The 41,153-nt window shown below is 51.7% G+C and carries 36 protein-coding genes; 9 read left to right on the forward strand and 27 right to left on the reverse strand.

Going from position 1 to position 41,153, the window contains the following annotated elements:
• Positions 1–1,026 precede the first annotated feature (1,026 nt).
• The 4 genes from metA to M3087_RS13150 all read left to right on the forward strand — a co-directional run bounded on the left by metA (position 1,027) and on the right by M3087_RS13150 (position 5,687).
• Positions 1,027–1,944 carry a homoserine O-succinyltransferase gene (gene metA / locus M3087_RS13135; protein WP_249096413.1) on the forward strand — a complete coding sequence of 306 codons (918 nt, stop codon included), beginning with the start codon at positions 1,027–1,029 and terminating at the stop codon, positions 1,942–1,944.
• Complete coding sequence (locus tag M3087_RS13140) at positions 1,941–3,773, forward strand: peptidase U32 family protein (RefSeq protein ID WP_249096484.1); 1,833 nt, start codon at positions 1,941–1,943, stop codon at positions 3,771–3,773. Before metA ends, M3087_RS13140 begins: the two co-directional genes overlap by 4 nt.
• Entirely contained in the window at positions 3,760–4,728 is a 969-nt protein-coding gene (locus M3087_RS13145; protein WP_022384834.1) for a hypothetical protein, read from the forward strand. Before M3087_RS13140 ends, M3087_RS13145 begins: the two co-directional genes overlap by 14 nt.
• Positions 4,729–4,805: 77 nt before the next feature.
• A complete protein-coding gene (locus tag M3087_RS13150) occupies positions 4,806–5,687 on the forward strand; it encodes a PepSY-like domain-containing protein (protein WP_249096417.1) in 882 nt (293 codons plus the stop codon).
• Positions 5,688–5,870: 183 nt separating this feature from the next.
• Here M3087_RS13150 and M3087_RS13155 read toward each other — a convergent pair whose 3' ends face one another.
• Positions 5,871–6,845 carry a glycoside hydrolase family 43 protein gene (locus tag M3087_RS13155; protein ID WP_249096418.1) on the reverse strand — a complete coding sequence of 325 codons (975 nt, stop codon included), beginning with the start codon at positions 6,843–6,845 and terminating at the stop codon, positions 5,871–5,873.
• 117 nt (positions 6,846–6,962) lie between these two features.
• A complete protein-coding gene (locus tag M3087_RS13160) occupies positions 6,963–9,167 on the reverse strand; it encodes a sodium-translocating pyrophosphatase (RefSeq protein WP_106625415.1) in 2,205 nt (734 codons plus the stop codon).
• 163 nt (positions 9,168–9,330) lie between these two features.
• On the opposite strand from M3087_RS13160, the gene M3087_RS13165 reads away from it, so the two are divergent.
• On the forward strand, positions 9,331–10,110 hold the full coding sequence (locus M3087_RS13165; protein WP_022384830.1) for a Cof-type HAD-IIB family hydrolase: 780 nt from the start codon (positions 9,331–9,333) through the stop codon (positions 10,108–10,110).
• Between the two features lie 67 nt (positions 10,111–10,177).
• Here M3087_RS13165 and M3087_RS13170 read toward each other — a convergent pair whose 3' ends face one another.
• Entirely contained in the window at positions 10,178–10,891 is a 714-nt protein-coding gene (locus tag M3087_RS13170) for a porin family protein (RefSeq protein ID WP_249096420.1), read from the reverse strand.
• Positions 10,888–12,669, reverse strand: a complete 1,782-nt coding sequence (locus M3087_RS13175) for a LysM peptidoglycan-binding domain-containing protein (protein ID WP_249096423.1) — start codon at positions 12,667–12,669, stop codon at positions 10,888–10,890. The genes M3087_RS13170 and M3087_RS13175 overlap by 4 nt, the downstream gene beginning before the upstream one ends.
• 251 nt (positions 12,670–12,920) lie before the next feature.
• Here M3087_RS13175 and uvrA point away from each other — a divergent pair, with 251 nt between their 5' ends.
• The 3 genes from uvrA to M3087_RS13190 all read left to right on the forward strand — a co-directional run bounded on the left by uvrA (position 12,921) and on the right by M3087_RS13190 (position 17,918).
• The gene (gene uvrA / locus M3087_RS13180) at positions 12,921–15,752 is read left to right on the forward strand and encodes an excinuclease ABC subunit UvrA (RefSeq protein ID WP_249096425.1); all 2,832 of its coding nucleotides are present in this window, start codon (positions 12,921–12,923) and stop codon (positions 15,750–15,752) included.
• A 79-nt stretch (positions 15,753–15,831) separates the two neighbouring features.
• Positions 15,832–16,314 (forward strand): Cys-tRNA(Pro) deacylase, encoded by a 483-nt coding sequence (gene ybaK / locus M3087_RS13185; RefSeq protein ID WP_022384826.1) that lies wholly within the window; start codon positions 15,832–15,834, stop codon positions 16,312–16,314.
• Between the two features lie 71 nt (positions 16,315–16,385).
• Positions 16,386–17,918 carry a peptide MFS transporter gene (locus tag M3087_RS13190; protein WP_022384825.1) on the forward strand — a complete coding sequence of 511 codons (1,533 nt, stop codon included), beginning with the start codon at positions 16,386–16,388 and terminating at the stop codon, positions 17,916–17,918.
• 435 nt (positions 17,919–18,353) lie between these two features.
• On the opposite strand, the gene M3087_RS13195 is transcribed toward M3087_RS13190, so the two are convergent.
• The 23 genes from M3087_RS13195 to M3087_RS13305 all read right to left on the reverse strand — a co-directional run bounded on the left by M3087_RS13195 (position 18,354) and on the right by M3087_RS13305 (position 40,547).
• Positions 18,354–18,608 (reverse strand): type B 50S ribosomal protein L31, encoded by a 255-nt coding sequence (locus M3087_RS13195; protein ID WP_022384824.1) that lies wholly within the window; start codon positions 18,606–18,608, stop codon positions 18,354–18,356.
• A gap of 166 nt (positions 18,609–18,774) precedes the next feature.
• Positions 18,775–19,230 (reverse strand): hypothetical protein, encoded by a 456-nt coding sequence (locus M3087_RS13200; protein WP_022384823.1) that lies wholly within the window; start codon positions 19,228–19,230, stop codon positions 18,775–18,777.
• 32 nt (positions 19,231–19,262) lie between these two features.
• Entirely contained in the window at positions 19,263–19,649 is a 387-nt protein-coding gene (locus M3087_RS13205) for a hypothetical protein (RefSeq protein ID WP_249096431.1), read from the reverse strand.
• A gap of 68 nt (positions 19,650–19,717) precedes the next feature.
• Positions 19,718–20,269: an RNA polymerase sigma factor gene (locus tag M3087_RS13210; RefSeq protein ID WP_249096432.1), complete on the reverse strand. Its 552-nt coding sequence runs from the start codon at positions 20,267–20,269 to the stop codon at positions 19,718–19,720.
• A 31-nt stretch (positions 20,270–20,300) separates the two neighbouring features.
• Complete coding sequence (locus M3087_RS13215; protein ID WP_249096437.1) at positions 20,301–21,215, reverse strand: ribonuclease Z; 915 nt, start codon at positions 21,213–21,215, stop codon at positions 20,301–20,303.
• Between the two features lie 158 nt (positions 21,216–21,373).
• Positions 21,374–23,164, reverse strand: a complete 1,791-nt coding sequence (gene rpsA, locus M3087_RS13220) for a 30S ribosomal protein S1 (protein ID WP_022384819.1) — start codon at positions 23,162–23,164, stop codon at positions 21,374–21,376.
• A gap of 152 nt (positions 23,165–23,316) precedes the next feature.
• Positions 23,317–24,018 carry an SIMPL domain-containing protein gene (locus M3087_RS13225; RefSeq protein WP_106625410.1) on the reverse strand — a complete coding sequence of 234 codons (702 nt, stop codon included), beginning with the start codon at positions 24,016–24,018 and terminating at the stop codon, positions 23,317–23,319.
• Between the two features lie 11 nt (positions 24,019–24,029).
• Positions 24,030–24,887: an N-acetylmuramic acid 6-phosphate etherase gene (gene murQ / locus M3087_RS13230; protein WP_249096438.1), complete on the reverse strand. Its 858-nt coding sequence runs from the start codon at positions 24,885–24,887 to the stop codon at positions 24,030–24,032.
• A gap of 54 nt (positions 24,888–24,941) precedes the next feature.
• Complete coding sequence (locus M3087_RS13235; RefSeq protein ID WP_249096439.1) at positions 24,942–25,772, reverse strand: ATPase; 831 nt, start codon at positions 25,770–25,772, stop codon at positions 24,942–24,944.
• 150 nt (positions 25,773–25,922) lie between these two features.
• Positions 25,923–26,528 (reverse strand): RNA polymerase sigma-70 factor, encoded by a 606-nt coding sequence (locus tag M3087_RS13240; RefSeq protein WP_249096487.1) that lies wholly within the window; start codon positions 26,526–26,528, stop codon positions 25,923–25,925.
• 98 nt (positions 26,529–26,626) lie between these two features.
• Positions 26,627–27,118, reverse strand: a complete 492-nt coding sequence (locus M3087_RS13245; protein WP_249096442.1) for a dihydrofolate reductase — start codon at positions 27,116–27,118, stop codon at positions 26,627–26,629.
• 5 nt (positions 27,119–27,123) lie between these two features.
• Complete coding sequence (locus M3087_RS13250) at positions 27,124–27,918, reverse strand: thymidylate synthase (RefSeq protein ID WP_022384814.1); 795 nt, start codon at positions 27,916–27,918, stop codon at positions 27,124–27,126.
• Between the two features lie 76 nt (positions 27,919–27,994).
• The gene (locus M3087_RS13255; protein ID WP_249096452.1) at positions 27,995–28,330 is read right to left on the reverse strand and encodes a DUF5056 domain-containing protein; all 336 of its coding nucleotides are present in this window, start codon (positions 28,328–28,330) and stop codon (positions 27,995–27,997) included.
• Positions 28,317–28,862 carry an RNA polymerase sigma factor gene (locus M3087_RS13260; RefSeq protein WP_249096453.1) on the reverse strand — a complete coding sequence of 182 codons (546 nt, stop codon included), beginning with the start codon at positions 28,860–28,862 and terminating at the stop codon, positions 28,317–28,319. Before M3087_RS13260 ends, M3087_RS13255 begins: the two co-directional genes overlap by 14 nt.
• The gene (locus M3087_RS13265; RefSeq protein WP_249096454.1) at positions 28,859–29,515 is read right to left on the reverse strand and encodes a DUF6249 domain-containing protein; all 657 of its coding nucleotides are present in this window, start codon (positions 29,513–29,515) and stop codon (positions 28,859–28,861) included. Before M3087_RS13265 ends, M3087_RS13260 begins: the two co-directional genes overlap by 4 nt.
• Positions 29,516–29,655: 140 nt before the next feature.
• Positions 29,656–30,639 (reverse strand): nucleotidyl transferase AbiEii/AbiGii toxin family protein, encoded by a 984-nt coding sequence (locus tag M3087_RS13270; RefSeq protein WP_249096455.1) that lies wholly within the window; start codon positions 30,637–30,639, stop codon positions 29,656–29,658.
• Positions 30,636–31,358, reverse strand: coding sequence for a DUF6088 family protein (locus M3087_RS13275; protein WP_249096456.1), 723 nt, complete (start codon positions 31,356–31,358; stop codon positions 30,636–30,638). The genes M3087_RS13270 and M3087_RS13275 overlap by 4 nt, the downstream gene beginning before the upstream one ends.
• A 457-nt stretch (positions 31,359–31,815) precedes the next feature.
• A complete protein-coding gene (locus M3087_RS13280) occupies positions 31,816–32,532 on the reverse strand; it encodes a hypothetical protein (protein WP_249096459.1) in 717 nt (238 codons plus the stop codon).
• A 5-nt stretch (positions 32,533–32,537) separates the two neighbouring features.
• Entirely contained in the window at positions 32,538–34,187 is a 1,650-nt protein-coding gene (locus tag M3087_RS13285) for a hypothetical protein (protein WP_249096466.1), read from the reverse strand.
• A gap of 1 nt (position 34,188) precedes the next feature.
• Entirely contained in the window at positions 34,189–37,380 is a 3,192-nt protein-coding gene (locus tag M3087_RS13290) for a hypothetical protein (RefSeq protein WP_249096467.1), read from the reverse strand.
• On the reverse strand, positions 37,373–38,746 hold the full coding sequence (locus M3087_RS13295) for a hypothetical protein (RefSeq protein ID WP_249096475.1): 1,374 nt from the start codon (positions 38,744–38,746) through the stop codon (positions 37,373–37,375). Before M3087_RS13295 ends, M3087_RS13290 begins: the two co-directional genes overlap by 8 nt.
• Before the next feature lie 50 nt (positions 38,747–38,796).
• Complete coding sequence (locus M3087_RS13300; RefSeq protein WP_249096477.1) at positions 38,797–39,240, reverse strand: hypothetical protein; 444 nt, start codon at positions 39,238–39,240, stop codon at positions 38,797–38,799.
• 17 nt (positions 39,241–39,257) lie between these two features.
• A complete protein-coding gene (locus M3087_RS13305) occupies positions 39,258–40,547 on the reverse strand; it encodes a hypothetical protein (RefSeq protein ID WP_249096479.1) in 1,290 nt (429 codons plus the stop codon).
• Positions 40,548–40,956: 409 nt separating this feature from the next.
• On the opposite strand from M3087_RS13305, the gene M3087_RS13310 reads away from it, so the two are divergent.
• The coding region (locus M3087_RS13310; RefSeq protein ID WP_249096482.1) for a helix-turn-helix domain-containing protein at positions 40,957–41,153 on the forward strand (197 nt) is incomplete at its 3' end.

Consider the following 41,153-nt stretch of genomic DNA (forward strand, 5'->3'; position numbering starts at 1 on the left):
GGGGTGACACGATGACGAAGTCAGGAGACCGCTGAAAGTTCTCTTCGTTTCAAAAGGGCGAGCTCTTTGAGCATCTTGTTCGCATCTGTCGGCATCTTCTTCCTCGTTCTGTCTCGACGTAGCCCGCTACGTCTTCAACAAAACGAGAAACAAGCTGCCTGACAGATGCGAACAATCTACTCAAACTCTAATGACCGATTTGGGTTAAAGATTTGCCAGTCGACGAGAATTTTGTAGACTGAAATTCTTTTTTCCATCACGATCGTAGTCGCTGCCGGAGTCTGGTGTTTCCGGTAGCGACTATTATTTTTAGAAAGGGGCTTCTGTCATTTTGAAACTCAAACATCGTATTCGCTTCCTTTATTTCCCAAATACACCATTTCAACTAACGCGTACTTTTCGAAAATCCGTCAAACCAGCACGCAATTGCAAATGAATGCAAACGAAAATGCTTGAAAAGGCTTTTGATTTTAGAAAACTATACAGTTGGATTTCGGAATCTTTACATTTTGACGCCCGAACAATATTGTTTCGTCCGCGAAACACTTGTGTTTGACTCGTCAAACAATATAGTTTCATCTCTCAAACAATATTGTTTCGTCCGCGAAAGTCAAATCTTTGGAGAAGGAAATGCAAAAAGTGCAAGTTTCATTCGCTGGAAGGGGAGGTGTGTCAACAAATCGGAAGCTTTCATAAAGCGTACTTCAGGAAGTAGAAGATGTCTGTCAGGAAAGGCACAGGGCTTGGGACCTTCCTGCATGACAGTATTCGGGCCGAATCGACGGCAATCTGTATTTTGCGAATCGCCTGAGAATGCCACGAAATCCACCAAATCGTATTTTGGTGCAGGCGCGGGCAGCCTCAGCGTCTTCGTTTGACATTTTGTCAAATGCCTCCTGCGCGACACGGCGGGCGAGCAGATCGCTCGCCCCTACACATTCCACTTTGTTTACTTAGCAAAGGCTTCATGGTCCCGCCTATGCAAAAAGTCATTATCTTTGCAACGCTTAATTCAAGATACTGACTATGCCTTTAAATTTACCTGACAGACTGCCGGCCATCGAACTGTTGAAGAAAGAGAACATCTTCGTTTTCGACCATTCGCGTGCGAGCCGGCAGGACATCCGTCCGCTGCGCATCGTGGTGCTCAACCTGATGCCGCTGAAAATCACCACAGAGACCGACCTCGTGCGTCTGCTGTCGAACACACCGCTCCAGATTGAGTTGTCGTTCATGAAGCTGCGCAGCCATACGCCGAAGAATACGCCCGTCGAACACATGAAAGCCTTTTACAAGGATTTCGAACTGATGAGCGACGAACGTTTCGACGGGATGATTATCACGGGAGCGCCTGTCGAGCAGATGCCTTTCGAGGAGGTGAACTACTGGAGCGAGGTGTCTGCCATCTTCGACTGGGCACGGACGCATGTCACTTCTACCTTATATATATGTTGGGCGGCGCAGGCAGGGCTGTACCACCACTACGGTGTCCCCAAGCATGACCTGCCGCACAAGATGTTCGGCATCTTCGAGCATACGGTCAACCGTCCGCTGCTGCCCATCTTCCGTGGGTTCGACGACGTGTTCTATGTCCCTCACAGTCGCCATACGGAGATACGCCGGGAGGACATCGAGCGTTGCCCCGAGCTGGACATCCTCTCCGAGTCGCCCGAGGCTGGGGTCTACATGGTCATGGCGAGAGACGGACGGGAGTTCTTCGTGACGGGACATTCCGAGTATTCCCCCTACACGCTCGACGGGGAGTACAAGCGCGACCTGGCGAAAGGCCTGCCCATTGACATGCCGCGGAACTATTACCGCGGCGATGACCCTTCGCAGCCCCCGTTGGTGCGCTGGCGTGCCCATGCCAACCTGCTCTTCTCCAACTGGCTGAACTATTACGTTTATCAGGAAACTCCCTACGACATTAACGAGATACGCTGATGAAACCACGCAAAATCGAACTGCTGGCACCTGCCCGGAACCTGGAGTGCGGACGGGCAGCCGTGGACCACGGAGCCGATGCCGTCTACATCGGTGCTCCCCGTTTCGGGGCACGTGCCGCTGCCGGCAACACGTTGGAGGACATTGCCGCCCTGGTGGACTATGCCCACCTCTTCCGCGTCCGCATCTACGTGACGGTGAACACCATCCTGCGCGACGAGGAACTGGCGGAGACGCAGGAGATGATTTGGGAGCTTTACCGCATCGGGGTGGATGCCCTCATCGTGCAGGACATGGGCATCCTGAAGCTCGACCTTCCGCCCATCCCGCTCCATGCGAGCACACAGATGGACAACCGGACGCCCGAGAAGGTACGCTTCCTAGCTGAGACGGGGTTCCGTCAGGTGGTCCTGGCGCGCGAGCTGGAACTGGGGGAGATACGCCGCATCCACGAGGAGTGCCCCGACGTGCCGTTGGAGGTCTTTGTGCACGGTGCCCTGTGCGTGAGCTACAGCGGACAGTGCTACGTCTCCCAGGCATGCTTCGGGCGCAGCGCCAACCGCGGCGAGTGTGCCCAGTTCTGCCGCCTTGCCTTCGACATGGAGGACGCTGACGGACGGAAAATCGTGCGCGACAAGCACCTCCTCTCGCTCAAGGACCTCAACCAGAGCGACCGCCTGGAGGAGCTGCTCGATGCCGGTGCCACGTCGCTCAAGATTGAGGGACGGCTGAAGGACGTGGCTTATGTGAAGAACGTCACCGCTGCCTACCGCCGCAAGCTCGACGAGCTGTTCAGCCGACGGAAGGAGTACGTGCGTGCCTCGTCGGGCGAGGTCCGGCTGGACTTCCATCCGCAGCTCGACAAGAGCTTCAGCCGCGGTTTCACACACTACTTCCTGGACGGACGCAACATGGATATCTTCTCGTTCGATACGCCCAAGTCGCTGGGCGAGGAGATGGGTACGGTGAAGGAGGTGCGCGGCAACTGGCTGACCGTGGCTGGCGTGAAGCCGTTCAACAATGGCGACGGGCTGTGCTTCATCGACGAGCGCGGCAAGTTGCAGGGCTTCCGTGTGAACCGTGCCGAGGGCAACCGGCTCTATCCGCAGGAGATGCCGCGCATCAAGCCCCGCACCGTGCTCTTCCGCAACTACGACCAGGCGTTCGACAAGGCGCTCTCGCACAAGACTGCCGAGCGGCGCATCCGGGTGGACATCGAGCTGGGCGAGTGTCCCTTCGGCTTCACGCTGGGCATGACCGATGAAGACGGACTGCGTGCCGTCCTGAGCTTTGACTACCCGAAGGAGCCTGCCCGCACCCCGCAGGCGGACAACCTGCGCCGTCAGCTGGACAAGCTGGGCAACACGCCATTCGAGCCTTCCGCCATCCGCCTGTCCCTGTCGGGCGAATGGTTCATCCCGGCATCGGTCCTGACGGACTGGCGTCGTCGGGTGGTCGACAAGCTGTTGCAGGTGCGCCGGATGACCTGTCCGCGTGAGACGGCACGCATCAGCCGCCGTCCCGTGCCCTTCCCCGTGCAGGAGCTGACCTACCTGGGCAATGTGATGAACGGACAGGCGGAGCAGTTCTACCGCGAACGCGGAGTCCTGCGCATCGCTCCCGCCTTTGAGAAACGTCCGCCGAAGGACGCCGTGCTGATGTTCTGCAAGCACTGTCTGCGCTACAGCATGGGCTGGTGTCCGGTGCGTCAGAAGGGACGTTCCCCCTATCGCGAGCCTTACTACCTGGTCGCTTCCGACGGACGACGTTTCCGCCTCGACTTCGATTGCAAGAACTGCCAGATGAAAGTGTCCCATGAAACTGATTGAGTGGATAGGAACGTTGCTTGTCGTGGGCTTCCTGCTGGTGTCGTGTCACTATCCGGAGCCGGACTACTCGGTGTGGAATCTCACACGTGAGCAGCGCGACTCGCTGGAGTTCCGCTCCACCCACCATTACGGCGTGAACTACAACTTCAAGGTGCTCGCCGACTCGCTGCCCCTGCGCGAGATGCTCAGCGCCGACTCCCTGTGGGTCCGCCGTGGTGACGTGCTGGTGGTGGCGGACTTTGCCCGCATGACGTCCGACACGGTCCATGCCGTATGGATCAAGGTGGCACGCGACCAGCACACCATGGGGTGGGTGCCCGAGGAACATCTGCTCGAGAGTGTCGTCCCGGTCGACCCCATCTCACAGTTCATCCACTGGTTCTCCAGCCTGCGCAACCGGGTCTTCCTGTTCATCGGCTGCGCCTTCATCCTGTTCTACCTCGTCCGGCGGTCGCGCCGCAAGTCGTCCACACGCTCGTCGGTGACTGCCTCCCGTGTGGACAGCATCTATCCCGCCGTGCTGTGCATCTGCATCGTGCTGTCGGCGACGCTCTATGCCAGCATGCAACGCTTCGTGCCCGAGACGTGGGTGCACTACTACTTCAACCCCACGCTCAACCCCTTCGGGCTGCCCCTCCTGCTGGCGCTGTTCATCGCGTCGGTGTGGGCGGTCCTCCTGTCTGCCCTGGCACTGGTCGACGACCTGTTCCATCAGCTCGACTTCTCCACGTCGTTGCTCTACCTGCTCGGACTGGGCACCCTGTGCCTGTTCCTCTACATGATTGTCACGTGGAGCGTCTACTACTACGTGGGCTATGCCCTGTCGGCAGCCTTCTTCTTCTACACCGTGCGCTACCTCCTGCGCACCAGTTTCTCTACCTATGTATGCGGTCACTGCGGCGCCCGTCTGTCCCGGAAAGGCGTCTGTCCCCACTGCGGCTGGGACAATGAGTGAAAATTGTCGTGCGTTTCAAATTTTTTTCAGAATTGCCGTCTAGCTTTGCCTTCAGAAATACCAAAAGCAACAAGACTATGAAGACAAGAAGACTGACAACTGTGAAGAGTATCCAATGGATGAGAGTGGCCACGCTGTGTGTGGCAGGTATGTTCGCATTCACGGCATGCGATGACGACGAGGACAAGTTTGCTGCCCCCGAAGCCGTCCGGACAGCCTTCAGCCAGCAGTATTCCGGTGCCACACGGGTGGAGTGGGAGTATGAGCGCAGCGGCTATATCGTGGCAGAGTTCTGGAAGGACAACAAGGAGCACGATGCCTGGTACACGGCAGACGGCAGCTGGATGATGACCGAGATTGACCACGGACGCAACATCGACGCGCTGCCGCAGACCGTACGCGACGGGTTCTATGCCAGCGCGTATGCTCAGTGGGTGGTGGACGACATCGACGAGATACAGCGTCCCGACTACGAGGCAATCTTCAAGATTGAGGTGGAGCAGCGCGGTCAGCAGGACCATGACCTGTACTTCGATACCAACGGCACCCTCTTCCGCGACGTGACCGACCAGGACGACGACCGCAACGAGAGCCTGCTCCCGTCACAGAAGCCTTCCGCTATCGAGGACTTCATCAACGGACGCTATGCCGGTGCCCGCATCGTGGACATCGACCGGGAACAGGGCGGCTATGAGGTGGATGTGATTTATAACGGGAAGAGCATCGAGCTGCGTTTTGACTCCTCCTACAGCTGGTTGTGGAGTAAGACGGACTGCGGACGGGACATCCCTGCTGTCGTGACGCATGCGCTCAGTGGCAAGTACGTCGGCTACCGCATCGATGATTGCGACTGGGTGGAGACGGCATCCGGCGAGAGCTATTACCTGGTTGACCTGGACAATTACGAAATGGACGTCCGCATCACCGAAGACGGACAGACTTCCGAGGTGAGGGACTGAGTGAACGGATACACGTGCCTTCTCCCTCCTCATCCTGGGGGAGAGACAGGCAATGAAGCCGGCTTAGATGGACCTAAGTATAATACTTAGCCTACCTAAGTATTATACTTAGGGTGCCAAAGTATTATACTTTGGTCTGTCTAAGTCCGGCTTGTTCATTGTCTGTCCCTGGGTTTGACGAGGTCAATCCCCGTGTTGTTGTGCTGCACGGAGCAGCCCTTCCACGATGGAAGCCGGTGCGCGGAAAGTCGTGCCGTGCTTGTGCCCCTGCGGGAAGGACACCTGGTCGGTGACATCGGTGAAGTGGATGAAGTCGCGCGTGGTGCTGGCACCGTAGATGTGCCGGCGGTAGAGGTCGTAATAGATGTAGTAGGTGTCGCCCACCCGGCTGACGGACGGACCTTCGGCGAAGATGCCCGTGAAGGGGCGCGACAGCGGATTGGTGTACGGACCTTCGGCATTCCGGGCAAAGGCTACGCGCAGGTTGCTGTTTGCCTTGCGGTTGTCCTTCGCCACAAGAACATAGTCCCCGTCGCCCCGTTTCACGATGAAGCCGTCGATGCAGCTGTAGCCCGCATCATAGAGCAGGCGGGGAGAGGAGAACTCGGTGAAGTCGCGTGTGGTGACGTAGTAGAGGCGGTGGTAGTCGCCGTGTTCGTTGCGCCGTCCGGTGCAGGTGCCGTCGTTCACGACGGCGGTATAGACAATCAGGAATTGCCCTTTCACCTCGTCGTAGAACAGCTCCGGCGCCCACACGCTGTAGGTGTCCGCCACGTGGTCCATCACGGGGATGCGCCGCTGTTCGCTCCAGTGTATCAGGTCCTTCGAGGAGGCATAGCCGATACCCGTGTCGCCTCTCCACGCGATGGTCCACACCAGGTGGAACGTCCCGTCGGGTCCGCGTCGGATGGACGGGTCGCGCAGGATGCCGGCACCCAGCTTCGGGGCAAGCCACGTGCCGGGAATGCTGTCCCAGCGGATGCCGTCGGTGCTGTAGAGCAGGCGAAGCCCTTCGTCAGCCGGTTCGTGGAAGGAGGTGGAGAGGTAGTAGTCTGTTTCGGGAGTAGAGGCGGAAGCGGACGGGGTCTGTGCCGTTGCCGTCAGTGAAATGGCGGAGAGCAGGAGTGCCCCCGCGAGCAGGGAGTGTAGTCTTTTCATTGTGTCTCGTGTTTGTCGGGGTGCAAAGGTAAGGATATTCATGGAACATCCGCGAAGGAGAGCGTGTCTGTCTCGGCTCTTCTTCGCGGATGTCGTCTGTCTGCGGGAGCGTCCGCCTTACAGCAGGCTCCAGGTGACGGTCAGTCCTGCCATGACGATGGCAACCATGCTCATCAGCTTGATGAGGATGTTGAGGCTCGGACCGGAGGTGTCCTTGAACGGGTCGCCCACGGTGTCGCCGACGACAGTTGCCTTGTGTACCTCGCTGCCCTTGCCGCCGAAGTTGCCTTCCTCGACATACTTCTTGGCGTTATCCCAGGCACCGCCGGCATTGGCCATGAAGACTGCCAGCACGAAGCCGCTTGCCAGTCCGCCAATCAGCAGACCCAGCACGCCCGGCACGCCGAAGATGAAGCCGGTCACTACCGGAGCGATGATGGCGAGCAGGGACGGAAGTACCATCTCACGTTGTGCACCTCGGGTGGAGATTTCCACACAGCGTTCGTAGTCCGGTTCGGCTTCTCCCGAGAGGATGCCTTTGATTTCGCGGAACTGACGGCGTACTTCAGCCACCATGTGTGAGGCGGCACGTCCCACGGCGTTCATGGTGAGTCCGCAGAAGAGGAAGGCCATCATGCTGCCGATGAACATGCCTGCCAGCACGTTCGGGTTCATGAGGGTCACGTCGTAGTAGTACATGAAGTCGGTGAAGGTGGCGTCGGCGGTGTTGACCGTGCGTCCGTCAGCCAGCGTCAGCACATCCGTACCGATGCGGTCGAGACCGATGCGGATTTCCTCGATGTAGGAAGCCAGCAGGGCAAGTCCCGTCAGGGCGGCAGAACCGATGGCGAAGCCTTTGCCTGTGGCGGCTGTGGTGTTGCCCAGGGAGTCGAGTGCATCCGTGCGTTGGCGTACCTCCTTGCCCAGACCGGACATCTCGGCATTACCGCCTGCGTTGTCAGCAATCGGACCGTAAGCGTCCGTTGCCAGGGTGATGCCCAGGGTGGACAGCATGCCCACGGCGGCGATACCGATGCCGTAGAGACCCATGCTGACGTTGCTCAGGTCGAAGTTAGCTGCGAAGAGGTAGGAGAGGATGATGCCGATGACCACCGAGATGACCGGGATGGCGGTGGACAGCATGCCCAGTCCGATGCCCGAGATGATGACCGTGGCAGGACCCGTCTTGCCGCTTTCGCTCAGCTTGCGGGTCGGAGCATAGGATTGCGAGGTGTAGTATTCGGTGGAACGTCCGATGACAACGCCCATCAGCAGACCGACTACGACCGAGCAGCTGATGAGTGCCCAGTTCTCAAGTCCGAGCAGCCACAGGATGAGGAAGGTGGCGACGATGATGAGTCCGGAGCTCAGGTTGGTGCCCACGGAGAGCGAACCCAGCAGGTCCTTGATGGTGGCTTTCTCCTTCGTCCGTACGGCAAAGATGCCCAGGATGGAGAGCAGGATGCCCACGGCGGCAATCAGCATCGGGGCGATGACAGCCTTGAACTGCATCACGGTGTCGCCCGAGTGCAGGAAGGCGGCAGCACCGAGTGCGGCGGTCGAGAGGATGGAGCCGCAGTAGGACTCGTAGAGGTCGGCGCCCATACCGGCGACGTCGCCCACGTTGTCGCCCACATTGTCGGCGATGGTGGCGGGGTTGCGCGGGTCATCTTCCGGGATGCCGGCTTCCACCTTGCCCACGAGGTCGGCACCGACGTCGGCAGCTTTCGTATAGATACCACCGCCCACACGGGCAAACAGTGCCTGCGTGCTGGCTCCCATACCGAAGGTCAGCATGGTGGTGGTGATGACACAGAGTTTCTGAGTGGGGGAGAGGGCGTCTTCGGGGATGACGGCGTTCAGCAACAGGTACCAGAACGAGATGTCGAGCAGGCCCAGTCCGACCACGATGAGTCCCATGACCGCACCGCTGCGGAAGGCGACACGCAGACCGCTGTTGAGTGATTCACGGGCTGCATTGGCGGTACGTGCCGATGCATACGTGGCAGTCTTCATGCCGAGGAAGCCCGAAAGACCGGAGAAGAAACCGCCTGTCAGGAAGGCGACAGGCACCCAGGAGTTCTGTACACCGAAGCCATAAGCCATGATGGAGAAGAGGATGACGAGTCCCACGAAGACCCATCCGACGACTTTGTACTGTTGTTTGAGATACGACATGGCGCCTTTGCGGACAGCCGCTGCGATGTGCGCCATCTGAGGCGTGCCTTCACTCACCGTCTTCATCTGACGGTAGAAGTAATAGGCATAGCACAAGGCGAGTACCGACGATACCGGCACAAGCCAGAAGAGTAAATGTTCCATGATATTAAAGTTGAATAAGGTGTTTTTCTTCGCTTCAAAAGTAGGCAAAAGCCTGTACGTGTGCAAATGTTTGTCTGCTTTTTTGTAGCATTTTGTTCATGGGAGGAGGGTTGGGCATGTCTTTATTTCTGTCTATCTTTGCGGACGGAAAAGATTTTGGATTATGATAAAAGCATTGTTTTTTGATATTGACGGGACGCTGGTGAGCTTCCGTACACATGCCATACCGGCTTCCACGGTAGCGGCGCTTGAACAGGCCAAGAAAGCGGGTGTAAAGATTTTCATTGCGACGGGACGTCCCATTGCCATCATCGACAACCTGGGTGCCATCGAGCATCTGATTGACGGCTACGTAACTACCAACGGGGCATTCAGCTTCGTGGGCAAAGAGGTGGTGGCGTGCAATCCCATCCCGGCAGAGGATGTGCGCATCATGGCGCGTCTGTCCGACGAGATGCACTTTGCCTGCGTCTATGTGGGCGAGAAGCACATCGTCCTGCAAAACCCCAACGACCTGCTCTATAAGATTTTCTACGAGTACCTCAACGTGCAGCACCTGCCCGAGAATCCGCCGCTGGATACCATCTTTCAGGAGCGCATCATTCAGATAACCCCCATCATCGATGAACCGACGGAGCGCATCGTCCTGCCGCAACTGCCCGGCTGCATCTCCGGACGTTGGCATCCTGCCTTCACGGACATCACAGCCGACGGAGCCGACAAGGGGAAGGGCATCGAACGCATGGCTGCCCGTTTCGGTATCGGGATTGAGGAGACGATGGCTTTCGGAGATGGCGGGAACGACGTGGCGATGTTACGCCGTGCCGGCATCGGTGTGGCCATGGGCAACGCGAATGATGCCGTGAAGTCGCAGGCAGACTATGTCACGACCTCGGTCGATGAGGACGGGGTCCTTCGTGCCTTGCAGCATTTTTTGGGTTGAGGAGCAAGCCGGATACAGTGAACCCATGCAGGGGCGTGCAGACCGCCTGTCCCTGCATGGGTTCACTTTATTTTGTCTTGATGATATCGAACAGATAGCTGAGCTTGACGGTGATGGAGGAGTTGCCCGAGCGACCGAAATAGTCCTTCTTGGTGTTCTTGAAGATGTCTCCCAGGCCGTAGTAGTAGCGTCCTTCGAGCACGAAATGTCCGACCTTCGTGCTCCAGTCGATGCCTCCGCCTCCGCAGATTCCGTAGTCGAACGAGTTCTCGGTGTCTTTCCCGTATTGTTCCACCACGTTGTTCGGGCGGTTGGAGGTGTCCCACGTTCCGCCGCCGTACTCTTCTTTCTCGCTCAGGAAGAGGTTCATCTGCGGACCGGCGTTGATGAAGAACTTCACGCCGCGCTGCTCGCGTCCCCAACCCATGTTGAACATGAACGGCACTTCCAGGTAGTTGGTCGTGCGCTGGTAGGTATTGCCGCTGCCGTCCTCGATGTCTTCCTTCCATCCGCGCTGGGCGTAGTTGATTTCCATTTGCAGGGCACAGATGGCGGTGAAATATTTCTCACACGTGTAGCGGATGGTCAAGCCGCCGCACATGCCCATGAGGTTGGTGGTCTTGATGGTCGGGTTGAACGTCACGCTGCTCAGATTGATACCGCCGTTGACACCGATGGCAAGGTCGCTGCGTGCTTCGCCCACCTGGGCACGGGCAGGCAGGAGACCGCCCAGGAGAAGGACGGCGAGAAGGAGGAGGGTGCTTTTGAGTGTCTGCTTCATCGGTCAAAATCCATTTTAATCAGTTCATGGTCCTTGGTGAAGTGGATGAAGAATACCTTCTTGTTGATGAATCCGCCCCAGTTGTTCACCCGTTCGAAACGGAAGCTGGTCTGGATGGGAGTCACACGTATCTTGTCCAGGTTGTCCTCCAGGTTGTTGCCGTAGCGTGACAGTCCCTGCAGGAGGAAGTTCGCCGTCTCATAGCCCAGGATGGCATACTTCGGGTAGGTGTTGAGGATTTCCTTGTGATACCAGCGGCGGAACTCCTGCTGGAAGTTGACGACATCTACCGACAGGTTGTTGGCATAGAACGACGTGTAGAAGTAGGTGTCAAACGTGTAGAAGTCGTTCAGGTGGTCGGCGGTGTAGGTCTGCCATTCCGGATAGCCGAAGAGGTGCAGGCTGTACTTGTCGGGCGTGCCGTCAGCCTCCCACGACAGCTTCAGGGCTTTCAGGTAGGGGAGGAGCTTGATGAGGGCAATGTTGCTGCCCGAGGTGGGGATGAGGATGTTCTCCGTGCCGGCACTCAAGGCACTCTCGATGCTCTCCTTGCTGTTGGCAAGAATCTCCTTGTAGGATACTCCCTGATTCTTCAGCTCCTGCTTGAAGCCTGCGATGAAGTCACGCTTGTCCGTTCCGCCATCGGCTGCATTCACAAAGATGATGTTTTGTCCGCGGAACTTGCGCAGGAAGTGCTCGTACACCTCGGAGTAGAGGTAGGATTGCGGCGTATTGACCTGGTAGAGGTAGGGGTTGGTGAACACCTCGTCACACTTTGACGTGAAGGGCACCACCAGACGGATTTTGTTCTCCTTCGAGAAGTCGGAGATGGCAGGGATGTAGGTCGAGTGTCCCGGACCGATGATGAGGTCCATCTGCTTCATCTCGTTCTTGGCGAGGATGTTGCGGATGGTAGAGGCATCGTCGCGGGTATCGTAGGTGTAGATGTCGAATGACGTCCCCTTCTGCTTCAGCTCGTTGATTGCCATCAGGAATCCCTGGTAATACTCCACCATGCGTGCCTGTTCCCCCTGTCCCGAGCCGTCGAGCATGAAGGGCAGCATCACTGCCACACGCAGCCGGCTCTTGCTCTGTGTGTCCGGACGTACGCTGGCAAACAGTTCGTTGTCCGTCGGGATGGTGGTGGGGACTGTGGGTGTCACCGGACTCTCCTTGTGATAAGGGATGCGGAGGTAGGTGCCTTTCTTCAGGCTGGCGCTGCGCAGTTCCGGGTTGGCGGCAATCAGTTCTTCCTCCGTGATGCCGTATTCGCGGCAGATGCTGTAGATGGTCTCCCGACGCTTCACCTTGTGGATATCCTGAACCTCCTGCAGCCGGGTCACCTGGACCGGCTTGCTCTCCGGTTGTGGTTGTGCGGGGGTCGCGGACGCGTCCGACGGAGGGATGATGATGACCTGTCCGCTGCGGAAGTTGCTGGCGCTCAGTCCCGGGTTGGCGTCGCAGATAGCCTTTACCGTCACCCCATATTGCTGCATGAGGCGGTAGAGCGTTTCGCCCGGCTGGATGGTGTGGTAGCGGGTGGCACTCTGGTTGGCTGACTGGGGGATGCGTAGCTGCTCGCCTGCCTTGATCAGCTTGTCGCTGCCCGGGTTGAGGCGGATGATGTCGGCAACCGATACATTGTAAGTGGCGGCGATGGAGGTCAGACTCTCGCCCCGTGCGATTGTATGGAGGAAATAGGTGTTTGTCTGTGCCGAAAGACCGAAGGAGAGGCCGGCAAACAGACCGATGCATAACCAACGTCGTAGGAGTTTCATTCTTACTTGTTTTAGGAGCCGTTCAACTCTCGCAGACCCAAGAGGTAGTTGACGGATTGACAACTGATAAGTTGAGCGTATGCGAAACTTGAGTGAGCCACGATTTGTCCGCAAAAGTATAAAAAAACTCCCGGCATCGAGTGCTTCCGCTTAAATATTCTTCGGTCTCATGTCCATAAATTCACCTTGAAGCATTATTTTTGCAGGGATATGGTTCGCCAGACACTTTCATTCAGAAGCAAGACAACACTATGACAGACGAAACGGAAAAGATAAACGTGTACGGTGCCCGCGTACACAACCTGAAGGACATTGACGTGGAGATTCCACGCAACAGCCTGACGGTCATTACGGGTTTGAGCGGAAGCGGCAAGTCGTCGCTGGCTTTCGACACGATTTTCGCCGAAGGGCAACGCCGCTACATCGAGACCTTCTCGGCGTATGCACGCAACTTCCTGGGAGGCATGGAGCGTCCCGATGTGGATAAGATCACGGGACTGAGCCCCGTCATCTCCATCGAACAGAAGACAACCAACAAGAACCCGCGCTCCACCGTGGGGACAACCACTGAAATCTATGACTACCTGAGACTTCTCTTTGCCCGAGCCGGTACGGCGTATTCCTACCTGTCGGGGGAGAAGATGGTGAAATATACCGAAGAACAGATTATTGACCTCATCCTGCGCGACTATGCCGGCAAGCGCATCATGCTGCTAGCCCCGCTGGTACGTACCCGGAAGGGACACTACAAGGAGCTGTTCGAGCAAGTGCGGAAGAAAGGCTACCTCTACGTACGGGTTGACGGAGAGGTGCGCGAAGTGATGCACGGGATGAAGCTGGACCGCTATAAGAACCACGACATTGAGGTGGTGGTCGACAAGCTTGCCGTCAGTGACAAGGACGACAAACGACTGACGCAGAGTGTGGCGACGGCAATGACCCAGGGCGAGGGACTGCTCATGGTGCTCGATGTCGCCACGAATACCGTCCGTCATTACAGCAAACGGCTCATGTGCCCGGTCACGGGACTGTCCTACCGGGAGCCGGCACCGCATAACTTCTCGTTCAACTCTCCGCAGGGAGCCTGCCCGCGTTGCAAGGGACTGGGCTTTGTCAACCTGATTGATGTGGACAAGGTGATTCCCGACCGCAGCCTCTCCATCTACGAGGGCGCCATCGTCCCCCTGGGAAAATACAAGAATGCCATGATATTCTGGCAGATTGCCGCCTTGCTGGAGAAGTATGAGGCTACGCTGAAGACACCCGTGAGCGAGTTGCCCGACGAAGCCATCGACGAGATACTCCACGGTTCGGATGAGCGCATCAAAATCAAGAGCACGCTGCTCCATTCCTCGTCCGACTATTTCACGACCTTTGAGGGACTGGTCAAGTACATCCAGATGCTGCAGGAGAGCGATGCGTCCGCAACCCAACAGAAGTGGGCGGAACAGTTTGCCAAGACGGCAGTCTGCCCCGATTGCGGAGGGGCACGCCTGAACCGCGAGGCGCTGAGCTTCCGCATCCACGACAAGAACATCTATGAACTGGCGACCATGGACATCAGCGAACTCTATGACTGGATGCTCCATGTGGAAGAACACCTCGACGGCAAGCAACTCCGCATCGCCGAAGAAATCCTGAAGGAGATACGTACCCGTCTGAAGTTCCTCCTCGATGTGGGACTGGACTACCTGTCGCTCAACCGTTCGTCGGTCACCCTGTCGGGCGGTGAGAGCCAGCGCATCCGCCTTGCCACACAGATTGGTTCGCAGCTCGTCAACGTGCTCTACATCCTCGATGAACCGAGCATCGGTCTGCACCAGCGTGACAACATCCGCCTGATTAACTCGCTCAAGGAACTGCGGGACATGGGCAACACCGTGATTGTGGTCGAGCATGACCGCGACATGATGCTCAATGCCGACTATGTGGTCGACATGGGACCGAAGGCAGGACGCCTGGGCGGTGAAGTGGTGTTCGCCGGTACCCCCGAAGAGATGCTGAAGATCCACACCCTCACCTCGCAATACCTCAACGGAGAAATGAAGATAGAGATACCGGCGGTGCGCCGTCAGGGCAACGGCAAGTCGTTGTGGCTGCGCGGTGCCTCGGGCAACAACCTGAAAGGCGTCGACGTGGAGTTCCCCCTGGGACGGTTCATCTGTGTCACCGGCGTCTCGGGCAGCGGCAAGTCCACCCTGATCAACGATACCCTGCAACCCATCCTCTCGCAACATTTCTACCGTTCGCTGCGTGACCCCTTGCCCTACACCGCTATTGAAGGGCTGGAGTATATAGATAAGGTGGTCGATGTCGACCAGTCGCCTTTGGGACGCACGCCGCGTTCGAATCCCGCAACCTATACGGGCGTCTTCTCCGACATCCGTTCGCTCTTCGTGGAGCTGCCCGAGTCGAAGATTCGCGGCTACAAGGCGGGCCGCTTCTCCTTCAATGTGAGCGGCGGACGCTGCGAGGCATGCGGAGGCAACGGTTACAAGACCATCGAGATGAACTTCCTCCCCGACGTACTCGTCCCTTGCGAAGTGTGCCACGGCAAGCGTTACAACCGCGAGACGCTCGAAGTGCGTTTCAAGGGCAAGTCCATTGCCGACGTGCTCGACATGACCATCAACCGGGCAGTGGAGTTCTTCGAGAATGTGCCGCAGATACTGAATAAAATCAAGGTCCTGCAGGAAGTCGGCCTGGGATACATCAAGCTGGGGCAACCCTCCACCACCTTGTCGGGCGGGGAGAGTCAGCGTGTGAAGCTCGCCACCGAGCTCTCCAAGCGGGATACCGGCAAGACCCTGTACATCCTCGACGAGCCGACGACCGGACTGCACTTCGAGGACATCCGTGTCCTCCTCACCGTCCTCAACCGACTGGTGGACAAAGGCAACACGGTCATCGTCATCGAGCACAACATGGACGTCATCAAGGCTGCCGACTACCTCATCGACATGGGTCCTGAGGGCGGACGGGGAGGCGGACGTCTGCTGTGCAGCGGCACGCCCGAAGAAGTGGCACAATGCCCGGAAGGATACACCGCCAGGTTCCTCCGCGAAGAGCTGGCACGACAATGAGCAACTGACGTAGGCGGTTACCCCGTCGGGGGAGACCTGCGGAACAGACCAATCACAGAAAAAACAGAATCGCTGACTTATGAGCAACAAGATAAACAAGACCAATGTGGCACGTCTGCTGGACAAGGCAAAAGTGCCCTACGAACTGATTCCCTATGAAGTGGATGAAAACGACCTGAGTGCCGTCCATGTGGCGGCAAGTCTGGGAGAAGACATCGAGCAAGTGTTCAAGACGCTGGTGCTCAGGGGTGACAAGACCGGGCACTTCGTCTGTGTCATTCCCGGCGAGCACGAGGTGGACCTGAAAATGGCAGCCAAGGCGTCCGGCAACAAGAAGTGCGAGATGCTCCCCCTGAAAGAACTGCTTCCCACCACCGGATACATCCGTGGCGGCTGTTCCCCCATCGGGATGAAGAAGCACTTCCCAACTTATATCCATGACACCTGTTTATCCTTCCCCTACATCTATGTAAGCGCCGGCGTACGCGGTTTGCAGATAAAATTGGCACCGCAGGACCTAATTCGTGAGGCACGCGCTGAAGTTTGTGCGCTATTTGTGTAGAGAGTTGAAAAATATGTCTATATTTGTGACCATTAAAAAAACCTACTATTAATTATCTAATATCTTAACTTATGTTTGAAGGACAACCAAAAGGACTGTATGCCTTGGCGCTCGCAAATACCGGCGAACGCTTCGGGTATTACACCATGTTGGCTATTTTCGTGTTATTCCTGAAAGCCAACTTCGGATTATCGCCTGGCGTAGCCGGAACGATTTATTCCACATTCTTAGCGTTAGTTTATTTCTTACCATTTATCGGAGGTATCCTGGCTGATAAATTCGGTTATGGGAAGATGGTAACCATCGGTATCATTGCGATGTTTGCCGGTTACGTGCTCCTGGCTTTGCCGTTGGGCACCGGTACACTGGGCATGATTGGCATGTTTGCCGCCCTGATAGTCATCAGTAGCGGAACAGGCCTGTTCAAGGGCAATCTGCAAGTGATGGTGGGTAACCTCTACGATGCTCCCGAGTATGCCTCCAAGCGCGACTCCGCATTCAGCATTTTCTACATGGCAATCAATATCGGCGCCCTGTTTGCACCGACGGCTGCCGTGTCCATCATGGAATATGCGCAGAAGACGTGGGGCGTGAGTGTCAATGATTCTTATCACTTCGCATTTGCAGTGGCCTGTGTTTCGCTGATTGTCTCCATGGCCATCTATTATGGCTTCCGCAGCACGTTCAAGCACGTGGAAGGCAGCACCAAGCAGGCGAAGGACAGCAAGGGTGCGAAGGCCGAAGTCGAAGAGATTTCTCCGCGTGAGACCAAGGAGCGCATTGTCGCCCTCTGCCTTGTGTTCATCGTGGTCATCTTCTTCTGGATGGCATTCCACCAGAACGGTCTGACATTGACTTACTTCGCCGACGAATTTACGGCTAAGAGTTCCGAAGGTCTGGAAAGCATGATGTTCAGTGTATGGAACCTTGTGGCTGTCATCTTCATCGTCTATGCGTTGTTCTCCCTCTTCCAGTCGAAGACCGGCAAAGGCAAGGGTATCTCAGCCTTGGTCATTGTCGCTGCACTCGCCTTCCTGGGTTATCGTTACTCGGCCATTGAAGGAGCTACTCCGGTAGATGCTCCCATCTTCCAGCAGTTCAACCCCTTCTTTGTGGTGGCTCTGACTCCGGTATCCATGGCAATCTTCGGTTCGTTGGCACGTAAGGGAAAAGAGCCTTCCGCTCCGCGCAAGATTGGTTTGGGTATGTTGGTAGCAGCCTGCGGTTACATCCTGATGATGTTCGCTTCGTTCGGTCTGCTGACTCCGAATGAGCAAGGAGCTGCCTTGGAAGCCGGAACAGCATCGTTCGTGTCTCCCAACTGGTTGGTATCGACTTACCTGGTATTGACTTTCGGTGAGCTGTTGCTCTCTCCGATGGGTATTTCGTTCGTGTCGAAGGTTGCACCTCCCAAATATAAAGGTATGATGATGGGTGGTTGGTTCGTGGCTACTGCCATCGGTAACTACCTGACTGCCGTAGCCGCTTGGCTGTGGGGCGACCTGCCTCTCTTGGTGGTATGGGGTGTTCTCGTGGCACTCTGTCTGCTCTCGGCATTGTTCATCTTCTCAATCATGAAACGTCTGGAGCGCGTGGCTAAGTAAGCCTGCCCATCCTTCCTGTAAGTCATGGCGTGTAAAGCCGGAAGTTTGTTTTCCGCTTTACGCGCCATGTTTTTTTTGTTTAATGGACGGAACGGGCACCATCAACAACCTGTTGGTGTAACGATATGAGTTGAACATTTGCCCTCGGATGAGGTTCCCAACAGGATGCCCACGGCTTGGGACTGCGGGTTCCACGGCTTGGGACTGCGGGTTCCACGGCTTGGGACTCCGAGTTCCACGGCTTGGGACTTCGAGTTCCACAGCCTGGGACTGTGAGTTCCACGGCGTGGGAATATGAGTTCCACGGCGTGGAACTGTCATGCTCTTGCCTTAGGAGTCGCGGTGGCTTGCTTGTGAAGGTGCAGATACAAAAAAAGCTCCCCGAAATCGTATCGGGAAGCTTTCTTGTCTCGTATGCTCTATAAGGAGTATTTCTTATTTCTTTCTGGCATTGCCGTAGCGGCTCATGAACTTGTCTACGCGACCGGCGGTGTCGACCAATTTGGACTTACCGGTGTAGAACGGGTGTGAAGAGCTGGAGATTTCGAGCTTTACACACGGATAAGTTTCACCTTCAAATTCAACGGTATCTTTGGTTGCGCAAGTCGAACGTGAAAGGAACATGTCGCCGTTTGACATATCTTTGAATACTACCGGACGGTAGTTCTCGGGATGAATACCTTTTTTCATATCAGTGTCTGTCTTTTTGTTGGTTGGTTAATATTTTGCTGGTAACAAAAATATTGTGTAATGGTCTTTATTCAGGCTGCAAAGGTAAGCAATCCTTCATTAGTAACAAAAGATTTTTAGGAGTTTTTACTGACAGACGGACGGCTCCCGCAGCTTTTCTCCGGAGTCATCGTTGTTCCTGCCGGGTGTTCTTGATGAGCTGTTTGCGGAACTTCATCTCCGCCATCATGATGCTGAATATCTTTTTGTTGCTCAGGTATTGCCGGTACTTGTCCACGTATTCGCGCTCCAGCTGCTCGAGGTTCACGTGGGCATTGAGAATCTGGTCGACAGCCGACTTGTATTGCTTCTCGTCCAGCTTTTCCTCCAGTGCCTTTTTGCGCTTGGCGTCGGCATCGTCGGTGAGGAGCTTCTTCTTGTCCTGCAACTCAAAGAAGAGGGGGAAGAAGTAGGAGGCTTCCTTCGGGCTCAGACGTGCCTCGCGGATGATGAAGTCTCTCTGTTTCTTGCGGAATTGTTCCTTGGATATGCTTTCGTTGTGTTTGGTCTGTGCGGATGCCGTCGGTTGACAGGCAAGACAGCTGGTCAGGACCAGCATGAGGGTGAGTAAGTACGTCTTCATGGGATATGCTTTTAGTTTAGGTTAAAACAATATTAACTTTCACTGTCAGTGCCGGTGAGGTAGCAATAGACGGAATAGTCGTCCATGCGCGAGTTCATCAGTTCGTTTTCCAGATATTCTTCGTCGTAGGAGATGCTCTGTGCATCGGCGGACGTGATTGCCATCGGCGACTTGTCAATCTTCTGCTGAAGGGACGGACCGACGAAATAACGTGCTCCACCCATGATGACACAGAACATGGCAGCCAGGTAAAGCCACGGCTTGATGCGTTGCCAGGTGGTGGGGGTGGGAGGAAGGATGACCTTCTCTTTCTCCGGAAGCCTGTCCATGATTTCTTTGGTGACCCGGTCAAAATAGCCTTCAGGCACGCTGAAGGGGTTGCCGGTACCACAAATATCTTTCAGTTTCTTATCTTCCATGTTGTTATCCATTATGTGCGTGTTGTTGTCTTGTTTTCATTGGTTAGACCGTCGGCAGGGGGGATGGTTTAAAGAGAGTCTTTCAAAATGCGCTCGATTTTTTTGACCGCATAGTGATAGGAAGCTTTCAGTGCGCCCACTGTCGTGCCTAGGATTTCCGATATCTGTTCGTACTTCATGTCCTGAAAATATTTCAGGTTGAACACGATGCGTTGTTTCTCGGGCAGGGTCTGCAGGGCCTTTTGCAGGAGGAGCTGCGTCTCGTCTCCGTTGAAGAACGGGTCGCTTTCCAGTCGGTTGACCACGCCCGCTTGCGGGTCATCCAGCGGAATGGAGGGGTTGTTCTGCTGACGGCTGAGGAACGTGAGGCACTCGTTGAGTGCGATGCGATAGAGCCAGGTGGCAATCTTGGCGTCACCCCGGAAGTAGTCGATGTGCATCCATGCCTTGATGAAGGTGTTTTGCAGGAGGTCGTTGGCGTCGTCGTGCGACAGGACCATGCGGCGTATCTGCCAGTAGAGCTGCTCGCTGTACTGTTTTACGATGGTCTCGAAGGCGGCGCGTTGTGTGGCGGGGTCTCGGAGTTGCTCTATGATTATGTGTTCATCGTAGTTCTTCATGCAGTCGGGGTTGCGTCAGATTAGACAGAGGTTATAAGGCAATGCACAGGTTCTCCTTGGCGGCAAGGGTCGAGGGGAACACTTCGCGTGCTTCCTGCAGGAGGATGTTCTCATCTTCATAGCGCGCGGAATAGTGCCCGATCACGAGCTGCTTGACTTCGGCATCCTTGGCAAGCCGGGCTGCCTGGGCAGCGGTGGTGTGGAACGTCTCTTTGGCTCGTGCCGACTCGCTGTTGGCAAAGGTTGCTTCGTGGTAGAGCAGGTCGACGCCGTGCACCAGTCCGGCAAGTTCCGGCAGGTAGATGGTGTCGGAACAGTAGGCATAGCTGCGTGGAGGGTCGGAGGGGCGGGTCAGTCTTCCGTTGGGGACAACCGTGCCGTCGGGCAGGACGTAGTCTTCACCGTTCTTGATGCGGTTGATGGCATACGTGGGGACTTCATAGAAGTCGATCATGTCGCGGAGGATGTGGTTGGGAGTCGGTTTCTCGCGGAAGAGGAAGCCGCAGCAGTCGATGCGGTGCTTCAGCGGAAGGGTGCTCACGGTCACCGAACGGTCTTCATAGATGACTGCCGGGGTGCGGGTGTCGTGGGAGTGGAACTCCACCTTGTAGTCCATCCCTTTGCAGAAGAAGTCCAGTTGGGGTTGCATGAGCTTTTCCAGTTCGGCGGGGGCATAGATGTGCATGGTGGCGGTGCGTCCCAGCAGTCCGAAGGTGGAGAGCAATCCGATGAGTCCGAAGCAGTGGTCGCCGTGGAGGTGGGAGATGAAGATGTGGTTCAGCCGGGTGAATTTCAGCCGTGAACGGCGCAGTTGTGTCTGTGTGCCTTCACCGCAGTCGATCATGAACAGCTTTTCGCGGATGTTCACCACTTGCGAGCTTGGATAATGCCTGGTGGTGGGCAGTGCAGAACCACATCCCAATATGTTGACCTCGAACTTTTCCATAGTGTGGCAAAAATACACAAGATTTTTGTGTTTTCAGTCCGTCGAAGGGGAGAAAATTGGGTTTGGCTTGCACTCCGCTATAAAAAGAAGGCAGGTTCAAACCTTGTGGGAGTGAACCTGCCTTTATCAGATTGTAATGAATGTAATGCGTCTAGCTATTACTTCTTGCTGTCAGCTTCCATCTGCTCTTTCAATGCAGCCAGAGCGTCGATGTCGCCCAGGGTTGTAGAAGCAGCCTGGTTCTGAATCATCGGAGTCTCTTCCTTCTTGGAAGCCTTCTTGGAAGCTCTCTTCTCTGCTCTTTCTTCAGCCTTTGCAGCATCTTCGAAGATACGGCTGTGAGAGAGGATGATGCGTTTTGCGTCCTTGTTGAACTCGATGACCTTGAACGGCAACTTCTCGTCGAGCTGAGCTTGTGAGCCATCTTCCTTCACCAGGTGTTTCGGAGTTGCGAAACCTTCTACGCCGTAAGGCAAAGCGATGACAGCACCCTTGTCGAGCATTTCGATGATGGTACCTTCGTGGATGGAACCAACGGTGAAGACAGTCTCGAATACATCCCAGGGATTCTCTTCGAGTTGCTTGTGGCCGAGGCTCAAGCGACGGTTTTCCTTGTCGATTTCGAGCACCATCACGTCGATGTCCGCACCGATCTGAGTGAACTCTGACGGGTGTTTGATCTTCTTGGTCCAAGAGAGGTCGGAGATGTGGATCAGGCCGTCAACGCCTTCCTCGATTTCAACAAATACACCGAAGTTGGTGAAGTTGCGCACTTTGGCAGTGTGCTTGGAACCAACCGGATATTTCTCTTCGATAGTCTCCCAGGGGTCTGCCTTGAGTTGTTTGATACCCAAGGACATCTTGCGCTCTTCGCGGTCGAGAGTCAGGATGACAGCCTCTACCTCGTCGCCCACCTTCATGAAGTCCTGAGCGGAACGCAGGTGTTGTGACCAGGACATTTCCGATACGTGGATCAGACCTTCTACGCCCGGAGCGATTTCGATGAATGCACCGTAGTCTGCCATCACGACAACTTTGCCCTTCACGTGGTCGCCGACCTTCAAGTTCGGGTCGAGAGCATCCCAAGGATGCGGGGTGAGTTGTTTCAAACCGAGGGCGATGCGCTTCTTCTCGTCGTCGAAGTCGAGGATAACGACATTCAACTTCTGGTCGAGCTGAACCACTTCCTTCGGATCGCTTACGCGGCCCCAAGACAAGTCGGTGATGTGGATCAGACCGTCTACGCCACCCAAGTCGATGAATACACCATAAGAGGTGATATTTTTAACGGTTCCTTCGAGAACCTGGCCTTTTTCAAGTTTGCTGATGATTTCTTTCTTCTGCTGTTCCAGTTCAGCCTCAATGAGAGCCTTGTGCGAAACAACGACATTCTTGAATTCCTGGTTGATCTTGACAACCTTGAATTCCATGGTCTTGCCGACGAATACATCGTAGTCGCGGATGGGCTTCACGTCGATTTGAGAACCCGGCAGGAAGGCTTCGATGCCGAATACGTCGACAATCATACCGCCCTTCGTGCGGCACTTGATGTAACCCTTGATGATTTCGTCGTTTTCGAGAGCAGCGTTAATGCGGTCCCAAGAGCGGGCTGCGCGTGCTTTCTTGTGAGAGAGGATGAGTTGTCCCTTCTTGTCTTCCTGATTCTCGATGTACACTTCCACGGTGTCACCTACCTTCAGGTCGGGGTTGTAACGGAACTCATTCAAAGGAATGATACCGTCTGATTTGTAACCGATGTTGACAACGACGTTGCGTTTGTCGATTGAGATTACGGTTCCGTCAACAACTTCGTGGTCATTGACTTTGTTCAGGGTGTTGTCATAAGCTTTTTCAAGCTCGTCGTGGCTCATGCTGGTAGTAGCCTCGCCATTTTCATACGCATCCCAGTTGAAGTCTTCCAAGGGAGCTACGTTCTTCAGATTTTCCATTAATAGATAAAGTTGTTTTTAGTAATTAAATGGGTTAGACATTATATCGCTATAATAATCGGCCGCGAAGATACTGCAAAAAAATGAATCGGCGCACCTATTCACTCAATTTTGTGATAGTTGCGCCGATTATTTTAGCTTTTTTGTGAGGCTTAGTCTTCCAACGAGTAGTCGATGGTGGTCACCACACGTATTTTTTTTATGTAAGGCGTGTTGGCGTCGCGGTCGTCGATGGAGAACTGGCCCTGATAGGCTTTCTTGATTTTACCCAGTTTGCTGTCGGAGTCCTTGGCGAACTTTTCGGCAGCGGCGCGGGCGTTCTTGGTCGCTTCTTCGATCATCTTGGGCTTGATGGAGTTCAGGCTGGTGTAGTCGTAGGACACGTTGTAGCGGTAGTCGCCTCCGCTGATGGCAATGCCTTGTTTCAGCAGCTCGCCCTGTGAGGCGATGAGTCCGCGTACCAGGTCGACCTTGCCGGATGTGACGGTGATGACGGTCGTGATGTTGTAGCGGTAAGGCTTGTCGTTGTTGCTGTATCGTTCGGCTTGCAGGTCCACAATCTCGGGGGCATTGATGCTGATTTCGCCGGCGTCGATGCCTTTGGAGGTCAGGAAGGCCTGAATCTTCTGGTTGGTGGCTTCAATCTGGCTGTAGAGGGCAGGCAGGTCGTTGCCGATACTCTTGTACATCAGCGGCCACGTCACTTTGTCGGCGGGGACTTCCATCTCTGCCAGACCTTTCACGGTGACCACACGGTCGCGGGTTGCCAGTGTGTCGATGCCCGCTTTGACAAAATAGCCCGTCAGTGCCAGTCCGATGGCGAGGATGACGGCTTCAATTCTTAGATTTTTCATAGGCTTATACCTTAATAATTATGGTTACGTGTTTCGGGGGAGGAGGTGAGCGGACGCTCTGTCCTTGCCGCATCGAGGGCTTTGCGGACCGAACCGTGGCGCAGGAGCAGGGCTTGTGCCTCCTCGTAGGGCAATCCCAGTTCATCGACCAGCATCCGTGTGCCGCGGTCGACCAGTTTCCGGTTGCTGAGCTGCATGTTGACCATGCGGTTGCCTTTCACACGTCCCAGCCGTATCATGGTGGCGGTGCTGATCATGTTGAGGATCATCTTCTGTCCCGTGCCGCTTTTCATGCGGGAGCTGCCGGTGACAAACTCCGGACCGACGATCATCTCGATGGGGATGTCGGCTTCCCGGGAGATGGGGGCGTCGGGGTTGCTGCAGATGGATGCCGTCAGGATGCCGTGTGCACGTGCCTCATGGAGGGCATGGACCACATAGGGGGTCGTGCCCGAGGCGGCGATGCCTACCACGGTGTCGTCGGTATTGATGCCGTGCTCCTGCAGTTCTTCCCATCCGCGCATCGGATTGTCCTCGGCGTTCTCTACCGGATGACGGAGTGCACGGTCGCCGCCGGCAATCAGTCCGATGACCCTGCCCGGAGGCATGCCGAAGGTGGGTGGAATCTCGGAGGCGTCGAGCACGCCCAACCGTCCGCTGGTGCCTGCTCCCATATAGAAGAGGCGTCCGCCCCGTTGCATCCGTTCGACGATGGCAGTGACCAGACGTTCGATTTGGGGGATGCACTGATGGACTGCCAGAGCCACCTTGCAGTCTTCTTCGTTGATGCCCTCCAGCAGTTCGTGCACCGACTGGCGGTCGAGTCCGTCGTGCAGAGAGGGTTGTTCGGTGATTTTGATGAAACTCATGATGGAATGTTTTTTTCCTGTGTGAAAGGATGTACGATGACTGGTTGCCGGCGTTTACATCCGGTGATAGCTGATGAGCCCTTCCATCGGACTTTGGGCAATGACGCCTACGGTGTAGCCCCGTCTCTCCAGGCTTTCGGTCAGTTCCGGACGGAAATGGTAAGCAATGGAGCCAACCGCGCTGACGGGATATTCCTTGGGATACGTCTTCAGGTTCCGCTCGATGAAGGCATCGAACGAGTCGGTCAGCAGGCGGTGGATGGCAGGGTCCTCCCGTTGTTCCGCCAGGAAAGGCGCGAAGCTTGCCAGGAAACGGTGCGCCAGCGGACGCCGGTAGACATGGTGGATGATTTCCTCCTGTGTCAGCTGGGTGCGGTTGGCAAAAGCCAGGCAGATGTGTTCGGGCAGCTGCTCTTTCAGGACATCCCCCACGAGGCGTCGGCCCAGGTAGGCACCACTGCCTTCATCGCCCAGGATATATCCCAGGGCAGGAGTGTGGGCGGCGATTTTCTCCCCGTCGTAGAAGCAGGAGTTCGAGCCTGTCCCCAGGATGCAGGCGATGCCGGGCTGGTGTCCGCAGAGGGCACGGGCAGCTCCCAACAGGTCGCTTTCCACCTCACGGTGCACCTGCTCGCCGAACACCTTGCGCAGGCATCCGCGCAGGATGCGGCTACCCAGCGTCGTGTTTCCGGCGCCGTAGAAGAAAATGCTTTCGATAGGTTCCACGGGAAGCTGCGGGTAGAGTTCCTTGTGGAGAATCTTCAGGATTTCATCGGCTTTCTGGTGAAAGGGATTGATGCCCTGCGTATGGACAAACAGGGGAGCATCCCCTCGCCATGCACACCAATCGGTCTTGGTCGAGCCACTGTCAGCTATCAGTATCATAATGTTCAGAACTTTTGGCAAAAGTACGTAATTCCCTTCAGATGTGTGGTGCGTCGGGTAGCTTTTATTGCTTTTGCACCGTGTTCCCTACCCGGTACCAGCTGTTTTCAGTGTCTTAATTCGAGTTGTTTTTTGACGGAAGCCTCTCTTTTACCGGCAGAATTCGCAGGAAAGTAGGAAGATAAGGAGCAAGTCGACCTCCTTGGAGTATTTGTGGGAGAGGTAGTGACGGATGGTGTGGAGCGAGGCGGATATGTATTCCTGCACCGTGTTGACCGAGATGCCCAACGCCTGAGCAATCTCTTTGTGCGACAGACGTTGCCGCCGGCTCAGCTCGAACACTTCCCGTTGGCGGGGCGTCAGCTTGCCGAGGGCTTCGTTGACGACAGCCTCCAGTTCGGCGACGGCAATGGCCTGTGAGGTGCTGTTGCTGTAGTCGACAGCCTGGGAGAGGATGGCTTCTTTCAGGGAACTTTCCTGCTCCAGGCTGCGCAACTGGTTGAGCACACGGTTGCGCACAATCGTATAAAGATAGGAGGAGAAAGACGTGTCGGGGTTGATGAAACGCCGGCTTTGCCAGACGGCAGCAAAAGTATCCTGAAAGATGTCCTCGGCATACGCTTGCGACTTCAGGTAGCGCAGGGCAAAATAGACGAGCTGGTTCTTGTAACGGGCATACAGTTCGCAAAAGGCATCCTCGTCTCCGTCAATCAGACGGAGAACCAGCGTGTGTTCTTCTTCCCTGTCGTGTGTCATGGCTGTCATAAGTGTTTGTTGCTCTTTCTGCTAAGGTCACTGCAAAGATACGGAGAAAAATAAATACCTCTGACAGCGCACGGGCGAAAAAAGCAGGCTTAGCGCCGTTCGTAGTCCACGAAGCTGTAGGCGTAGGCATGTCTCTCGTCCGGCTCATGGCATTCGCGTGCCACCTCCTGCCAAACGGAAGGGTCCACTTCCGGGAAGAAGGCATCAGCCTCCGCCGGTGTGTCTGCGATGTGGGTCAGGCAGAGACGGTCGGCAAGACGCAGGGTGTCGGCATAGACACTCGCACCGCCGATGATGTAGACATCCTCCGTCGGACTGCAATGCTCCAAAGCCTCCTCGATGGAAGCGAAGCACTCCGCTCCCGGACAGACAAGGTCCGTTTGTCGGGTAAGCACGATGTTGCGTCGGTTGGGGAGTGCCCCTTTGGGGAGCGACTCGAAGGTGCGGCGTCCCATGATGATGGTGTGTCCCGTGGTGAGTGCCTTGAAACGCTTCAGGTCGTTGGGGAGCCAGTAGAGCAGCCGGTTCCGGTAGCCGATGGCGCGGTTGGCAGCCACGGCGGCAATGATGGAGATTCTCATGGAGGTTATACGGAAACTTTGCCCGCAATGTGCGGATAGGGGTTGTAGTCTGTCAGTTCGAAGTCCTCGTAGCGGAAGCTGAAGATGTCCTTCACGTCGGGGTTGATGTGCATCTTCGGCAGGGGGCGCGGTTCGCGCGTCAGTTGCAGATGTACCTGGTCGAGGTGGTTCAGGTAGATGTGTGCGTCGCCCAGTGTATGGATGAAGTCGCCCGCCTTCAGTCCCGTCACCTGAGCCATCATCATCAGCAACAGGGCATACGACGCGATGTTGAACGGTACTCCCAGAAACGTGTCGGCGCTGCGCTGGTAGAGTTGCAGGCTGAGCCGTCCGTTGGCGACATAGAACTGGAAGAGCAGGTGGCAGGGAGGCAGGTTCATGCGTTTCAGGTCAGCCACGTTCCAGGCGCTCACGATGATGCGGCGCGAGTCCGGGTTATGCTTGATGGTCTCGACCGCCTCCTGTATCTGGTCGATGAAGCCCCCGTCGTAGTCAGGCCACGAACGCCACTGGTAGCCATAGATATGCCCCAGATCCCCGTCAGGGTCAGCCCATTCGTTCCAGATGCGGACGCCATGCTCCTGGAGGAAGTGTACGTTGGTGTCGCCGCGCAGGAACCACAGCAGTTCGTAGATGATGGATTTCAGATGGAGCTTCTTGGTCGTCAGGCAGGGGAAACCGTCGTCGAGGTTGAATCGCATCTGATGGCCGAACACGCTGATGGTGCCCGTCCCCGTGCGGTCCTCCTTGCGTTCCCCCTCGGTGAGGATACGGTTGAGTAGGTCGAGGTATTGTTTCATTGCTGTTTGCTTGATAGTCGGCTGCAAAAGTACGCATTATTTTTGGAATAGGGCACAGCGAGAGCCTTGTCGCTTGTCAGCAGTCATCGTGCAGCAGGAGGTTGCTGAGCCCCACGATGGCCAGTCCGGCAAGGAGTGTGAGAAAGGCATGCAGTTGGGGGTCACCCCATTGCTGTGCACAGAAGCTGTGCCAGATGTGCTCGCCCGAGGCGACGAGCCATTCCATTCCTCCCAAAATGATGAAGAGAATTACGGCTGCCACCCCGCCAATCCATCGGATGAGGGTTGCCAATTGCTCGTAGCGGCGCGGAAGACGTTCCATCACCTTTTCGGTAAATCCGTTGTCCGCCACTTCACGGCGGTTTTCCTGCAGGAAGCGTGACACGGAGTCGGGTTCGTTATGCTGATTCATAGCCATGCTGTTTTAAGTAGTTCGACAATTTGGCTTTTCCACGGGAGAGGTGCGACTTCACCGTCCCCTCGGGCAGTCCGGTCACGGAGGCAATCTTCGCGATGGTCAGGTCTTCCATGTAGAAGAGTGTCATGCATGTCCGCTCGTCAGGGCGCAGGAGGGCGAGTGCCTGATAGAGGTCGACATGTGCATCCAGCGGAGGCTGTTCGCACATTCCTTCGCCACCCGGAGGCAGTGAGTCCAGCCCTGTCGTCTCCTTCCGGTTGCGAAGATAGTCATAATGCACGTTGTATGCAATGCGTAGCAGCCAGGTGGAGAAGTCCGACAGTCCGCGAAACGATCCCAGCCCGAGCCATGCACGTATGAAAGTCTCCTGTGCCAGGTCATCGCTGAGAAATTCGTCGCCCAGCGTCTGGTGCAGGAAGAACCGTCGGACCTGTGACTGGTGCTTCCTGACCAGGGTGTCGAACGCCCGGCGGTTGTGCCCTATGACAGCCTGTGCGATGAGCGATAGGTCGGTCAGCGTCTTCATTGTTCGTCGGTGGAGGAATCTTTGGCAGACGTGTCCTGAGGAGTCTCACGAGGTTGCTGTTCCTGATGGAGCCGTCTCTGTTCGCGGCGTTGCAGTATGCCTGCAAGGAGTTCTCCGAGACCGATACAGGAAATCAGGATACCGATGGCAGCCAGTTCCTTTCCAGCCAGTATCGCAAGGAAGATGGTCAGTCCGATGCCCATGCAAATCATGCGGATGCCGTGCATGAGGAGGTCTTTCTGTTTCTTCTCATCCTCTTGGAGCAGCTTCTGTAGCAGCTCTACCGAGCCCGTTTGTCCCGATGTGACCATCCGGTCGATGAGTGCATATTTGGCACGTCGGTTTTTCGAACGGAAGTAGAACCAGCAGAACACCACGATGAAGGGGAAGGTAAATATCAGGATGACTGCTGTCAGGTCTACGAGGTTGTCGCCGATATCGTTTTTCTGGCTGAGTTGCTTTACTTTGTTTCGCAGTTCGGCTATTTCGGCTTGTGCCAATTCGAGCTCTGTCGGTTCTTGCAGGGTTGTTGCGGTGGAGTCCGCCTTCATTGCTGTGGTGATGGCGGTTGTGTCTTGTGCTGTTGCGGAAGCGGAAGGTGTGCCCACGCCCAATGTGAGGCAGGCAGCGAGGATGGCTAATGTCTTTTTCATATCGTTTGTGCTTTATGTTTGTTTGTACATTAGACGCGGTGAGAGGACCGGATGGTTGCAAAGGTGGGGAATTTTTTGATTTTATGCTACGACGTGTTTGGCAAGCTAAGTCACTTGCTCCTGCCAGTGAGTATGCAATCTTATTTTAGGTGATTCTTGTCAATAATTTCAGCAACGGTTTTCAAGAGTTCCCTCATTGATGTGGAGATAGCCGAAGAGGTGGGTATTTCGCCATATGATAAGGCTCCTAATTCAGAAAGATATGTTGCTCTTATACTTTGCCAGCACGCATCAAAGTCTGTGAGTAAGACAGAAGTGGTGATGTCAGAATTATGCCAATGTAGTGGACGATTGAACTCACACTTGTCGTGGTCTATTAAAGCAGGTAAATCTGTGACAAAATCACTCCGAAGATATTCTTGACAGACAGGGTCCTGCATTAAGAAGTGCAAATCATAAAAGTGTCTTATTTTGGAAGTCAGTCCCTTGGTGGGATCGTTCTCAAAAGAAAATCGCAGAAGTGAAACCACTTTCTCACACAGTGTCCGGCGTTTGTCAAGTACACTGATGACAAAAGCTTTCATATCCATGGCTTCAATCATCTCATCCATTCCACGCCTCTCCATCATTTCGGTAATAAATGATTTAATGCTGCAGCGTTCATAAGGATAAGGATTACCATAGGTATTGATTTCTACCACCACATGGTTACCCAGAAAATCGAATCGGTTGTTTCGTTTGTCAATGACGGTGTTATATGCGTGAAATGTTCTGCGGAAACGACTGTTCTTTATCGTTTGACCGGGAACTTCCATATCAGTTAACTCACTGGTTGTATCTTTATCAATGTGAATCAGCAGGCGTTTTTGCTGGTTGGGGCTAAGTCCTTCTGTAAGGACAGCAAAGTCCACGTCGCTCGAAAATCGTTTGATAATTCCGTATGCTTTGGAAAGTGAAGTACCACCTTTCCAAACCATTTGGTCTGCATGACGATGGCGAGAAAGATTTTGGAGGATAAGACAAATCCAATAGTCTTTTTCTACAAATTCCTCAGCGATGCCCATTTCATAAGCTGTGATGCGGATGGCTTCCGAGAAAAGTTGTTTATCTGTATGAAGTTTCATTCTATATACCAGTTTTTGAAATTGATGGATGATGACGCTAATCCTATCTTGTAAGTAGTAGCAGGATTGAGTGTGGATTTCAACTCCTGGCTCTCCTTTTCATAGCCTAGTATCTCCAGCATCACCCCAAGCAAAGCACGGGTGGCGGGAGAATAGGGCTTTGCCAAAATAGTCAGTTTCCGTATCTGAACCGCGTCAAATGTTTGGATAATCTGTCTTATTCGCTCGAAGGATTGCATAGGAGTCGTGTCGGGTATATGCTTGATATATTTCAGAGCATCAAGTAGCTGAAGATAATGAGTGTTATCACGGGTAATCTTGTTGGATTGTACAATGAAGCGTACCGTGTATTGTGCACGTGTAATCTTGTTGCGTTTCTTGTTGCAACCTATTTCTATGATATTCGGAACTTGTGTTGTCAGTCCCATGCGATGCCATATGGCATACCCCGTAAGATAACCTACTTGCACCCCATTCTTTACCAGGTAGTCACTTACCAGTTCTTCCATGTTAGGCAACAACTCACCAAACAGGCTTTGACGAGGTTTGTAAAAGCGACCTTTTCCGACTTTCTTCAGCTTTCCTTCTTTGACCAATCTTGATAGTTTCATTCGGGCACGCTCATAGTTGTCTGCCGTTATTTCAAGGTCAGACAACGTAAACACACGTTCCATGTCTATGCGTTTAAGTTTTTCTTCTATGAGTTTTGAGGTTATCATATATCTGTCTGATATTGCAATACAAAGGTAATGTGATTGTTCGGTTTTATGGCCACAAAACCGAATGTAAGAATACTCCTGATAGTCATATTTAACAATTAAGTCTGTCACAAACCTCCTGCTATTGCTATTACTATTACTTTCGGACTTGGTTCTGTATCTTCAGTGTAACCGACACGCCTGAGAGAATGGTAGTAGTCGCCACCACAAGTCTATAAATATCCCCGAATACGTAATGACTTGGTATATTTTTTTCGAGTTTTCCACTTTTCGCCTGTAACTTGCATTGTATCTCTGTCAATATGATGATCTCTTTCTTATGTAAGATTATTCTTTGTAATGTGATTGGACCGGGCTCATGCTGAGGCAAAAACAACAACGACTGCCACTACTAGGCTTATTATAGTGGTAGTCGCTATTGTTATAGATCGGTGCATGCTTATAGCTTACTGAATGCTTACCTGGAATCAAGATGTATATCTCCAATGACCGGTACGATGTGGATGAGGAATCTTTGATTGCGAGAGTCATCTTGATTGTCCTTTCGGGGTGCACGTGGCACTCCACTTTCCCCACTTCCAGCAATAACTAGTTCACATTTCTCCATTTGAGTAAAGTCTATCCCTGCCTCATCTCGCCAGAATTCATGGAGTTTCAGTGCACGTTGATAGCTAAGTACGTCATTATTGAAGTAGTCATCTATGTGGTAACCGTCTGCTGAGGCTTGTCCTTCAATGACTACTAGATATTTGATGTCAGTACGTAGAGAATCATTCTGTTGCAAATTGAGGATGGTATGTTTGATCTCTTCACCGGCATCCTTGATTCGTTGGCGGATAGCGTTAGCTTCAGTTACGTCATATTCCACAGAACGCGGGTCATCCTGAAGTAGCTGTTCGAGAGAGAACTTACCCTTCTGATAGTTCACTTGGATCTTGAAGATATGTTTCAGGTAATCCTTATTGAATTCAAAGTATTTAGGGTCAATGTTATCTACAGCCTTATAGATCGACATGATTTCCTCATATTTATCTTTGAACTTTTCTAGTTCTTTTTGTTTGACTTTGAATCGGCTATAAGAAACTGCAAAAAGCACAAGCATGATGGCAAAAAGTGTAGTCATAATGTCTACATAGCTGGGCCAAAAGGTACTTTTAGTATTTCGATTATCCATAACGATTATTTTTTACGACGGCTGAGGATGGGGGGAAATCTTTTCCAGAATCCTCCTTCCCGACTTTTCTTATCAACCGGAGTGCGTGTTCTTTTGCTAGTGTTTTCCAAAGCTCTATCTAATAATTGATGAATCGATTTGATTTCATTTAGTGTTCTTCCGACATCTTCCTGTGAATTCCTAGCATTTATGGATGCCAAGAGCTCTTCAATCTTTTCCAACTTCCCTAGTTGGGAGAACTCACGTTGAATGTTCTCAAGCGAGAATTTGCTTTCGATAATATCAACAATCTCTTGTCTACGAGATAGAATTTCTTTTGCGAGACTATCAAGGATATTTTGGAATCGGTCGGTATAGGTAGCGAAACTTTCTTCATAAGTATGCCCCAGTCGGGTAATAGCTTCGGCCTGCATATTGAAGATGTTTTTGAGATGTCCGTCAGAGACCTCCATTGCTTCAACGGCAATTTCCTGTTTGGTTTTAATTGCAGTGATAATATCTCTGATAGCATACATTTCAGTTTTACCAAGAAGTTCTGTGTTCTCTATGCTTTCTCCGAGAGCATTAATGCTTTGTTCGAAGTTTGTGATACGGTCTAGAATTTGGTTGAGTTTGTTTGCAATAGTGAGTGGCAGTTCTAAGGATTTATTATAGTTTTGTTGTGTATCAATCAGTTTGAGTGTAACATCCTGGATAGAATTTTTCATAACCTCAAAGCGGTTGAGTGCAGTGGTCACAAGCTCGAAACTTTGTGATGCATGAACAAATGCATCAAGCGATTCAACGATACCACGGGATCGCATTGTTTTTAATAGCTGAGATTGCAGATCGACATTTTGATTGATTTTATCCATGTTCTCGCCCATAACACGTACAGCCTCAGCAACGGTTACTACATTTCTTTCAAAGGCATCTCCAAAACGTCGGGTACAAGCATCAAATGTAGACTGAAAGCTGTCAATTACACGCGTGAAAGATGGTTCAAAGAGGTTGATGGTTTGGTGGAGTTTATTCAGTGCTGATACCATACTTACTCCCAAAGTTGGCATAAGTTCGTTCTGAATAAACTCATAGAATAGGTTTTTATCCTCGCTTACAATCTTTTGTGTCTCAGTAGCTAGATTGTGGGTGAGGGTCGTGAGTAGCAGACCTATAAAGCTGGTCGACATTGAAACAAGTACACCGCTAATTAGATCCCCGATAGTTTCGTCGGTAATCCCTTCTCCATGGGCTGCTCCCAATCCGATAGTGAAGAACATCAACCCAAGAAATACACCAATGAAAGTACCCATCAGACCGATGTATGTGGGAAATGCTATTCTAGAGGTTGCATCCTCATAAAGCACGTTGATTTTCCTTTCAGTCTTGTTTTGAATGATTGAGAAATCAGTAGTGCCATGATTCTTTCTGATGTACTCATTCAGCTCCTTAATGAGTGTATTTAGGTTGGTGCCTTCTGCAGCGATGTTGGGGTTGAGCAAGGATTCTTCTGTCTCTTGGGACAGTTCATACTCTTGCCTTCTGGAAAAGAAATCCCGAACTGTTTTCAGTTTCCTTCGGTTCTTTGAGAAGAAATGGAATTGAAAACTGGTAGCGATAATAAAAACCGTGATGGAAATACCAAGGGATACGACAGAAATCTCGGATTCGAACATATCAGAGTTGAGTAAGTTTTAATATATTATCGATTATCGGCAGGAAGAATATCGAGTCGTGATAAGCTTCCTTGCCATCTTTGGTCTTCTCGATGACCTGTTTCTTGAAGTTTTTCTCAAGTGAATCCTGTATTCCAGAAGAAACTCTCTTGATAATATTTTCAATATCAATGTCTTTATCCAGTTCTTCATCTTTCTTGAGCATTCCCAGAAGTTTTTCGTACAGGTGGTTAAGTGAATCAAGAGTATTAAATAATTCTTGCTTTATCAACGGGAAGTCAGTGATGAGTTGTTTAACATTTTCATACCTTTTGTCAGAGACTCCTTGGAAATTGAATTCTTCAGGCTTTTCTGCATCCTTATTGCGATAGAGTCCACCGTAACAGGTACATTCTTTCCGGCTTTCGGGGAGAATGACTTGGATATTCTTGATGTCATCACCATATACTTGCTTGAAGATCTCCGTAACAATCCGTCCGATAATTGTCCGATCAGCAGAAATCAGGTCGTCGATGTAGCGGCTACCATTGCCACAGAACAGAACGGAGCGTGGACAAGTTAAGTTCTTGGCTTTATACATTCTCGCCATGTAGTATACGATGGAAGTGAAGTGATAGAGGAATAGAGGTTTATAGGACTCTTTTAGTTTGTCCATGATACCGCAATCTCGTTCATTCCTCAGCCAGAAGTTAATGACATCTTTGGTTGAGATTTCTTTGTCCTGGATCATTTTTGTATTAAGTTTCTCTAGATCTTCGTCTTCAAAATGGATGGGGTTATCCTTGGCAAAACGCTTATAGATGCCATTATCCTCAGCATTTTCAAAGTCGTTGAATCCATTACCCCAAAGTACATCGCAACCGAAATGAACAGAATTGGCTATTTGGGGCTTCCCGTCTGCGAAGTAGACGAAGTCGCTTGAACCTCCACCGATGTCAACAATAGAGACTGCATCCACACTGTTGAATGAATCTTTCTTGCTGAAATAGTAATAGGGAGCTTCAGATTCAGACACACAAGAAATCTGTTCTGAACTTATTGACAGGATTTGTTTTGCTTCCTCTTCCCAGGTTTTAATATAATAGTCTTTTATGTTGCTTCTGAAGCTAAGAGGGCGGAACCATATTAGTTTAGTGGAGGCAAGCACACCATTCTTCTGTAAGATATCTGTTTTGATGATGAGCAGCAGTTCACGGATGAAAAGCCGAAGCTCTTCCTTATGGCTGTCCTCCCACTTGATATCTGTAAGAATTGTTTGGTTGCCCAGTCCGATAGACTTTTCATAGAAGAAGGCAATGTTGCAGTTGTCAAATAATTCCGGTTTGCTTCTGTTCCCCTTTTGTACACAAAAGGCAGTTCGGAGTGGAAAACGATAGTCAAAGCTATCAATCAGAGCCGGAGCAAACTCAGTCTTGAAGTTCATTCTGCAATGAGACTCCATAGCATTCTCGATGACTTTAGCACTCAGAGGAAGCCCAGCTTTGCATTGGAAGTTGTGAAGAAACGCTACCATGGGTTCATGCATGGAGAGTTGTTCGGGTTCATAGGCACGTCCCATTTTGCAAGAGGAGATGTAGGTGTTGGTCGTTCCCAAGTCGATAGCATATGTATAGGTATCTTCTGTGCGTTGAGCTTTCTTCCATCTTGGAATGAGTAGTCCTTCGCAAGTTCCGCTGCTGAGTTTTAGCTTCAGACAGATAGCATCAAACTGACAGCCGAAAACCTCGTAAAACTTAGAGCCGGAATCGATCCCATGTTCATTGTCTTGTTGGGAACGGACTACAGCAGGAGAAACACCATACGTGGCACGTTCTCGGTCTTTCCTTGTCTGTTCTTCGATAGCTTCAAAGTGCTCCTCCTCGTTTCGACGGAAGAAGGAGAGCTCCAGATTCTGGATGGAGGTGGGGCGGTAACCAGTTGTTGCATCATGTATGGCGGTCATGACCTTGAAATAGCAGTTCTCATCCTTGTTTGGTGAGAGTATGTTAGGGAATATACCTAGATTGAGACTGATACCCTCCTCTTTGAGGTCTATGATTATCCCTCGGTTCTCTTTAGAATATTTACCTGGATTGCAATATTTTTTCTCATATACTTGTCCCTGATACTTAAGCGTGAAGTTGATTGTTGTGCTGGTGCTCTTACAGATACACTCAAACTTTCCTTTCATAAGGGATAGAGCTTCCCGACTGATAGGCGTCAAATAGTCGTAATCTCTTTTATCATCATCTTCGTTAGCATAAGTTACCGGTTGATAGTATTCATCAGACAGGCGGAAAGGCAGACGGATAAGGATGTCGTTGAAGAAGTTAATCGTGCTGATACTGGCATCCCTGTAAATAGGTAAACCGTTTATTACAATTTCGTTGCCATCTCTGGATATGATTGGCTTATAGTTTGGTTGCCACTTACTGTTGATATCTCGGTCTTTAATCTGAATTTGTTTGATATAGTCGCGTAGCTCCTTCATTTCATCTCCCAATTGATGGGTGTCGACTAGGTGGAACATATAGTTCTTGAAATCCTTGTCGCGTTCACCAAACAAACAGATATCTCGAAAATATTGCTTCCCGGATTTACGAAGTAGGGAAGGCATCTGTTGGTAACGCTCCCCGATGAAAGTGGTCTCTTGTCCGTTGCGGTCTATTCGCTTATCAAGGTCGGGAGGAGTTATGAAACCGGTAAAGGGTGATGAGGTTGCTAGGAGATAATCTTTCCCATTATCAACAAGAATAATGAAATAGAGGCGGTGGTTGGCTGCCTTGAGGTCCAAGTCAAAGTAGGTCTTTACCGCATTTCCTAAGATGGGAACTTGCTCTTCCAGATGATTCAGATCCGGATCTACATTCCACTCTCGGATGACAATCTTCCTTTGTTCACTGTCCCAGCGACTTTCATGAAAACTAAGGTTGTAGAGCAGCTCAAATACATCCAGCGTGTCGGAAACAAGATGATTGTAGGCATCCCCGATGTCTTTCTTTGGATTCTTTTCTTTTTCGAGGGCACGACGGAATGCCTCTTTGACAACAAAGAAGCGTGCAAAGGGGGTTGGAAGGGCATTTAATGCACTACTGTTGTTGGTGCATAGTTCAGAGATTTTATCGAGGTCTCCCGCTGTGATTGGACCTCTTTCAGCTGTCCATTCTTGTCCTTTGAGACCACGTTCAATTATATTTAGTTCAGCACTACTCATGATTTTTCATTATTTTAGAAGTGTATTTGTCGATGGCTTTAGAGGCATAGTCGATAAAGCGACGAAACTTCAGTGTGTGGGTATTATCCTTATCTTGGTTGCTGGCACGTATCATCTCCAACAAATAATAAGATTCATCTTGGGCGTCTAAGGCAAAATCCTGAATCCAGTTGGTTAATGGGGCATTCCTTTTTTGAGGGTCAGCAATGGTAAGTGGGGCAAAACTGCGTTTGTTGTTAGCAAGTTCTTGATACCATCCGTCAAAACGTGAGAGGAAATTACGGAGACTACCATAGGCCTTGCTCTCGTAGAAAGTCGAATCAAATCCTCGGTTCTTGGAGAGTGGAAATTGTCTTTCGTAGGGAAGACAAATAACCAAACGGTGCAATAGCATCATGTCTGCAACAACCTTGATAATATCGTTGTAAGCATCGCCCAAGGAAGAAGCAGAAAGAGAGCTGACGTCCTCTTTGATAGCTCGTGATAAGGCCTGGGGCTTATCCGGTTTATCAATCTTCGACAGGAAATCAAAGAGGGCTGTAGCTGCAACCAGTTCAATGAAATGTGCTTTGTCGTCCTGCTTTTTCTCATCATTGGCATAGGTTGTTCTGATCTTTTGTTCCCCAACGTAGTAGAGATAATCCGACAAGACACTGTTCTCGTAGTAAGCAAGAGCTGATTTTGTTTTCGTGAAGAAGGTAGTGTAGTCTATATCACTATTTGTTATTGAGGGGTCTTCTAGTGAGAAATAAGGGAGCACGGAGACTGCACCCATCATGGCATCTTTAACATTCGGATATGCGCTTGATTGACGTATCCTCTTTTCAAGTAGCGGATATCCGGAAGCACCGGTACCTCCAAAGATGGAACTGATGATGAATATGCGATCTTCCTTCTGGCATGCATTGCAAAATGCCTGAAACCAGTCGGCTCCTTTTATCATCTCCCCGAGAACTACTGTACCGACATTCGGACTACCTTTAAAACCTACTGAGAGGTTGTTGTCAAGATTGCCCTGTGAGAACATTGTCTGAACTAGATAATTGTTCACATCTTCCGAATTCAGGTTCCCAACATTGAGGTACTGACCGAAAGAACGCTTCTCTACAATGGGTTCAGAAATATCGTTTTGCTGTCCGTTGATTTTAGCTAGATTGGCAATCTCTGTACCGAAAAATCCGTGAATTGGATTAAGGTGTTTCCTGTCACTTACAGTAATAGCTTCATAGATATTTTCATAGTCTTGGATTAAATTTTGCAGATTGCGTTTCTCTTCCAAGTCTATGTGTGGATCAATAAATACAGGTACCACGGTATAACCTTGAGCATCCATTCCTGCTGCAAGCAGCATGGTAATGGATTTCATAACCCGGAGTCCGGTACCTCCGATGCAGAATACGAACACTCTTTTCATAATCAGATTTTGAGGAATTTATATGCGTTGGTACTCCCAAATTGGCACCATGCCCATGAAGTTAAGATATATATAATCAGACAATATAGGGCATTGTTGATGGCGCACAACCAGTAGAGAGATGCAAGTCCCGTTCGGACATTGGTTTTGATGCCAATGTATTCGATGAGAATGGTTGCTAGGAGTGAAAAGCAGAAAGCAATGGCTGCCCACATCGCCCAGAATTTAATTTTATAATGACGTCCTGGTCGTTCGTTGAAACCGGTGTAGTAATAGCTTGCAAAGCCTATACCGGAGACTAAGGTGATTATGAATAGGACGGGAAGGAGTCCGTCAAGTTGTCTCCAAACCAATTCAGCCTGTGCTTTTAGTTGCTCGTTATGAGCAAAGTTTTGCAAAAATTGACCTTTGGAGGGTAGGAGAAAAAAAAGTTTGCTGAAATCCATATTGAATTATTTTTATTTCATTGGTAAGAAGAGATTAGAATGCGGACTGGATTTTCATCGAAAGTATTGAGGCGAGCATTGAAACACCCTTCCAGAAACTTATTAAAGGAGAAGGAACCGGATAAGTCGTTTTCCTGTTCAGCTGTGATCATATTGTTAAAGTTCATGTGATAACGACTGTCAAACGGTTTGTTGGTAAATGTCCATTCGACCACTTCATCATCGAGTGAAATATTATAAACTTTGATGAGATAGTCTGCATAAGACTGACGTTTGAATTCTCCCTTATAGGCATGTTCATCGACTAGATGTTCTTTGTCTGTGAGAAGTACTACGTCAACAGCTGAGCCATAGGTTGATTTGGCTGTAAAACAGTCATTGAGAATATTTGCGTCTACTGCATGCCAAGGATATCCGGTCATGTCTATGCGGACAATGAATGAACATGTGTCAGATACTTCACGATCAAATGTAGTAATCAGATTCTGGGGATACTCAGAGCTAAGCATTCCATTCATTACTTCGTGTATAGAATAGCTGGGGGTATGATAGTTCATGCCCATATCTCCTGACTCAATATAGGAATCAGTGGCTTCGCACCAACGGGCAATGTCATTTCGGACAGCCGCAACATTTTCAGAGTTTCCTATAATGATATAGTAATATGGAGAATTCTCTTCAGCAATCGTGCCATTGGGGTTGAGATATTCAGAACCTGCGCAGACAAACGAGAGGGATATTCCGGGATACATAGCAAGGGCATTACGGATTTGTTCTTGGTATTGTATCAGTTCCGGTGCAGCACTATGTCCCGTTGGGCTATACTTCATGTCTGATACTAGAATTGCGATTTCGTCCTTTTCAGGATGTATATTCCCGATGATGCAATGGAGCATGGCAGGTATGTGGGTCGAAGTATTCGATATGAATGTACCGGCATTCATCTTAGTACGAAAGTTGTTGAGAGAGACGGAGGCGTCAATATCTCCCCCATTTGACATGGTGTTCACTATCCCTGGTGTAATCGGGGAAAGCCCTGAAAACACAGACCATACAGTCTTTTTAAATTTATTTGCTTTATTGGCGCGGAAAAAACCGTTCATACTTCCTGAGGTCTCTATATATAGATTGACGGACTTGGGCAACTTGGGTGAGAAGAGAGTTATTGTAGTGTCTAATGGTGCACCATTGATGTCGAAATAAGGATCCGCTATAGAATTAATGTCTCGACCGCATGAAGAAAGGGCGGTAACGCAGGTTATACCTGTAATACATGCGAATATAGTTTGTGCAATCAGATGTTTCATAGAGAGTACTCCCTAATTGCTCACGATCCTCGATGAGCAGATTTAACAAAAAAGTGCAGGATCTAGTATCATATTCTGCTTGTTCGACTAATTGGGCAACTATCATTTGTTAAGCATACCTGGTTAGTCATTGAATAAATATGATAGGCACTCTTATTAAGTACTGTTACTTCCCTAAATTCTAACGTGTTAGACATATCGAATGTTAAGGTATCTGCAAAGATATGAAGAAATATGACAGGTGCAATTATTTATGTTGAAGAACATAATAATAACTAGTCTTTCGGAATCAGAAGGCTTAGATTCATGATGTTATAAATCAGAGGAGCTATACTGACTGTTATTTTTTGCATACAATATATCATTGAATAAATAAAAAACGCCATATTTGCATATTATATGATTAGTTATGACTAAAAGCACAATGGGCACAAAGTGGCCACGGAAATTAGAACAAAAGATGCAGATAGTAGGAGAACAAATCAAGATGGCCCGACTGCGTAGAAATCTGAGTGTAGCTCAAGTGGCAGAACGAGCTACCTGTTCCCCTCTGACTGTGTCGCGTATAGAAAAAGGTGTTTCAACGGTAGCTATAGGCATTTACCT

The sequence above is a fragment of the Mediterranea sp. ET5 genome (genome assembly GCF_023337025.1).
GTDB lineage: Bacteria > Bacteroidota > Bacteroidia > Bacteroidales > Bacteroidaceae > Phocaeicola_A.

Bases quoted from the DNA above. Each gene is read 5' to 3' on its own strand.
- metA (WP_249096413.1), top strand. From the start codon at position 1,027: ATGCCTTTAAATTTACCTGACAGACTGCCGGCCATCGAACTGTTGAAG.
- M3087_RS13145 (WP_022384834.1), top strand. From the start codon at position 3,760: ATGAAACTGATTGAGTGGATAGGAACGTTGCTTGTCGTGGGCTTCCTG.
- M3087_RS13150 (WP_249096417.1), top strand. From the start codon at position 4,806: ATGAAGACAAGAAGACTGACAACTGTGAAGAGTATCCAATGGATGAGA.
- M3087_RS13155 (WP_249096418.1), bottom strand. From the start codon at position 6,845: ATGAAAAGACTACACTCCCTGCTCGCGGGGGCACTCCTGCTCTCCGCC.
- M3087_RS13160 (WP_106625415.1), bottom strand. From the start codon at position 9,167: ATGGAACATTTACTCTTCTGGCTTGTGCCGGTATCGTCGGTACTCGCC.
- M3087_RS13165 (WP_022384830.1), top strand. From the start codon at position 9,331: ATGATAAAAGCATTGTTTTTTGATATTGACGGGACGCTGGTGAGCTTC.
- M3087_RS13170 (WP_249096420.1), bottom strand. From the start codon at position 10,891: ATGAAGCAGACACTCAAAAGCACCCTCCTCCTTCTCGCCGTCCTTCTC.
- M3087_RS13175 (WP_249096423.1), bottom strand. From the start codon at position 12,669: ATGAAACTCCTACGACGTTGGTTATGCATCGGTCTGTTTGCCGGCCTC.
- uvrA (WP_249096425.1), top strand. From the start codon at position 12,921: ATGACAGACGAAACGGAAAAGATAAACGTGTACGGTGCCCGCGTACAC.
- ybaK (WP_022384826.1), top strand. From the start codon at position 15,832: ATGAGCAACAAGATAAACAAGACCAATGTGGCACGTCTGCTGGACAAG.
- M3087_RS13190 (WP_022384825.1), top strand. From the start codon at position 16,386: ATGTTTGAAGGACAACCAAAAGGACTGTATGCCTTGGCGCTCGCAAAT.
- M3087_RS13195 (WP_022384824.1), bottom strand. From the start codon at position 18,608: ATGAAAAAAGGTATTCATCCCGAGAACTACCGTCCGGTAGTATTCAAA.
- M3087_RS13200 (WP_022384823.1), bottom strand. From the start codon at position 19,230: ATGAAGACGTACTTACTCACCCTCATGCTGGTCCTGACCAGCTGTCTT.
- M3087_RS13205 (WP_249096431.1), bottom strand. From the start codon at position 19,649: ATGGAAGATAAGAAACTGAAAGATATTTGTGGTACCGGCAACCCCTTC.
- M3087_RS13210 (WP_249096432.1), bottom strand. From the start codon at position 20,269: ATGAAGAACTACGATGAACACATAATCATAGAGCAACTCCGAGACCCC.
- M3087_RS13215 (WP_249096437.1), bottom strand. From the start codon at position 21,215: ATGGAAAAGTTCGAGGTCAACATATTGGGATGTGGTTCTGCACTGCCC.
- rpsA (WP_022384819.1), bottom strand. From the start codon at position 23,164: ATGGAAAATCTGAAGAACGTAGCTCCCTTGGAAGACTTCAACTGGGAT.
- M3087_RS13225 (WP_106625410.1), bottom strand. From the start codon at position 24,018: ATGAAAAATCTAAGAATTGAAGCCGTCATCCTCGCCATCGGACTGGCA.
- murQ (WP_249096438.1), bottom strand. From the start codon at position 24,887: ATGAGTTTCATCAAAATCACCGAACAACCCTCTCTGCACGACGGACTC.
- M3087_RS13235 (WP_249096439.1), bottom strand. From the start codon at position 25,772: ATGATACTGATAGCTGACAGTGGCTCGACCAAGACCGATTGGTGTGCA.
- M3087_RS13240 (WP_249096487.1), bottom strand. From the start codon at position 26,528: ATGACACACGACAGGGAAGAAGAACACACGCTGGTTCTCCGTCTGATT.
- M3087_RS13245 (WP_249096442.1), bottom strand. From the start codon at position 27,118: ATGAGAATCTCCATCATTGCCGCCGTGGCTGCCAACCGCGCCATCGGC.
- M3087_RS13250 (WP_022384814.1), bottom strand. From the start codon at position 27,918: ATGAAACAATACCTCGACCTACTCAACCGTATCCTCACCGAGGGGGAA.
- M3087_RS13255 (WP_249096452.1), bottom strand. From the start codon at position 28,330: ATGAATCAGCATAACGAACCCGACTCCGTGTCACGCTTCCTGCAGGAA.
- M3087_RS13260 (WP_249096453.1), bottom strand. From the start codon at position 28,862: ATGAAGACGCTGACCGACCTATCGCTCATCGCACAGGCTGTCATAGGG.
- M3087_RS13265 (WP_249096454.1), bottom strand. From the start codon at position 29,515: ATGAAAAAGACATTAGCCATCCTCGCTGCCTGCCTCACATTGGGCGTG.
- M3087_RS13270 (WP_249096455.1), bottom strand. From the start codon at position 30,639: ATGAAACTTCATACAGATAAACAACTTTTCTCGGAAGCCATCCGCATC.
- M3087_RS13275 (WP_249096456.1), bottom strand. From the start codon at position 31,358: ATGATAACCTCAAAACTCATAGAAGAAAAACTTAAACGCATAGACATG.
- M3087_RS13280 (WP_249096459.1), bottom strand. From the start codon at position 32,532: ATGGATAATCGAAATACTAAAAGTACCTTTTGGCCCAGCTATGTAGAC.
- M3087_RS13285 (WP_249096466.1), bottom strand. From the start codon at position 34,187: ATGTTCGAATCCGAGATTTCTGTCGTATCCCTTGGTATTTCCATCACG.
- M3087_RS13290 (WP_249096467.1), bottom strand. From the start codon at position 37,380: ATGAGTAGTGCTGAACTAAATATAATTGAACGTGGTCTCAAAGGACAA.
- M3087_RS13295 (WP_249096475.1), bottom strand. From the start codon at position 38,746: ATGAAATCCATTACCATGCTGCTTGCAGCAGGAATGGATGCTCAAGGT.
- M3087_RS13300 (WP_249096477.1), bottom strand. From the start codon at position 39,240: ATGGATTTCAGCAAACTTTTTTTTCTCCTACCCTCCAAAGGTCAATTT.
- M3087_RS13305 (WP_249096479.1), bottom strand. From the start codon at position 40,547: ATGAAACATCTGATTGCACAAACTATATTCGCATGTATTACAGGTATA.